Below are 57,671 nucleotides of genomic sequence, written 5' to 3'. Positions count from 1 at the left end.
TCTGCCGAACTCGACGCCCTGACCGCGCTCGCCTCGCAGGAGGAGGGTCTCGAGCGGGCGGCGCAACGACTGGAGTCCGAGCTCGAACAGGCCCTTGACCAGCTCCACGAGACGGAAAGACGCCTGACGGAGGCCCGTACGGCAAGCGCAGGGCTGGAGGGCGAACGGGCCCGCGTCCTGGCGAGGCTGGACGAGGCACGAGGCGAGGACGCGAGCCTGGGCGCGCGGAGGGAGCGGTTGGGCGGCGAGATCAGCAGCCTGGCCGAGCTCGCGGGGTCCGCCGAGCGGGTGGGCGAGATCGCCGCCCGGCTCGACGACGCTCTCACCGCTCTCGCGAGCCTCCTGACCTCGGCTCCCGGTCCGCACACCTCCAGACCTCCGGACCCCGCAACGCCGACGGGCACGCGGACGAACTCGGCCTCGGACGCCGGGGCGAGCCAGTCCCACGCGGACTCGGCCGGGGGTGAGGCCGGTAGAGGGTGGGCCGTCTCGGCGGGCGGCGCGTGGGCCGATGCGGCCGTTGCTGTGCGGGTGAGCAGGAAGTGGGCTGACGGTGTTCGTGTCGTCGCCGAGCGCGAGCTGGCCAGGCTGAGGAGAGCCGCCGACACCTATCCCGGCCTGGCGGGCACCGCAGGGGAGCTCGCCGATGAGCAGACACGGCTGGGCGCCGCGTTCAGGGAGCTCGGAGTCGCCCTGGCCGCCTGCCGTACCAGAGTCGAAGAGCTCGCAGCCGAGGCGGAGAGGCTGGCTGAGCGGATCCACGTCGCCAGAGGCCAGGACGCGACGCTCGTCGCCAGGCTCGAACGGCTCAAGGAGGAGGCGCAGTTGCTCAGGGAGGCGCACGAGGCCACCCAGGCGGCCATGAGCGCCGCCGCTGAGCATCGCGACGCCGTCCAGGCGGCGGAGGAGGCGGCCAGGCAGGCGGGATTCCTCGACGCCGACGACGTCCTGCCCGCCGTACGCACGCAGGAAGAGAAAGAGGAGAAGGCCGAGCGGCTGCGCGAGCTCGACGCGCGGCACGCGGCGGTGACGCGCACGCTGGCCGATCCCGAGCTGGTGGCGGCCGCCGCGCAGCCGCCGCAGGACCTGGCGGCGCTGGAGGCCGAACGAGAGCAGGCCGAACGGGAGCACACCGCGCTGGCCTCGGCCCGTGACCGGGCGGAGCGGCGGGTGAGCAGGCTCGCCGAGCTGCACGAGGAGCTGACGGCGTGCCTCGGCCGCTGGCAGCCCGCCGCCGACAGGCACCGCCTGGCCGAACGGCTGGCGGCGCTGGCCAGCGGCACCTCAGGTGACAACCAGTGGAGCATGAGCCTGTCGTCGTACGTGCTGGGGGAGCGGCTCAGGCAGGTCGTCGACGCGGCCAACGAACGGCTGGACCACATGTCAGGCGGGCGCTACCGGCTTCAGCACGACCTGCGGAAGACGGCGGGGGCGCGTGGCAGGGCGGGCGGCGGGCTCGGACTGCGGGTGCTCGACGGCTGGACGGGGGTGGACCGCGATCCTGCGACGCTGTCGGGAGGGGAGTCGTTCATCACCTCGCTGGCGCTGGCGCTCGGACTGGCCGACGTGGTGACGGCCGAGGCGGGGGGCGCGGAGATCGGCACGCTGTTCGTGGACGAGGGCTTCGGGACCCTCGACGAGGACACGCTCGACGGTGTGCTGGACATCCTCGACGGGCTGCGTGACGGCGGGCGCGCGGTCGGCATCGTCAGCCACGTCGCCGAGCTGCGGACGAGGATCCCGGCCCAGCTCAGAGTGGCCAAGTCGAGGAAGGGCTCCACGCTTTCGGTGATCGCGGGCTGACGTCTGTCCGGGCTGATCCTCATGTGGAGCGCCCGACGATGTCGGTGGTCGCCAAGCTGACGTCTCTCTGGGTCATCACGTGAAAGGGCGACTTCGGCGGGTGTGACAGGGCCCTCGGGGATGCGCTTGCGGAAGAGGACCCGTCGGTGGTGGCCGAGCTGAGGCCAGGCGCGGGGGTCATCGCCTGGGAGAGCGTCGGTGGGTTGGGCGGTCCTCTTGGGGGTGGACTCGTCGGGGGAGGGCTCGAGGAGTTGTCCACGGGGCCGAGCTGATGTGTCGAACCGACGAACGCGGCCGGGCCCGCATCGCGTGCGGTGGCGGAGCCGGTGCGGTGTCCTGCATGTGTTGCCCTGCCCCAGGGGGCGGGTGATGAGTCCCGTCCCCCGGCTCGGACAAAGGATGTTGCCTAGAGGACCTTCAGCAGTCCGCCGTCGATGATGTAGTCACTGCCGGTGACGTAGCCGGCGGCTGGGGAGGCGAGGAAAACGATCACGTTGGCGACTTCCTGCGGGGTGCCCCAGCGGCCCAGAGTGACGTTGATCTGTTCGGGTAGGTCGGTCATGAGCTGCTGGTAGTCCGCGCCGCGGGCTTGGCTGACGCGCGGGCCGTACTCATCCCAGAGGGGTGTGCGGATGAGCGCGGGCGAGACGGTGTTCACCCGGATGCCGCGCGGGCCCAGCTCGTCGGCGAGGCCCTTGCTGAAGGCCGTGAGTGCGCCTTTGGAGGCGCCGTACCAGTGCGGCCCAGAGGCCGGCCAGTGGGCCACACTGGTGGAGACATTGACCACCGCCTCGCGCAGGCTGGGCAGCAGCGCCCGGGTGATGCGCACGGTGCTGAAGAAGTTGAGCTCGAAGGCCCGCTGCCAGGTCGAGTCGGAAAGGTCGGGCAGTCCACCGAGGTCCAGACCTGCCAGCCCGCCGACGCCGTTGACGAGCAGGTCGACGCCGCCGAACTCGCTTTCGGCGATCCGCCGCAGCTGCTCGACACCTTCCGGGGTGAGCAGATCGGCCTCGACGGTGATGGCGCCGGTCTGCTTCAGTTGATCCGTGACCGTGCGGTCGGCGCCGAGCACCGTCACCCCTTCGGCGATCAGAGTGCGGACGACCGCGCCTCCGATACCTCCACTGGCGGCCGTGACAACGGCGGTCTTCCCAGCGAGCTGCAGATCCATGATTTTCTCCTCACGTCCGTTCGTTGCCCTCACTGTGCCGGGCACCGCTGACGATCGGCTGGGGGTTGACTGAGGGCTCTCAGGCAGGCGCAATCCGGCACTACGGCTGGCGTGCGCCATACGGACCTCTGCCAAGGACGAGCGGTGGCCAGCCCTGTTGGCGCACCGCTGCCATCTGGCGAACGTGGTGATGTGGATCGCGTCCGCGACCTGATCGCGGCCGGGTCGAGAGCCGACCATCAGCGAACCGTGCGTGGCGGTCGGCAGAGTGGGGCCCATGAAAGCACTGATCTTCAACCCTGACCTGTCCTTCGGCGTCGTTCCCGACCCGGTCCCGTCGCCCGCACAGGCGCTCGTCCAGGTGTCGGCCGTTTCTCTCAACTTCGGGGAGATCGCCTTCAGATCCCCGCAGATTCGGCCCGATCACGTCTCGGGTTGGGATGCGGCCGGAGTGGTCGTGCGGGCGGCCGCCGACGGTTCGGGGCCCGCTGTGGGCGCCCGTGTGGTGACGTTCGGCTGGTCGGGGGCGTGGGCCGAGTTGCGGGCCGTGGACACCGCTGAGCTGGCCGTCGTACCGGACGACGTCGATCTGGCCTTGGCCGCTGCCCTGCCGGTCGCGGGTGTCACCGCGCTCCAGGCGGTGCGGCGGCTCGGCTCGGTGCAAGGGCGCAGAGTGCTGGTCACCGGGGCGTCGGGCGGCGTCGGCAGATACGCCGTCCAGCTGGCCGCCCGTGCGGGGGCGCACGTGATCGCCTCCGTCGGCAGTGCGTCGCGGGCCGAGGGACTGCCCGAGCTGGGCGCGGCGGAGGTGGTGCTCGGGCCCGCCAACCTTCGCGGCCGGGTGTACGGCGTGCTGGACACCGTGGGCGGGCAGCAGCTGGCCGAGGCGTTCTACCGGTTGGAGGACGACGGCGTGATCCAGGCCATCGGGAGGGCCGCCAAGGAGCCAACAGTGATCGACTTCGAGGAGGCGGGGAGCCGGTCCCTGCGCGGACGGATCGAGAACTTCAACGTGAGCACTCCCTTCGCCGACGACCTCGCCGAACTCGTCCGCCTCCTGTCCAGGGGCGAGCTGGACGCTCAGGTGGGCTGGCGCGGCCCGTGGGACCAGGCCATGGCCGCGGCGGACGCCCTCCTGACGCGCCGGGTCCAGGGCAAGGCCGTCCTCACCCTCCCTTGAGGACCAAGCCCTGGAAGGTCACGACGAACTGCTCGGCGAGTTCGCGGGCGCAGACCACGGGGTTGATGCCGGGACGGGTGGCTCCGGCCGCCAGCGTGCCGTCGATCAGCAGGAGGAACTGGTCGGCCGCGTGTGCGGGCCGGGGATGCCCGCGGGCCGTGAGGTCGGGTCGGCTCATCATTCATGACGCGACCCGCAGGAACGATCTCGCTGAGAACGGGGCTGGAGCCGCGTGTCGAGATCGTTCGGACATGGGTTCGTCGGCATTGGAGGCACCTGTTCGAGCACGAGTGTCAACAGACGCTCGTTATCGGGGTCCGGAGCTTCGGCGTGCTGGTGTGGGCGGTTCTGCCAGTGATGACGTCGTTCCGCTGGAGCGCCGGTTGCCACTCCAGCGTTGCGCGATGGTCTGCTCGATGCTGAGCAGGGCTTCGAGTTGCTGTGCGGACAGCGACTCGGTGAAGTGGCGGTGGATCGAGGCGAGATGGGCCGGGGCGGCCTCGGCGTAGACCTGCCAGCCGGACTCGGTGAGCACGATGTCGTCGCCGCGGCCGTCGAGCTGGCGAAGGTCGGTGGTGACCCCGAGGCCAGGGCCGCCGTGACGCTCGCGCTGGTGACCGGCCTGCGGTTGAGCGTGCGGGCCGGCCAGTGCACGGGCGAGGAGGCGGCGGCGCTGCTCACCGCCCATCTCGACGGGATGTGGTGACCAGGCGCGAGATGAGGCTGCTGGAGAGCTGGCCGGGCGTGTGGAGGCAGCCGACCGGGCCAGAAGCGAGGCGGTCCTGCTCGACATCCTTGCCGGCGGTGATGCCGGGATCTGGAGAGGACCCCGGTGACCACCTGTGGCTGCGCGGGTCGACATCCCGTCAGGCGGCGTCGAGGGCTTCGGTGATCTTGCGGATCATGTCGGCCATGGTGGGGCTGGGCTGGCCCTTGTGGGTCTGGGCGGCTGCTTCGATGGCGACGATGACGGTGCGGCGGAAGTTGTCGGCCTCTGCCGGAGTCTGCTTCTTGAGCAGGCTCATGGCTGCCGTCAGGGCCGGCAGCACCTGGTCGGCGAGTTCGGCCACGGACTTGCCGTACTTCACGCCCTTGGGCGCCTTGGTGAGCACGTGCCCGGCCAGGCCGGTCGCGGAGGTCAGGGCGATGGAGCCGTGGGTGGCGGCCCTGTGGGGTGAGCCGGCGGCGCCGGCGGCAGCCATCAGCGAGATGGCGCCCCACGCGGCGAGGCGGAGGGTGGTCTTGTCCTGGTCGGTGAGGGTGATGGACATGATGGTGTGCTCCTTCGAGTCTGACATCCAATGGAATGCGGTCCTGTTGGTGCCCGGGGGCCAGGGTTGCTCAGGTCGGGTCGCCCGAGCGGATCTCACCCGGCCTTGAGGGCTCCATCGCTGAACCGTTCATGGCGTCAACTTTCGCCGACCGCTCTGATACCGGGCCGTCGCCGTCCTGACACGACCGCTGACGCGACACCGCATCAGACCTGATCGCCGCGGGACCTCCGACGGCCTGGCGCGCCGCCCGACGCGGCCGTCACCACCGGGCTCCTGGCGACACCGTCGACGGCAAGCCATGTACGTGACAACGGGCTGCCATCACGTACGTGGAGCCGTCTTCCGATCATGGCCGAGCTGGGGACCCACCCCTCGCCGCGGTGCGCGATTCGGGCACGCCCGAGAGACGAACCCACCTTCTGCGGGCGACACACTGACCGTCAGTGGGATCGTGTGACTGGAGAGGTTGGAGGGGTGGAGGTTCCACGCGGGACCATGTCCTGACACGATTGGGTCATGGTGAGTATTGGTCAGGTGGTCATCGGCGTCGACGACATGCGAAGGGCCGTCCGATTCTGGAGCCAGGCGCTGCATTACATTCCCCGCTCAGGGGCGGTGACGGACGACTGGACCATCCTCGATCCCGTCAACGGTCTCGGCACCCCGCTCGCGCTCGACGTCAGCGTCTCCCCCGTGCAGGAACATCCGAGGATGCACCTCGACCTGTTCACCGAGAACGCGCTCGAGCACGCCGCCGAGGTCGAGCGGCTGATCGCCCTGGGCGCGCAGAAGGTCGACTGGGACCTCTATCCCGCCGATCCCGACTTCACGGTGCTCGCCGACCCCGAGGGCAACCGGTTCTGCGTGATCGACCTCAGCCACGGCTGACGGCCCGACCGGCGATTCGACAGAAATGTCCGCACGGTGTCAGAGGCCGTGGTGTAGCTGATACGGTCGGCGGACCACCACGTAAGACGCAATCCCGCATAGTGAGACACAGTATGGTCCAGGCCCCCGCCGCCGCGCAGCCCTCGAGAACGCGCATCGCCGCCGCCAGCCTCATCGGCACCGCGATCGAGTTCTACGACTTCTACATCTACGGAACCGCCGCCGCCCTGGTGCTCAACACCGCCTTCTTCCCCGAGATGGACAATCTGGCGGGCAGGCTCGCGGCCTTCTCGACGTTCGCCGTGGCGTTCGTCTCCCGCCCGCTCGGCTCGGCGATCTTCGGGCACTGGGGTGACCGCATCGGCCGTAAGTCCATGCTGGTCGTCTCGCTGCTGCTGATGGGCCTGTCCACGGTCGCGATCGGGCTGCTGCCCGGCTACACCGCCATGGGCGTGGCCGCGCCCGTGCTGCTGGTGCTGCTGCGGTTCACCCAGGGCATCGGCCTGGGCGGCGAGTGGGGCGGCGCGGCGCTGCTGGCCACCGAGCACGCCCCGCCGGGCAAGCGCGGCTTCTACGCGATGTTCCCGCAGCTCGGCCCTTCGGTCGGGTTCATCGCCGCCAACGGCCTGTTCCTCATCCTCGGCGCCGTCCTCACCGACGAGCAGTTCGTGAGCTGGGGCTGGCGGCTGCCCTTCGTCGCCAGCCTGCTGCTCGTGGTGATCGGTCTCTACGTCCGGCTGAAGATCTCCGAGACACCGGTCTTCCAGGCGGCGATGGACGAGCGGAAGATCGCCAAGGTGCCGTTCGTGGGCCTCATGCGCCACCAGTGGCGGCGCGTGCTGCTCGGCGCCGGCGCGATGGTCATCACCTACACCCTCTTCTACACCGCCACCACCTACTGCCTGTCGTACGGCACCGCGACGCTGGGGATCCCGCGCACCACGATGCTGGCGCTGACCATGATCGGCGTGCTGTTCATGGCCGCGGGCACGGTCGTCTCCTCGCTGGTCTCGGACCGGCTGGGCCGCCGCCGTACGCTCATCGCGGGCACCGGTGTCGCGATCGCCTGGGGGCTGGTGATGTTCCCGCTGATGCAGACCGCCTCCGTTCCGCTGGTCGGGCTCGCGCTGTCCGGGGCGCTGGCGTTGATGGGTCTGATCTTCGGCCCGATGGGCGCGTTCCTGCCCGAGCTGTTCCGCACCGAGTACCGCTACAGCGGCGCCTCCGTCGCCTACAGCCTGGGCGGCGTCCTCGGCGGCGCGGTCCCGCCGCTGATCGCCACCCAGATGCAGGCCAGCGGCCTCGGCGTGTTCTCCGTCGGCGTGTACGTCTCCGCCATGGCGGTCCTCAGCCTGCTCTGCCTGCTCGCCCTGCCCGAGACCGGCGAGGAGAGCATGTAGCGTCAGCCCTCGCCGAGTTGGCCGGGGAACATCAGGGCCAGCTCGCGCGGGTAGGCGGCGACCAGCCGCAGCTCGTCGTCGGTGAGGGGCCTGCCGCTCATCGCGTTGCACAGCTGGACGAGCTGGAAGGCCAGCTCCTCGTCGACGGGCTCGACCTCGAGCCCGTCCATGACGTGCCTGAACCCGGCCTTTCCGCCGTACTCCCCGGTCAGCACGACGCGCCCCCTGCGCGCGTGCCAGTCGGAGGGGAAGGGGCCGAGCGTGCTCTCGTCGTAGAGCTCGTAGTTGCCGTGGTCCTTCAGCGCTCCGTCGGCGTGGATGCCGGACTCGTGCGCGAACGCGTTCACCCCCACCCCCACCTGGTTGTACGGCAGCGCCTGCCCGAAGGCGTAGCTCGCCCACAACGCGAACCTGCGCGCCCACGACAGGTCGAGGGCGTCACCGATCTCGGCGCTCAACCCGAAGCCGTGGCGGAAGGCCAGGATCGTCGAGAGCAGGTCCGCGTTGCCCGAACGCTCGCCGATGCCGTTGACGCACGTGTTGATCCAGGCGTCCTGCCCCGCCTCCAGATCGCCGAGCGCGCCCGACACCGAGTTGGCCACCGCCATGCCCAGGTCGTTGTGGCAGTGGGTCTCGATCGGCATGGCCGTGGCGGCGGCCAGCTTGGCGAAGCGCTCGCGGATCCTGTCGGGGGTGTCGCCGCCGATCGTGTCGCAGTAGCGCACCCTGTCGGCCCCCGCCTCCTTGGCCGCCAGCGCGAACTCCAGCAGGAAGCCGTCGTCGGTGCGCGAGCCGTCCTCGGCGTTGACCCCGATCGTCTCCGCGCCCGCGTCCTTGGCCACCGCCACCGCGGCGGTCATCTCCCTGATGATCGAGGCGCGGTCCAGCCTGCCCCTGAACTTGTTCTGGATCATGTAGTCGGAGGTGGAGATGGACAGGTTGTAGTGCCTCAGCCCGAGCGGCACCGCCTTCTCCACATCGCCTGGCACGCCTCTGCACCACCCGCTCAGCCGCAGCTCTCCCATCGCCCCCGCCTGGGCCAACGCGACCTGGGCCCTGACGTAGGGAACCTCGTGGAAGAGGAAGGGGAAGCCGATCTCCGACTGAGCCACGCCGAGCCTGCCCAGGTAGAAGTTGACCATGGTCTTGCCGAACTTGGACAGGCCGGTGCGGGCGGTCTGCACGCCGTCCCTGTTGGTCACGTCGAGGAAGTGAATCTGTGGCATGAACCCACGTTGACATCATCACTCGACATGTATCAATATTGATTTTCGTCAATATTGGAGGATGCGGTGGAGTGGATCGACGCGGCCACGGCGGCCGAACGGCTCGGCGTGAAGCCCGCCACGCTCTACGCCTACGTGAGCAGGGGAGTGCTGCGCCGCAGGCACGGCGAGGACGGGCGGCGCAGCTTCTTCGACGCGGCGGAGATCGAGCAGCTGGCCAGGCGGGGACGGCCGCGCAACCCGCCCCCCGAGCTGGTCATCGAGTCGGCGATCACCGCGCTGGGCGTCGACAGGCCGTACTACAGGGGGATCGACGCGCTCGACCTCGCCAGGAGGAGCCCCTTCGAGGCCGTGGCCGCGTGGCTGTGGGGCGTCGACGAGGAGGACGCGCTGCCGCCGTGGCAGGGGGACCCGGAGGGGATCCGCGCGGCGGCCGAGGCGCAGGGGAGCCTGCCCGAGGGGTTGCTGCCGCTCGACCGGCTCCAGGTGATCACCACGGTGCTCGGCGCCACGGACTCGCTGCGCTACCAGCTCGACCCCGCCTCCGTCGCGGCGACGGGCCGCCGCCTGATCGCGGGCCTGGTCGACGCCCTCCCCGCCCAGCCCGGCGTGGACGCCCCGGCCACGCGGCTCGGCCGAGGCGCCCAGGAGACCTCGGCCATGGAGAGCGCCGCGACGTCCGACGCAACCCTCCCCGGAGTCTCCCGGCGTGCGGGGGACTCGGAGGATCACCCCCCGTCCGTGGCGGACGGCGGCTCACCGGGCAACGGAGGTTCAGAGGGTGGTGGGGGGTCAGGCGGTGGTCTGCCCTCGGGTGGGTTGATCGCGGCGCGGTTGTGGGGACGGTTGACGCCTCACGCGCCCGACCCCGCTCTCCTGTCCGCCCTCCAGGCCGCGCTGGTCCTGCTCGCCGATCACGAGCTGGCCGCCTCCACCCTGGCCGCGCGCGTCGCCGCCTCCGCCAAGGCCGATCCCTACGCCGTCGTCCTCACCGCCCTCGGCGTCCTCGGCGGCCCCCTGCACGGGGGCGCCTCCTACGGCGCCGAACGGCTGCTGGCCGAGGTCGCCGAGCCCTCACGCGCCTCCCGCGTGATCACCGAGCGGGTACGGCGAGGCGAACGCATCCCCGGCTTCGGCCACAGCGTCTACAAGAACGGCGACTCCAGGGCCACCGTCCTGTTCGAGATCCTCACCCACGCCGCCCCCGGCCACCCCGCGCTGGACGTGGCGCAGGCCGTCAGGAAGGAGCTGCGCCGCCGCAGGCTGCCCGACCCGAACATCGACTTCGCGCTGGCCACCCTCACCTCCCTGTCCGGAATGGTCCCAGGCGCGGGGGAGGCGATCTTCGCCGTGGCCAGGACGGCGGGCTGGCTGGCCCACGCGATGGAGGAGTACGCCAAGGGGACGCTGCTGCGTCCACGCGCCTCCTACATCGGCCCGCCCCCGCGCTGACGGCCGCCACCGGATGTTCACCCGCCGATCGCCCTGCAGCGTGTGAACCCCCGCCAGGGTCGTCCCGCAAGATCGACTTGGGGGTCGGGGTGACAGCGGAGTTCCTGGTCGGGCAGGCCTCGCTCGAGGCGGCGGCGGCGCGGGGCATGGAGGAGTCGGCCGTCGCGCTGCGGCACCACGCCGACGGCGGCGCTGCGGACGCAGGTCCTGCCGGTGGTCGACGGCGCAGTGACCTTCGCCGCCACGGACAACGCCGGTCAGCACATCGACGCGCTCCACGGCTACCGATCCGCGCGCGTCATGGTGGGAGGCCGCCAGGCGCCTCGCCCATCGGGTGAGGACCGCGGCTTCAGGATCTTCGCACCTGCCGGCAGAGTGGTCATTCAGCCGACATGATCCACGGGATCGCCCTAGTAGCCGCGAGTGCGGCGGGCGGCGGGCCTGATCCTGCGGGCCAGGCCCCGCCCGCGGAAGGCGCGCAGGATCTCCGCTCCCATGATCACCCCGGCGCCGATGCCGACGGCGATCGACAGCGCCTCGATCAGGTGCAGCGCGCCCGCGGAGACGTTGTCCAGGCTCAGCTCCAGCATGCCGCGGTACAGCGCGCTGCCGGGCAGCAGCGGGCCGATGGCCGGGATCACGAAGACGGCCGACGGGACCCGCACCCTGCGCGCGTAGGCTGTGCCGAGCAGGCCGACCACCGCGGCGGCGATCGCCGTCGCGCCGATCAACGGCACGCCGTGCCGGGCCAGCCACACGAACGTCAGCCAGATCAGCCCGCCGCCCAGCGCGCCGGGCAGCAGGTGGCGCGGCGGCACGAGCAGCGCCACGGCGAACGTCAGGCTCAGCCCCAGCGCCCCCGCCAGCTGCGGCGGCGCGAGAGTCAGCGGCGCGGACGGCACGCTCTCCACCGTGATCGGCACGCCCAGCCGGACCGCCACGGCCAGCGTGGCGCCGATCCCCGCGATCACCGCGGCCACGATGAACACCACCTCGGTCAGCCTCGCGGTCGCCGTGACGTATTCGCCCGCGATGCCGTCCTGGACGCACGCCACCAGCGGACGGCCCGGCAGCAGCGCGACCACCGCGCCGACCACCACCGCGGACGCCTCCACGGGCACGCGCATCGCGATGAGCAGGACCGCCACCAGCGAGCCGAACATGGCGGCCACGGCGAGCTGGAAGAACTCCGCCACGCCCCTGCGCCCCAGCCACGCTCCGGCCCTGTCACCCAGCACGGTCGCGACGAACGCCGCCGCCGCCACCGTCGGGCCGCCGCCGATCAGCACCGCCGCCGACGCCGAGATCAGCGCGAGCGCGGTCACCACCGCCCAGTCCGGGTAGACCCGCACCTGCCTGGTGATCCTCCGCAGCCGCTCCTCGGTCTCGCCGAGCGGCAGCTCACGCGCGCCGACCTCGCCGACCAGGTGGTGGACCGCGATCAGCCGGTCGTAGTCGGGGTGCCGCCTGCGCACCCGCCGCTCGGCCGTCGTGGCGGGCCTGCCGTCGTCGGGCACGTGCGACAGCGTGATGGCCGACAGGTTGACGTCCGCCTCGACGTGGCGCATGCCGTACGCCTCGAGGATCCTGCGCATGGCGCCGCCGACGTTCTCGGTCGCCTCGCCGCTGCCGAGCAGGAGCTCTCCGACCCGCAACGCCAGCGCCATGGCTCGATGCCCCTCGGCATCCGAAGCGGTGAATGTCATCGCACGGCGTCATACCCCCTGATCAGAGCTTTGATCAGTGAGGGGCGACTCGCCCCTGCCCACGTACGCGGCCAGGGCGCGGACCCTGTCGGCGTGCTGGTCGTGACCCACGATCACCGGAGGCTCGTTGTAGGCCATGGCGTCGGAGCTGCGCCGCAGCTTGATGTACTGCCCGCAGGCGTCGATCGCGTAGGGCTCCATGTCGTCCTGCAGCGCGCCGATCACCGTGATGCCGTACGTCTCGCCGATCCTGCGGAACAGCGCCACCGCCTCCCTGCGGTGCTCCTTGCCCAGGTTGCGCCCGAGCTCGTCGAGGACCAGGCACAGGTGGCCGCCGCCCGACGACGCGATCGCCGCCGCGCAGACCAGCTTGACCGCCTTCTCGTCCATGAGCGCGGTGTTGGCCCTGCGGTTGTACGGCACGAAGCCCTGTCCCTCGCCGCGCCGCCACTTCGGCGTGACCCGCCACTGCCAGCGCTGCTCGGGGTCGGCGGGCGCGGGGGGCACGGGGAACTCCAGCGTCGCGCCGTAGCCGCCGTAGGAGGTGTCGAGCTTCTCGAACTCCTCCGCCACCCGCGTCAGGCGCGACTTGATCGCCGCCGTCAGCGCCGCCCTGTGCACCGCGGTCGACTGGGCGGCCTCCTCGGCGCCCTTCTCCGCGGCCGACAGGTCGCGCTGCCGCGTCACGATCTGCGACTCGATCTGGCGGCGCTGGTGCTTCTCGTACTCCTCCTGCCCGCGCAGGTAGGAGGCCAGCGACCCGCACACCGCCGCGAACGTCGCCTGCTCCCTGCTGGAGCGCCCGGTGCGCTCGCTCATCAGGAAGCGCAGCTCCTCGGGCACCTCCTCCTCGTCGTCACCGGGGAAGGTGTCGCGGAAGGCGCTGTCGAGATGGCGTTCGGCGACCCGCCACCACTCCTCGGCCGAGCGCGGTCGCTCCTCCTCGGGCAGCGCCGCGATCCACTCCCTCGCCCCCTCGACGGTGCCGCCCCAGTCTCGGCCCAGCTCCTCCAGCCGCAGCCCGTCGCGCTCGGCCTTGACCCTGGCCGCCTGGTCGCGCGCCTGGGCGCGCTCGGACTCGTGCCTGCCCCTGCGGCCCTCCATCCGTTCGATCTCGAGGTCGCGGGTGCGGGCCCTGAAGTCGAGCGTGCCCGCCTGCTGCTCGGCCGCGGCGACCGCGGGGGTCAGCTCCTCCAGCGCGCCGGTCAGCTCGGCGAGCCTGGCCCGCCGCTCGGCCAGGCGCCGCTCGATCCCGTCGAGCTGGACGCCCGCCTTGGCGCCCTCCAGCCTCCGCTGGGCGGTCGCGACCCGCTCCTCGCAGGCCCCCACGACCTGGGCGGCCTCCTCCTGGACGTCTCGTGCCCTGTTGAGGCGCTGCTCGGCGGCCTTGATACGGGCCTCCCTGCCGGTGGCGACGCCGTCGAACGCGCCGACCACGCTGACGCCCGCCGAGCTGACCAGGACCGAGCCCGGCAGCCCCCGCAGGGCCTCGGCGGCGGCGGCGAGGTGGGCGGCGTCGACGATCACGGCGTGCTCGGTCGGCCATCCGCGCAGCTCGTCGAGGGCCGAGGCGCGTGTGTGATCGCGCGCCTGCTCGGCCACGTCGAGGGAGTCGAGCAGGCCCGTCGCGCTCACCCCCGCGGCGGCGAGGGCGGTGAGCTGGGCGGCGGCGGGGCCGCCCTCGGCGTCGTCGAGCGCCGCCTGCGCCGAGGCCACCTCGCGGTCGGCCACGCCCAGCGCCTTGAGCGCCTCGTTCAGCTCCACCCGCGCCGCGGCCAGCTCGCGCTCGGCGGTGGGCACGTCGCGCCCGTCGGCAAGGCGCCGTGTCTCCTCCAGCGACGGGATCAGGCCGCGCAGCTCGTCGGCGGAGTTCTCGGCGACCGCGCGGTCGGCGTCGAGCTTGGCCGCCCTCGACTGCAGGACGGCCAGCTCCTTGCGAGCCTCGACCACCATGCGGTCGAGGGTGTCGTCCTTGAGCGTGGCGATCTCGGCCTTGACCATCGCGATCGCCTCGGCCGCGCTCTCCTGCGCCGACTCCAGGGTCTCGAGCTGGGCGGCGAACGCCTCGTCGCGCTCGGCCGCCTCGGCCAGCCTGCGCGCCTGGCGGCCCCTCCAGCACCTCAGCGCCTCAGCCAGCCTGACCCTGGCCTGGTCGCGGCGGTCGAAGGTGGCCAGCAGGGCGCTCGACTCGGCCTCGAACTCCTTCAGCCGCTCGCCCGCGTGGGCGGCTCTGACGCGCCTGGCGTGCTCGTCGCGCCTGGCCTCACGCTCCTGCTCCAGCTCGGCGTCGAGGCCCGTCAGCGCGGCGATCGCCTCGAAGACCCGCTCGGGGGAGATCTCGTTGAGCGGCTGCGACAGCAGGTTGGTGGCCACCTTGCTGCGCACCGAGGTGGACAGGAACGACACGCAGCGGACGCGGTCGCCGTACAGGACCTTGGTGAGGTCACGGGCGACCACGTCGCGGCGGCCAGCCGACCTCGGCAGCGAGGCCCACACCTCGTCGGCCTTGGCGACCCGCTCGGCCTCGGAGCTCGCGGCGGCCAGATGGACGCCCTCGCGCCAGCGGATCTCCAGGTGCGGCGCCTCCTGGTTGACGCGCAGCCACACGGTGACCGGCCCGTCGGAGGCGTCGGGCTCGGGGAAGAGCGCCTCGCCGTCGGCCGGCGGTTCGGTGCCCTGAGGGCCGCTCGGTTCGGGGGTGTCGTAGCCGTCGCGCCCCGAGGGCCCGAAGACGCCCACGATGTAGCCGTGGTCGGCGCTGGCCCACTGGCGGCCGCCGGCGCCGCTGGCCAGCTCGGCGTTGAACAGCAGCTCGGAGACCGCCTTGGCGCCCGAGGCGAAGCGCCACTGCTCGTCGCCGAGCAACGCGGTGATCGAGGCGATGAACGACGACTTGCCCGCGCCGTTGGAGTCTTTCGGCCCCGCCCCGGCCACGACGATCAGCGTGCCGGGCACGGTCGGCACCGGATGGGTGGACAACCGTGAGATGTTGACCGCCTGCACGGCGATCAGCACCCGATCACCGACGACGTTCTCCGTCAGAGCCACTTACTCGTCCCCCGTCTTCCGCTGTGCTCGTACGGCCGCCGCGAGAGGCGTGTGCGGCCCCGCGGCGAGGATCAGCTCTTCCTGCAGGCGCCGCCGCGCCGCCTGCGTCAGGCGGTGGAACTGAGGACCTGGCACGTAGCCGCCCGCCTCCTCGCCCGCCTTCACCTGCGCGAGCAGCCCCGCGTGGCGCAGCACCCTCAGCGCCGCCTCCAACTCGCCGATCGGCAGCTGGGTGTGGCGGCGCAGCTCGTCGACCGGGGTGGCGTGCGGCGAGAGCCAGCTGTCCTCGGGCAGCAGCCCCTCCGCGCGCGGGATCGCCACCGAGTGGATCAGCACCAGCGTCAGCACCGCCCGCTCGCTCTCGCCGAGCGCCGTGCCCGTCTTCGCGGCCACGGCGTCGTCGTAGCCCGAGGTCCACCGCTCGCGCTGCTGGATCAGCGTGCGCCCGCGCCTGGCCAGCATCTCGGCCAGCACGCGGCGCGGCGCGGGATCCCTGAGCGCGGCGAAGCGTGACTCCTGGACGGGCTCGGCGGCGAACTCCAGCGCCATGAAGGCCGCCACCACCTCGGCCCTGCGCCGTTCGTCGAAGGCGTCGAGCAGGTCGTCGAACTCGGCCCGCGCGCCGTCGATCCGCCCGGCGTGCGGCTGCGCCAGGCTCTCGTCGTCGGGGCCCGCCGCCTCGACCAGGTCGGCGTCGCGCAGGACGGTCAGCTCTCCTCGCTCGGGCTCGGGCAGGCGGCGCATCAGCTCCTTCAGCTGCCCGTAGGACTCCACGGGCCAGGTGGCGCACCTGGGCCCCAGCCTGACGAACCCGTCGGCCATCACCACCCACGCCGAGTCGTGCAGGCGGCGCAGCGCCCCCACCGCCCAGTTGCGCATCACGTCGTCGGTGCGCCCGATCAGCGCCCTGTAGGTGTCGAGCACGCGCTCCACCGGCGCGGTCGCCCCCGGCCATGGGTCGGCGGACAGGTCGCTCCAGCAGCACTTCAGGCAGGCGGCCAGCACGCGCCTGGTCTCGCCGGACCGTTCCACCGGCGGCGGGCTGACCTGGTACTCCTCGAGCAGAGACGGCGTCACCCCGTCGGGCCACACGGGGACGCCCAGCCCCGCCAGCCGTACCATGCCCGCGGGGGTCGCGGCCCCCGCGGCGAGCGGCAGCGGACCCGCGGCCCTGGCCGCGGCGTGGGCGTGGGCGGCGGTCATGAGGTGCGCTCCAGGAAACCGTGCGACAGCCAGGCGGGCTCGTGCGAGGGGTCGACGGAGAGTTCGTCGGACCAGGTCAGCCGGTAGGGCAGCTCGGGACGCAGGTCGACGCTCGTCAGGTCGGCCAGCAGGCGGCGGGCGGCGGGCCAGTCGGAGGCGAGCAGGTCGGACAGCGCCACCCTGTCGGCCCCGCCCAGCGCGGACTCGGCCAGCTCGGCCAGCCGCTCGACGGCCGCGCCAGGCGAGCGGTCGAGGGAGTCGGCGGGGCCTGGATCGGGCAGGTCGGAGCGCGGCGGGGTGGGCTGGGCGGGCGCGGGCCTCGGGCTCTCGTCGACGGCGCGCACGATCGCGGCAGGGTCGTGCCACGGCGCGGGAGCGTCGAAGACGAACCCGTCGAGGACGGCGGCCAGCCGCTCCTTCGAGGCCGTCTGCGCGAAGGTGCGCCAGGTCTCGGAGGGCAGGAGCGTCAGGTTGCGCGTCGTGCCCGCGGAGTCGGCCAGCCGCCCCGCGGCGCGGCGCGAGGCGTCGCTGTAGGCGTAGATGGCCGCGCGCAGGTCGGTGCAGACCCTGTCGAGCTCGGGCCAGCGGGTCAGGATCGTGCCGTGGAGGTTCTGCGCGCGACGGGCGATCTCCTCGGTGCCCCACAGCTTGGGCGCCTGCTCGCGCAGCTCCTCGATGGTGCCGGTGGTGAGTGTGATCAGCTCGAGCGCCCACAGCCTGAACGCCCTGGCCAGGTTGACCGCGCTCTGCCTGGCCTGCTCCATCGTGGTGCGCGGATCGGCGACGTTGAGGTCTTCGAGCGCGAGCAGCCTGTGCATCTCCGACTGCCCGCCGTCGTCCATCATCCGCCTGATGAACATCAGCCCGACGACGCTGGTGAAGGAGGCGCGGTAGCGCAGCTGGTTGGGCTTGGGGAACACCTCACGGACGGCCCCGAGCCCCTTGAGCACGCGCAGCCTGTTGTCGAACTGGTCGGAGGGGTAGGCGCGGCAGGCGAAACGCATCTGCTCGTGCGTCAGCCACTCCTCACCCGCCTCCGCGAACGCGGCGAAGAGGGTCTCGGCGATGTCGACCATGGCGGGATCGTCGACGACCGCGCCGCTGTCGCGGGCCAGAGCCGCGAACATCCTGCGGTAGGTCGACAGCACCGCCTCCTCCGAGAGGGCGGCGTCGAGGGTCAGAGGCTGTTCGGACACGCGCTCTAAGGTAGGGCCTGGCCCCGACAGTCTTGGACCTACATCGCGGGAGTCCTGCCACCGGCTACGCGAGCACGCTAGGGTGAGCCCCGTTAAAAGGGGGACATAAGCGCATACGGGTGGAGTTGCTGTGCGTGGGGATAAGATCACCGCGCTGGTCGCGGGCGGGGTGGTCGCGGTCCTGGCGGTCGCCGCAGCCGTGTTCGGCGTGGGCGTCTCGAGCGCCAATCCGAAGCTGGCCGACGTGGGCGCATGGCTGTGGACCAAGGCCAGAGGCAAGGTCGTCCACGTCAACGGGTTGTCCGGCGAGGTCGACGGCTACCTGAACGACAAGCGAGGCCGGCCGATGAAGGTCGTCCAGGACGGCTCCAACGTGCTGCTCGTCGACGACAGCACCGGCTTCGTCAGCAGGATCGAGCCGAGCCAGCTCACCGTCTCCCAGACCAGGAACTTCGGCGCCGCCGGCCTCCAACTGGTCGTCAGCGGTTCCACCGCCTACGCCGTCGACCCCGAGGGTTCGGTCCAGCGGATCGACCCCGTCACGCTCAACTCCGTCGGCGCGCCGCTCGACCTGCCGGGCCCGCTCGGCTCGGCGCGCATCGACGGCGGCGGCAGGCTGTGGGTGCCGGTGACCGCGACGGGCGAGGCCGTGCCCATCAGGGCGGGAGTGAAGGAGCGGGCGGTCAAGGCCGGCGAGGCGGGCGAGGAGCTCTCCGTCACCATCGCGGGCGGCCTGCCGGTGATCACCAACACCCGCGCCGCCTCCACCGTCGTCATCGGAGCGGACGGCGGAGCGGGCGAGATCACGCTCCCCAAGGAGGTCGCCCAGGCCGCGGAGGGCGGCGTGCTGACGCCGGCCTCGACGGAGGGCTCGCTGGTCCCGATCCTGACGCCGGGACGGCACGGCCTGCTCGTGGTGATCGACACCATGTCCAACGCCGTCCTCACCACCAAGCTCGCCGTGACGGACGCGGGCGTGCCGCAGGTGCTCGGCACCAAGGTCTACGTCCCCGACCAGCGCACCGGCGCCATGATCGTCTGGGACACCGCGGCGGGCGGCGACCCCGTGCGCGTGCAGGTGGCCGAGCGGCCGGGCCCGATCGAGGTGTTCGTCAAGGACGGCCTGCTGTGGGCCAACGACGAGAACGGCGACAAGGCCGTCGTGATCGACCCCGAGGGCCGCAGGCACGCCGTCGACAAGGACGACACCGACGTGCCGGGCCCCACCCGCACGCCCAAGCCGCGCCCCACCCCGAAGACGGTGCCCAGCAGCACCGCGCCCGACCGCGACCCCGACCCCACGGAGAACGCGGAGGAGCCCACAAGGACGGCGGAGGCGGAGCCCAGCAAGTCCCCGCAGAACAAGCCCACGCCCTCGGAGACGCCCACCCCCACTCCGACGCCGTCGCGAACCCCGACCCCGACGCCGACCCCGTCTCCCACCGCTCCCGGCGCGCCCGGTTCGGTGTCGGCGAAGTCGGGCCCCGGCAAGGTCGACGTGATGTTCAGCCCTTCGACGGGCGGCAAGGTCGAGAAGTACACGCTCAAGGCGGGCGCCGGCAAGGTCACCCCCGAGTCGGTGGGTCCCGAGGGGCCCTTCCAGTTCGAGTACACCTCCGACCAGTGCGCCGACGTCTCCTTCACCGTCGTCGCGCACTGGGAGGGCGGCGAGGTGGAGTCGCAGTCGAGCGCGTCGGGCATGCCGTGCGTCGCGCCGGGGGCGCCGACCAACTTCCAGGCCAAGGCCAAGAACAAGGGCGCCGACCTGTCGTGGGGCGCGCCGGAGAACGCCGCGGGGCAGGGCGTCACCTACGCGCTGTCGGGAGCGGCCACCAACGACTCCATCCAGGGCACCTCGTTCAGCGCCGAGGGTCTGAAGAACGCGGCCAAACACGAGTTCACGCTGAAGGCGAAGAACGCGGCAGGGGAGAGCCAGACGACCGCCACCACCAGCGTCGACCTCGCCTACCCCAAGAAGCCCTACCAGAACGCCAACAACAACCAGACCAACTCGAAGATCCAGTGCGGCCCCCAGGGCGGCTGTGAGGTGGGCTCGATCCCGCAGGGCCAGTACATCTCGATCACGGTGATCTGCCAGACCAGGGGCAAGCCCGTGACGGAGTCGGAGACGGGGGAGACCACCGACGTCTGGAACCGGATCGAGTGGAACGGCGGCACCGCCTACATCAGCGACACGCTGATGGCCATCCCTGGAAGCGGGCTGGCCGCCGACGGTCTCTACGAATGCGAGAACTGAGTTGAGCTACCCCGACACCGCGGCCATGGCAGGGCAGTTCGCGCAGCGCTTCCAGCTGATGGCGGGCAACATCGAGCGCGCCATCCGAGGCAAGCGCGAAGCCGTCGAGCTGGCCCTGGTCTGCCTGTTCTCCGAGGGGCACCTGCTCATGGAGGACGTGCCAGGCACCGGCAAGACCACGCTCGCCCGCTCCGTCGCCGCCAGCGTCGACGCCGAGTGGCGGCGCATCCAGTTCACCCCCGACCTGCTGCCCAGCGACATCACCGGCGTGTCGATCTTCAACCAGGCGCACCAGAAGTTCGAGTTCCACCAGGGACCGGTCTTCGCCAACATCGTCCTGGCCGACGAGATCAACCGCGCCTCGCCCAAGACCCAGTCGGCGCTGCTGGAGGTCATGGAGGAGCGCCGCGTCACGGTCGACGCCGAGCCGCACCCCGTGCCCAGGCCGTTCATGGTGGTCGCCACCCAGAACCCCGTCGACATGGACGGCACCTATCCGCTGCCCGAGGCGCAGCTCGACCGCTTCCTCATGAAGATCTCCGTCGGCTACCCCGACCACTACTCGGAGGTCGAGATCCTCAAGGCCGGGCCGCAGGTCGACAGGCTGCCGCAGGTGGCCCGTGCCTCCGACGTCGCCGCGATGATCGACTTCGCCGGACAGATCCACGTCGCCGACCCCGTCTACGACTACATCGTCGCGCTGGTCGCCTCCACCAGGGCCAACCCCAACCTGCGCCTGGGCGCCAGCCCGCGCGCCAGCCTCGCGCTGCTGCGCGCCAGCAGGGTCAGGGCCGCCTCCACCGGCCGCCACTACGTGGTGCCCGAGGACGTCAAGGCCCTGGCGGTCCCGGTGATCGCGCACCGGCTCATCCTCACCCCCGAGGCCGAGCTGCGCCGGCGCACCGCCGCCGACGTGCTGGGCGAGGTCATGGCCGGAATGCCGGTACCCCAGGCGGCCTGACATGCTGACCCCGCTGGGCTGGGGCACCCTCGCAGGGTCGCTCGTCCTCTACGCCGTGGCGTACGTCCTCGGCTATCCCGAGCCCGCCGTCCTGGCCAGCGGCGGGCTGCTGGCGCTGGCCTGCGCCCTGGCGTGGACCGCGCCCAGGCCGAAGCTGGAGGTGCGGCGGGAGGTCACGCCGCTGAAGGTGCCGCGCGGCGACGCCGCGGTGGCCGTCCTGCAGGTGCGCAACCTGGGCGGCTGGGCGCTTTCGGGGCTGCGGGCGCGCGACAGGTTCGGCTCGGGCGAGCAGACCGTGGACCTGCCGCGCCTGCCCAGGCGCGCGCTCAGGACCGTCTCCTATCCGCTGCCCACGCACGAGCGCGGCGAGATCCCCGTCGGCCCTCTGCTGCTGATCCGCGCCGACCCGCTCGGCCTCACCCGCAGGGTCCGCGAGTACGGCGAGGCCGTCACCCTCCTGGTACGGCCCCGCACGGTCGCGCTGCCCGTCCCCCCTTCCGGACGCGCCCACCACCTGGAGGGCCCGACCAGCGACAACGCGCCCAGCGGCACGGTCACCTTCCACACCCTGCGCGAGTACGTCGTCGGCGACGACCTGCGCCACGTCCACTGGCGCTCCAGCGCCCGCACGGGCACCCTCATGGTCCGCCAGCTCATCGACGCCAGCCTGCCCACCACGACCGTCGTCCTCGACACCCGCGACCTGGCCGAGCTGTCCGTGGACGCCGCCGCCTCCGTCGCGCTGGCCGCCGCCCGCGCGGGCTTCCCCGTGCGGCTCATCACCGGCGAGGGCGTGCTGGCCGAGACCAAGTCCGACGCCGAGCTGGTTCTCGACCGCCTCGCGCTGGTGCGGGCCGGCGACGCGCGCGAGGCGGTACGGCTGGCGCGCGGCGGCGGCTCCCTCGTCCTGGTCACCGCCGACCCTGCCGAGGCCGCGAGGGCCGCGGCCGTCAGGAAGAGGTTCGACAGGGTGATCTGCGTGTTCACCGGCTCGGCCGAGGTCAGCGTGCCGGGGGTCGTCACGGTCCGCGTGGGCGACCTCGACGCCCTGCCGTACGTCTGGACCACCCGATGACCACCCCACCGCCCCCACTGTCTCAGGGCCCTTCACCCGCGTCTTCCTCGGGTCCTTCACCCGCGTCTTCCTCGGGTTTCTTGCTCGCGTCTGCCCCGGGCCCTTCACCCGCGTCGCCCTCGGGTCCCTCGCTCGCCTCTGCCTCGGGGGCGGACTGGGGGCCTGTGGGTGCGCCTGCCGCGGCGCCGCCCTCTGGGCCTTCCGTCGTGCCCGCCGCGGTGCCGCCCCCCACGTCCCCTGGGTCCTCCTCCAGGCGCGCTCGGGGAACCGTCTCGAGGCGGGACGGCGCGAGCGTCGCCGAGGTCGCGCTGTGGCGACGGATCGCTGGGCCGGCCGTCGTGGCGGCGCTCGCCGCGACCGCCGGATGGGGTTTCCACCGCGTCTTCCCCGCCGCCGAACTGCTGGCCGTCGTGGTCCCCGCCGCCCTCGTCCCCGCCGTCGTCGCCGGGCTGACCAGGAACAGGCCGCTGTGGCTCGCGCTCGTCCTGGACGTCGTCCTCTGGCTCGCGGCGACCGTCCCGCTCTACGGCACCTTCACCCTCGCCTTCGCACGTGATCTCACCAACTCCTGGCAGGCCCTGCTCACCACCCTGCTGCCCGCGCCCGCCGAGCCCCGGCTGCTGATCCTGACGCACACGCTGGTCTGGCTCGCCGCCGTCACCGGCGCCGAGACCCTCACCCGCACCCGGCTGAGGATCGCGCCCGCGCTGCCCGCCCTCCTCGTGTACGGCGTGGCGCTCGTGCTCGGTGTCGACGGCGAGGGCTCCAACCTGGCCACGTCCGCGGCACTCCTCGTCATGGCCGGCCTGCTGCTGGTGCTGCGCGAGGACAGGCCCGCCCTGTGGCTGCCGGCCGTGCTTCCCGCGATCGGCGTCGTGACGCTGGCCGCCGCGCTGCTAGGGCCGGTGCTGCCGATGGCGCGGGAGCCGTACGACCCGAGACAGGACGCCGAGCTGCCGCCGCCGGTCAGAGTCGACAGCGTCAGCCCGCTCGACAGGGTCTCGGCCTGGCTGCAGATCCCCGACCGGCCGCTGTTCACCGTGAAAGCCGACAAACCGCTCAACTGGCGGCTGGCCGTCCTCGACCGTTACGACGGCGTGCGCTGGACCTCCAGCGGCCGCTTCCAGCCGACCGGCGGCAGGGTGCCGTCGGACGCCTGGACCGGTGCCACCACGACCGTGCGTCAGACGGTCACCTTCCAGGGGCTGCCCGGCACCTGGCTGCCCGCCGCCGACCGGCCCGTGGCGGTGAAGGGCGCGCGGGGGCTGGCCGCCGATCCCGAGAGCGGGGCGCTGCTGACCTCGGCCGCGACGGGGAAGGGCTTCACCTATCAGGTGACCTCCGAGGTGGCCGCCCCCACGAAGGACGAGCTGCTGCACGCCGTGCCGGTGGCCGACCCCGGCCTGAAGGCGTTCCCCGTGGGCCCGCAGGAGAAGCTGTTCAGAAAGCTGGCCCAGGACGCCACGCGCGGAGCCGACGTGCCGATCAGGCAGGCCTACCGGCTGCAGAACTTCCTGCGCACCACCGCCAAGTACGACATCACCGCGCCCCCTGGGCACTCGCTCAAGGCGCTGGAGTTCTTCCTCGACACCACCTACCGGGGCACCTCCGAGCAGTTCGCCTCCTCCTTCGCGCTCATGGCCCGCACCCTCGGACTGCCCGCCAGGGTCGTCGTGGGCTTCCGGCCAGGGCAGGCGAAGGACGGTGTCTACCACGTGCGCTCGGGCGACGTCATGGCCTGGGCGGAGATCAAGTTCGACAAGCTGGGATGGCGGCCGTTCTACCCCACACCGGGCAAGAGTGGCGCGAAGGACGACCACGACGTCGTCTCTTCGGCGATCGAGGAGAGCGAGCAGCTGGAGGGGGAGTTCGGCCAGAGCGGCGCCTCCAAGGCCAAGGAGTCCGCGCCCAAGGGCAAGCCCGTGCCGGTGGCCGAGAGCACGTCGTACTGGTGGGTGATCGCCCCCGTCGTCGTGGCCGCCTACCTCCTGCTCGCGATGGTGCTGCCGTGGTGGCGTCGCCGTTCGCGGCGCGGGGCCACTCCCGACGCGCGACGGGTCATGGGCGCGTGGCACCAGGCCTGCCAGGACCTCGGCGTGGTCGGTAATCACTCACTCACCGCCTCCGAGATCGTGGCAAGGCACCCAGACGCCGAAGAACTGCAGCCGCTCGCCGCCCTCGCCAACCACGTCCGCTACGCCCCGGACACCGTCCCACCGCACGCCGCCTCCGAGGCCTGGCGCTACAGCGACGCCATCCGCGCTCACACCCGCCGAACCACCCCCCTCCGCACCCGCCTGACCCACCGCCTCAACCCAAGAACCCTCATCCGCCCCTGAACCTCGCACTCCCTGAACCCTGCACTCCCTGAACCTCTCGACCCCGCGCACCTCTTGACCTCTCGGCCCCGCGCACCCCGCGCACCCGCGCGCCCCCCGCGCACCCCGCCACCCCGCGCACCCCGCGCCCCCTCGAGCGCGACCTCGCGCCCCCCTCGTCCCTTCGTCCCCGCGACCCCGCACCCCACGCACCCCTCGACCCTCGCAGCCCTCGACCCTCGCACCTCTGGCCTTCCGCACACCTCGACCCGCGTCCCGTCCGGTTGTTCCAGCTTTTCCCGTCCCGGTGTTCGGGTCCTTTGAGATTCGCGCCCGGGTGTCGGGTCCTTTGAGAGGGCCGGATCGGAGCGGCTGGTGACCGGGGCGAGGGTGGGGGAGGGACGGGCAGTAGGCTCCCGGCTGTGCCGAACCAGACGCGCAGCGCCCGCATGACCGCCCAGCTCCTCCACCGGCCACCGGGGCTCGGCCCTGGGGAGATGGTGCGCCACCTGCTGGCCGTCCAGGCGCAGGACGTGCCCTCCGCGCTGCTCGCCTTCCGTGCCAGATCCGCCACCCTCACCGTCGCGCAGATCGAGGACGCCTGGCGGTCCCGCGAGATCGTCAGGGCGTGGGGCCCGCGCGGAACCCTCCACTTCGTGCACCGCGACGACCTGCCGTGGCTGCTCGCCCTCACTCGCAACGACACCGGCACCCTGCGCAGGCTCGCCCAGGAAGGTGTCACGGGCGACGACCTGCCGCACCTGATCGACCGCGCCCTCGCGGGACAGGGCCCGCTCACCAAAGCCCAGCTCGAGGAACGGCTCGCGGGTCGAGCCCAGGGCCAGGGCGTCGTCCACCTCGTGGCACTCGCCGCCTTCCACGGCCTCGCCGTCCTGGGGCCGCTCAAGGGCGGGAAGCCGACCTACGTCCACGCGGCCGACTGGCTGGGCGCGCCGATCTCCTTCGAGCCCGACAGGGACAGGGCGCTGGCGGAGTTGGCCGTCCGCTACCTGCGCGCCCACGCTCCCGCCACCCCCGAGGACCTGTCCGCCTGGTCGGGGCTGCCCGTGGGCACCGCCCGCACCGCCTTCCGGCTGGCCGCCCCCTCTGCCGTGGACGACGCGTCCGAGCCAGGCGGGGTACGGCTGGCGCCCGCCTTCGACGAGTACCTGATGGGGTGGGCGGACCGTACGCCGATCCTCGACGAGCGGCACAGGCGGGAGGTGTTTCCCGGAGGCGGCATCCTCCGCCCCGTCATGCTGGTCGACGGCGTGATCAGGGGCACCTGGTCCCGCAAGGGCGAGACGGTGACCCTCAGCCCCTTCGAGGAGAGCGATGCGCCTGAGCGGGAGAGCCCGGAGAACGGCGAGTTGCATGGGCGTGAGGGGCACGGGGAGATCGACCCGCATGGGCTGGTAAAACGCGCGGAGAACGACCTGCGTGTGGCGGAAGGGCTCGAGAAGATCGACCCGCGTGGGGAAACGGAACGCGCGGACGACCTGCGTAGGAAGGCAGAGCTCGGGAAGGGCGACTCGCGTGGGCAGGAAGAGCGGGGGGAGGACGGCTCGAGTCGGCGGGGGAAGCTCGGGGAGATCGGCCCGCAGGGGAGGGAGGAGTCTGACGGCGGTTCGCGGGGGGTCGGGGAGACGGGCTCTCCGGGCGGCGGCTCTCGGGGGTGGGCGGAGGAAGTGGCGGATGTTCGGGCCTTCCTCAGCGGCTCACCGCGCCTCTGATGCAGTGCGGCTTCGACCAGGCGACCGTGCTCTTCTGGCTGATCTCCAGCGCCGCGCCCACCAGGAAGCAGTAGCCGGTGTCCGGGTCGAGGCCCAGCACCCTGGCCGAGGTGGCGCCCGCCTCCATCGTCATGAGCTGCTGCCCGTCGGCGGGCTCGCGCTGCAGGACGAGCGGGTAGCGGCGGGTCTTCGCGGGCAGCGTCCACTGGACCGTGACCGCGGCCCCCTTGTCGGAGACCACCCGTAGCCTTCGGGGCGCCAGCGCGGCCAGAGCCGACTTGCTGATCTCGGCGGGCTTGGTCGAGGCCGACTGCGGCTGCTTGGAGGCCTGGGCTGTGGGCTGAGGCTGCTGGTCCTTCTCGGGGAGGACGACGGCGAGGACCGTTCCCGCGACGGCGACGGCCACGACGGACGCCCCGATCACCAGTTTGCCCCGCAACCGCGACCCACGCGATTCGACGGGCGTCGTCGAGGCATGCCTCCCCTCAGCCGCACCCACGCCACCCAGCGAGCCGCCGACGCCCAGGGAGCCCGCAGAGGTTGCGGAGCCCGCGCCGCTCACGGAGCCCATCGAGCCTGCGGGGCCCATGGCACCGAGATCCGCAGGGAAGCCGGCGGAGTTCGGGGACACCGGGAAAGCCGGGGAGTTCGGGGACGCCGGGAAAGCCGGGGAGTTCGGGGACGCCGGGAAAGCCGGGGAGTTCGGGGACGCCGGGAAAGCCGGGGAGGCGACGGAGTTCGGAGATGCCGGGAAAGCCGGGGAGGAGGAGCCTGGGGCAGCGGCGGAGTTCGCGGAGGCGGGGAAGCCTGGGAAGCCGGGGGAACCGGCGGCGGTGTCCGGGGAGCCTGACTGGTGGCGGGGGCCTGGCGATCGTCCCGTGGCCAGCGGGTCGAAGGGGGAGGGGGTCGTCGGCTGTCCCGAGCCGAAGGCGGGACCGGGTGACGCGGTGACGGGACCCGAACCGGGCGCGAACGGCGATCCGTCAGAGGGAGCGAAGGGCGAAGCCGCAAGAGACCCGTAGGCCGAGCCCGCATGCGCGGGAGGAGCATACGGGGAGCCGTCCTGGGAGGGAGGCACGTAGGACGGACCGCCATGCGGAGGCGGCGCGTAAGGGGAGGCGTCCGAAGGCGGCACGTAGGGGGAGGCATCCGAAGGGGGCGCGTAAGGGGAGGTGTGGACAGGAGGGGGCGCCTCCGCCATGGGGGCGGGCTCGGCGGACACCAGGTCCGTGACCGGCAGCCCGAGCGCCTCCTGCACCTCCCTCAACCGCCTCGCGAACGCCCACGCCGACTCGTACCGCTCGCCCGGCGCCTTGGCCATCGCCCGCAGGATCGCCTCCGCCGCGATCGGCGGCACGTCCGGCCTGTTGATGGGCGGTGGCTCACTGCTGAGCACCCTGAACATCAGCGGCGCGATCGAAGAGTCGGTCGGCGAGTGGAAGGCCGGCTGCCCGGCCAGCAGGTGGTAGAGCGTGGACCCGAGCGAGTAGACGTCCGACGCGACGCTGTGCGGCTGTCCGCTGACCACCTCGGGCGCCGCGTGCAAGGGGGTGAAAGCCTGGGACGTCGCCGACATCTCGGACGAGTCGACCACCCTCGCGACGCCGAAGTCGGCGATCGCCGGCTCGCCGTACCGGGAGACGAGGATGTTCTGCGGCTTGATGTCGCCGTGCAGCACCCCCGCCTCGTGCACCGCCGCCAGGGCGGCGGCCAGCTTCACGCCGGTGCGCAGCACGTCGGCCAGGGGCAGCGGCCCCTGCGCGCGCACCCTGTCGCGCAGCGAGCCGTTCTCGAAGAACTCCATGGCGATGTACGGCTTGCCCGCCCGCGTCGTGCCCGTGTCGAAGACGGTGACCACGTTCGGATGTCCGGTCAGCCGCCCCGTGAGCTGCAACTCGCGCTGGAACCTGCGCATGGTCCGCTGGTCGACCCTGTCGACGGTCAGGACCTTGAGCGCCACGACCCGGTCGAGGCGCTCCTGGTAGGCCTTGTAGACCACGCCGAACCCGCCCTGGCCCGCCGTGTCGAGCACCCGGTAGCCCGGGGCGTCCTCCCCTGAACGCACGCCGCCTCCCCCTGTTCCCCGGGCGAGTTTAGTGGGGTTTGCGGTGCTTGATGGGGCGTAGTGACATCAGAGCGAGGGCAGGACGGTCGCGGGCAGCATGAGCCACGCGCCGCCGACCACCGAGGCCGCCGCGACCAGCAGGAAGAACAGGACGTAGAAGCCGCCGGGCAGGAAGGTCAGCCTGGCGAGCTGGTCGGCGTCGGAGTCGGGCGCCTGGCCCCTGCGCCGCTTGCGCCTCAGCTCGAGAATGGGTCTGACCCCGCCGAACAGCAGGAACCACACCGCGACCTGCGCCACGACCATCTGGACGTCGTCGGGGGTGTACATCGACAGGGCGAACACCGCGCCGCCCGTCGCCAGCAGGATCAGCGCGCCGTACAGGTTGCGGATCAGCAGCAGCATGCAGACCAGGAACAGCAGCACGCTCCACACCAGCAGAGTGACCCGCCCCTGGGCGGTCAGCCACGCGCCGGCCAGGCCCAGCAGAGAAGGGGCCACGTAGCCGGCGAGCGCGGTGAAGACCATGCCGGGGCCCGTGGGCCTGCCTCTGGTGAGAGTCACGCCCGAGGTGTCGGAGTGCAGGCGGATGCCCTGCAGTTGGCGGCGGCTGAGCAGCGCCACCAGCGCGTGACCACCCTCGTGGGCGATGGTGACCAGGCCCCTGGTCAGCTGCCACGACGTGCGGTAGGCGACGATCACGAAGGCGGCCAGGGCCGAGAGCGCCACGAGCCACAGCTCGGGGGGCGGCTGAGCCTCGACCAGGTGGGCCCATAGCTTGTCCATCACGCATGACCCTATCCAGGTAAGGTCGCGACTGTGGCCATAGAACAAGATTCTGCCGTGCCCGGCTGGTGGCAGGCGCTGGGGCTGCCGGGACTTGTCGACCTGCACGTCCACTTCCTGCCCGAGCGGATGGAGCGCAGGGTGTGGCACCACTTCGACAACGGCGGCCCGCTCATGGGCCAGGGCTGGCAGATCCGCTACCGGCAGCCGGTGGAGGAGCGCGTCGCGCTGCTGACCGGGATGGGCCTGCGCGCCTTCCCCGCCCTGGCCTACGCGCACAGGCCGGGGATGGCCGCCGACCTCAACGCCTGGACCCTCGACTTCGCCCGCAAGGTGCCCGAGTGCCTGCCGTCGGCGACCTTCTTCCCCGAGCCCGGCGTGCTCGCCTACGTACGGCAGGCGCTCGACGACGGCGTCAGGATCTTCAAGATCCACCTCCAGGTCGGCGCCTTCGACCCCAGGCTCCCCGAGCTCGACCCGGTCTGGGGCCTGCTCGCCGAGGCGGGCACCCCCGTCGTGGTGCACGCCAGCTCGGTGCCCGTGCCGGGCGGCTGCGTGGGCGTCCAGCCGGTCAGCGAGGTCATGCGCCGCCACCCCCGCCTGCGCATGGTGATCGCGCACCTGGGGATGCCCGAGTACGAGGACTTCTTCGACCTGGCCGAACGGCACGAGCGCGTTGCTCTGGACACCACGATGGCCTTCACCTCCTTCGCCGAGCTCGGCATGCCCTTTCCCCAACGGCTCAGCCCGAGGCTGCGTGAGCTCGGTCTTGCTGGGAAGGTGGTGCTCGGCAGCGACTTCCCCACCATCCCGCACGCCTACGCCCACCAGCTCGACGGCCTGGAAGGACTCGGCCTGGGTGGTGACTGGTTGCGCGCCGTGTGCTGGGAGAATGCGATACGCATGATCTGATCAGAGGGGGATGTCATGAACGACCGGCATGTGGCCTTGCTCACCACCTTCTTCGAGGCGTTCAGCAAGAGCGACACCGACTCCATGGAGCGTTGCTACCACCCTGATGTCAGCTTCGGGGACCCGGTCTTCCAGGAGCTGGAGGGCCGCGACAAGGTGATGGCCATGTGGCGGCTGATGCTGTCAAGAGGCGACGGCACCGACGTGGCCTACCGGGCGATCACCGCCGACGACTTCACCGGCAGCGCCGGGTGGACGGCCCGCTACACCTTCACCAGCACGGGCCGCGAGGTGGTCAACGAGGTGGAGGCGTTCTTCCGCTTCGACGACGGGCTGATCGTGCGCCACCATGACGACTTCGACTTCCGCCAGTGGTCCAGGATGGCGCTGGGCAGACCTGCGGGGTTGCTGCTCGGGTGGACCCCGATGTTCCGCAAGACCATCAGAGACCGGGCCCAGCAGGCGCTCACCGAGTTCCAGCTGTCGTAGGAGGGCCCACATGGCACGGATGAAGGGCTTCCTGCGCAGCGGCGGGCGCGAACCGGCACCCGAGCACTCGATGGACCCCAAGAGTGAGGAGGCTCCTCCCTACCGCCCCACCGTCATCGACAACGCCCTCTACCTCGACGGCCACCGCATCGGCACGCCCGCCTCCCTCGCCGACGCCTTCGACAGCCTCAAGAACACTCCAGGCAGCATGGCCTGGATCGGCCTCTACCGACCGAAGGACTGGGAGCTGGCCAAGCTGGCGGGCGAGTTCGGCCTGCACGAGCTGGCGCTCGAGGACGCCATCGTCGGTCACCAGCGCCCCAAGGCCGACCGCTACGGCGAGATGCTCTTCGTGGTGCTGCGCGCCGCCACCTACCTCGACGACGTCGAGGAGGTCGCCTTCGGCGAGGTGCACGCCTTCGTCGGCAACAACTTCGTGGTGACCGTACGGCATGCCGAGTCGCCCGACCTGGCCGCGGTGCGCAGGCGCATGGAGTCGGACCCCGACCTGCTGCGTCAGGGGCCGCAGGCCGTCCTCTACGCCATCCTCGACGCCGTGGTCGACGGCTACGCCCCCGTCGTGGCGGGGCTGCAGAAGGACATCGAGGAGATCGAGGTGCAGGTCTTCGGCGGTGACCCCACGGTCTCCCGCCGCGTCTACGAGCTGTTCGGCGAGGTCATCGAGTTCCAGAGGGCGACCAGCCCGCTGCTGCCGATGATCGACGGCTTCATCGCGGGCGCCCACAAGTACGGCGTCAACGAGGAGCTGCAGAGCTACCTGCGCGACGTGGCCGACCACGCGATCACCGTCTCCGAGCGGGTGGCGGGCTTCCGCCAGCTGCTGCAGAACATCCTCATGATCAACTCGACGCTCGTGGCGCAGGAGCAGACCAGGGCCAGCTACGCGCAGAGCGAGGAGGTCAAGAAGATCTCCGCGTGGGCGGCCATCCTGTTCGCGCCCACGCTGGTCGGCACCATCTACGGGATGAACTTCGACCACATGCCCGAGACCCACTGGGCCTTCGGCTACCCGTTCGCGATCGTGCTGATGGCGGCGGTGTGCCTCATCCTCTACGTGGTCTTCAAACGGCGCGACTGGCTGTGAGCCCGATCCCTGGAGGGCGGTCTCACTTGGAAGGCAGCGTCCAGGTCACGGTGCGGGTGAGCGATCCGTGGGTGTTGAAGGACTTGGCCCAGCCGAGGACCTCGAACCGTCCGTTCTCGTCGTCAGGGATCCCGGTGGCCTTGTCCGCGGCGCCCGCGTTGAAGTTGTAGCGGTCCTCGGCGTGCAGGGTGATCTGCATGGTGGCCTGGTTGCCCTGGACGGTGACGTTGCCGCTTCCCCAGATCGCGTGCGCGCCGATCGCCTTGTCCCAGTTCTCCGTGGTGGTGTCCCCCCGGGTCGGCAGGCCCGTCATCTCGAAGCGGTTCCTGCCGCTCTCCCTGTACAGGCGCTCGGCCTCCGCCTGGGCGTTGGCGATGGCGTCGTCGACGGACCCGCGCACCCCGTCGTCCTCGTCGTAGGCCTTCTCGTAGTCCACCTGATGGTCGCGGCCCGAACCGCTCATGTAGCGCTCGTAGGCGTCCAGCCCGTCTTCGAGCTCGGGGCGCTTGATCCGGGCCCCGTGCATCTTGGCCCGCCACTCGTACCAGTTCCTGTAGTCCTCGAGCGTCGGCTTGAGATCGGGATCGTAGGGGAAGTCGTGGTCGTAGGCCATCTCGGGCGGCTGAACCGGTCCGATGCGGTACTTCCCCGACCACGAGACGCCGCGGGGCGACTCAGGGGCGGGGTCATGCCGCTTCGGTCCCTCTTTGTACAGCACGCCGCCGGCCGCCGCCAGCATCGTGGGCGCCGTCGGGAACCGGAGCCGGCGCATGGGGACCTTGGGCAGCGCCGGCGGCTTCGCGCCGAGCATCCGGCGCACGCGGGCTTCCACGGCTCGGACGAGCCTTCCGCGGAAGTACCTTTCGAGCTTCTGGCGCAGCACCGTCACGAAACGCCGGGCGAACACCCGCAGGATCCCCACGAAGGTGCGCGCCTTGAGCATGGCCAGCCCTCCGGAGAGGACGGCCATGGCGAGGGCCCATGCCAGGGCGACCATCACGTAGATAGCCAGGAGGATCAGCGCCGCCTTGACGATCTCGATGAGGCGGGCGACCAGGTCGAGGCCGTCGGCGAGGGCGTGCATGGAGGCGGCGAGGCCCTGTAGATGCCCCTTCGGCGCGGTGCCGCCGTCGTCGTACTCGGCCATGTAGCCGTTGAGCGCGTCGACGTGCTCGCCCGAGTTGCCGGCGGAGGCGTAGGCGACGGCGCCCTTGGCCCCCGGGTTCACCTCGCCGGACAGCGCGTCGCCGCAGCCGCGGTAGGCGGTGGCGCACCGCCGCAGCGCGTCCTCGTCCTCGTCCGGCCACGGGACACCCAGCAGGTTGAAGCCGGGCCGGAGCTCGGCGGGCATGGTCACCGCCATCAGGCCGGCCTCCTTCGCGTGGGTACGGGCCTCTTGCCGTCAGATCTCACGGCTGTTCCGTGCCCGGTCGATGGCCTGGGCGCCGGCGACGGCGTCCGCCTCGGCCAGACGGAGCTCCTTGGCCATGTCGTCCATGCCGGCGCCGGCAAGGTCGATGTTGCGGTGCAGGTGTCCGCACACCTCGTCCAGCAGGTCGTGGAGCGCCTCCATGGCCATACCGATGCCGCTGCCGCCCCATGCTGTCGTACCGCTGCCGCGCACCGTCGCGAGGAGGGCGTCGGTGTGCTGACGCAGCAGCAGACCGGCCTCACGCAAATGCTGGGCGCCACCGCTCATGGACGCGTCGTCGAACAGAAGCTCCCGTTCCACCGTTCACCTCGTGCGCAAAGATCACTTGCGCAGGAAGATATCACCGTTCGATGTGTTTTTGAGGTCGTTCGGGAGAACAAAGCCGACATGGAGGGGTGCGGGCGGGTCTCTCCCCGAAGTACGGCGGGCAGGGCTCGCGCGCCGTACTCCGGGAGAGACCCGCAGGTCAGGTGAGCAGCTTGCGCGCCGCCTGCTCGATCTCGACCTCCGACAGCAGCACGTGGTTGGCGGCCTCGCCCAGCGGGATGAAGCTGTCGGCCGAGGCGACCCTGGCCAACTGCCCGGTGAAGCCCGCGTCGAGCATCTCGGCCACGATGCCCTCCGAGACGCCGCCCGTGCGCCTGCTCTCGTCGGCGATCAGGACCTTGCCGGTCAGCTCGGCCGCCCGCATGAGGTCCTCCATCGGCAGCGGCGCCAGCCACCGCAGGTCGAGGACCCTGCAGCTCACCCCGTCCTGGGTGAGCTTGACCGCCGCCCGCAGGCTCATCCGCAGGCCGTTGCCGTACGTCACGATCGTCAGGTCACGGCCGTCGCCGTAACCGCGCGCCCTGCCGATCGGCACGTGCGTCTCGGCCCACCTGGTCGGCGGCGCGTACGGCGCGAGCCACCCGCTGTCGCCCTCGTCGAACAGGTCGCGGGTGTTGTAGAGCGCGATCGGCTCGATGAACACGCACACCGAGCCCTCGGTGCGCGCGGCGGCCAGGCACGTGCGCAGCATCGCCGAGGCGTCGTCGGGCCTGGACGGCGAGGCGATGACGATGCCAGGGATGTCGCGCAGCGCGGCGATGGAGTTGTCGTTGTGGAAGTGGCCGCCGAACCCCTTCTGGTAGGCGTAGCCCGCCACGCGCACCACCATCGGGTTGCGGTAGGCGCCGCGGGAGAAGAACGACATCGTCGCCGCCTCGCCGCGGATCTGGTCGAGCGCGTTGTGCAGGTAGGCGAGGTACTGGATCTCCGGCACCGGCAGCATTCTGGACACGCCCGAGCCGAGCGCCAGGCCGAGCACGGCCTGCTCGTCGAGGAGGGTGTCGAAGACGCGCCCTGCGCCGAAGCGCTTCTGCAGCCCTCGCGTCACGCCGTAGACGCCGCCCTTCTTGGCGACGTCCTCGCCGAAGACCATCATCTCCGGATAGACGGCCAGCGCGTCGGCCAGCGTGCGGTTGATCGCCTGGGAGAGCGTGAGCGGCCTGTCCTCCTTCTCGGGCAGCTGCCCCGCGAAGGCCTTCTCCCTCACCGAGGGCTCGGCGGCGACCGGGCTGATCTTGGCGATCATGTCGGCCCTGCGCGGGGCGAGCGGCTCGGTGATCTCGCGGGCGGAGGTGAGCTTGGGCGCGCGGGTGGCCTCCAGCGCCATCCGCAGTAGATGTTCGCGCTCGGCCTCGTAGCGCCTGAGCAGCTCCTCGGGCGTGGCCAGCCCCGCCTCGACCAGCAGGGCGGCTGTGCGCAGCAGCGGGTCGCGCTCGTAGTCGGCGCGGATCTCGCGCTGGGTGCGGTAGGAGGACTCGACGTCGGAGCCCGCGTGGCCCATCAGCCGCACGGTGCTCAGGTGCAGGAAGGCAGGCGAGCGCGTGGTGCGCACGTGCTCGGCGGCGCGGACGGCCGCGTCGTGGGCCTCGGCCAGGTCGCAGCCGTCGGCCTGGATGTACTCGATGCCCGGACGGCGCGCGGCCGCCTCCACCCAGCCCTTGGGCGTGCGGACCGAGATGCCGAGGCCGTTGTCCTCGCACACGAACAGGATCGGCAGCGGCTGGCCCTGGTAGGTGGCGTAGGAGGCGGTGTTGAAGGCCGACAGGGCGCTGGCGTGGTTGATCGAGGCGTCGCCGAAGCTGCACACCGCGATCGCGTCGCCCGGCCAGGCGGAGGCGACGCCGAGCGCCCTGGCCCGCTCGATGGCCAGCGCGACGCCCACCGAGCGCGGCAGGTGGCTGGCGATCGTGGAGGTCTGCGGGATGATCGCCAGGTCTGGATGGCCGAACACCTTGTGCCTGCCGCCCGCGATCGGCTCGTCGGACGAGGCGGTCAGCCCCAGCAGCACGTCGCGCAGCCCTTGCTCGGGCAGGCGGCCCGCCATGACGGAGCGAGTCAGGTAGAACGCCCCCGAGCGGTAGTGAAGGAGGGCGGGGTCGGTGGTCCGGACGGCGGCGGCCACCGCGGCGTTGCCCTCGTGGCCGGCCGAGCCGATCGTGTAGAAGCCCTCGTTCTGCTCGCGCAGCCATCTGGCGGCGATGTCGAGCAGCCGGCTGCCCTGCTGGCGGTCGTACAGCTCACGGCATCGCTCGCCGGTCAGCGTGCTGCCCTCCCTGACGGGCAGGGCCGGATCTCGGGGAGCGCCCGCCTTGAGCGTCGCAACCGCATCGGTGAAGTGAGTCTCAACAGTGTCGCGCGCCACAAGCCCGATTATGTCCCCCAGATACCGCGTGCGTCTGCCGGTCCGGGAGGACGAAGTTCTTGTCTGACAGATCTGAATGACAGTTTGTCAGGTTTTCAAACTCTTTGCCTGTCCTAAACGTCTACTTTAAGTACGACGTGGCACCCTCATGCCGCGTTTCAACCAACGGGGAAAGGAACGGAGTACCCGAATGTTGCAACGCTTCCGAGCGGCAGCCGTGGCGCTCGCGGTAGGAGCAGGGGCACTCGCCCTCGCGCCCACCGCCACCGCGGCGACCGCGCCGAGCATCTCTCAGGTGGATGTCTCTCCCTCGCCGATCGTCGTCACCGGCGACCAGCAGGTCACCGCGACGTTCACGTTCACGACCAAAGACGCCGGCAAGGCCGAGTTGAAGCTCAGGGCCCCCGGCGACGTGGGCGTGGGCACCCCCGTCGACCTCACTCCCGCGCCTCACGGGCAGGAGACCAGGTGGACGGGCAAGAAGACCTTCGACGCCAAGAACGCCGGCAAGTGGAACCTCCTGGCCATCGCCCACTCGGGTGACGGCTCGGAGAAGTCGACCGACGGCTCCTTCACCGTCGAGGCCAAGAAGACCGCCGTCGACACGAAGATCGTGGACTTCGGCGCGCACCCGGACGTGGTCGCCAAGGGCGACCGCATCTCCGTCTCAGGCCGCCTGCTCGCCGAGCGCGACGGCTGGAAGGGATACGGCGACCAGCGCGTCACCATCACCTTCCGCGAGAAGGGCACCGACGCCTACCGGCACATCACCACGGTCGGCACCAGCCGTAGCGGCTGGTTCTCCGCCAGGGTGAGCGTCGAGGCCACCGGCTGGTGGCGGGCCGAGTTCAACGGCCACGCCGGCGCCAAGGGCTCCGTCAGCGACACCGACAGGGTCGATGTCAGGCACCGGTCGGCCGACAGCAGGATCGTCGGCTTCAGCGCCGACCCCGAGCCCGTCGACAAGGGCGACAGGCTCACCTTCAGGGGCGCCCTGCAGGTCGACGGCTCGCACGGCTGGGACGGCCTGGCCGGCCAGCGGGTCACCATCCTGTTCAAGGCGCACGGCTCCAGCAGGTGGGAGGCCGTGACCGGTGACAGGACCGGCCGCGACGGCCGCTTCTGGGCCTCGGCCACCGCGCAGACCTCCGGCTGGTGGCGCGCGGTGTTCTCGGGGAGCAGGGGCGTCGAAGGCTCCAGCAGCTCGAGTGACTGGGTGAGGGTCGTCAAGCCGACGCCCCCGCCGAGCAGGGACAAGAGCAAGCTGGTCAAGTTCAACGCCTACCCCGAGCCGGTCAAGTACGGCAACTACCTGCGATTCAGGGGCGTGCTCCTGGTCGACGGCGGTGGCTACGAGGCCAAGGTCGGGCTGTACTTCAAGCCCAAGGGCTCCAGCAAGTGGCAGTTCGTCAAGACGACGAACTCCACCGGCAGCGGCAAGCTCTACACCAAGGTCAAGGCCTACAAGTCGGGCTACTGGAAGTTCGTCTTCAAGGGTGACGACGACGCCTACGGCTCGCAGAGCGGCAGGGACTACGTCCGCGTCAAGAGGTAGATGATCGGTGAACATGGGGGCCTGGTCGTCAGATCAGGCCCCTTTTCATCGCCGTGACCACGGCGGCCGCCCTGTTGTCCACGCCGAGCTTGCCGAAGACGTGCCGCAGGTGGGTCTTGACCGTGGTCTCGCTGATCAGCAGCCGCCTGGCGATCTCCTTGTTGCCCGCGCCCGCCGCGACCAGGCGCAACACCTCCAGCTCGCGCGGGCTCGGCTCGACCTGCTCGCGCAGGCCGAGCAGCTTGGAGGTGATCGAGGGGGCGATCATCGGCCGGCCCTGCGCCGCCGTGCGGACCGCCCTGTGCAGATCCTCGCGCGGCGCGTCCTTCAGCAGATAGCCGACCACGCCGTGGGCCAGCGCCCTGGAGACGTCCTCGTCGGAGTCGTAGGTGGTCAGCACGATCACCCTGATCTCCGGACGGTCGGCGCGCAGCCTCCTGATGGCGCCCACGCCGTCGAGTCCGGGCATCCGCAGGTCCATGAGCACGACGTCGGGCCGCGCGCTGTCCGCCATCGCCAAGGCCTCGTGCCCGTCACCCGCCTCGGCCACCACCTCGATGTCGGACAGCCCCTCGAACATGCCGCGCAGCCCGTCGCGCACCACGGGATGGTCGTCGACGATCATCAGGCGCAGGGGATGCTCACGCACAGCGCCGTCCCCTCTCCTCGCGCCGACTCCACCGTGACCGCGCCGCCCACGCGGGCCGCCCGCTCCCGCATCGCGGTCAGCCCGTAGCCGCCATCCCCGCCCGCGCCGTCCGGTCCCGCGCCGTCGATACTCAGGCCGTCGAATCCCGCGCCGTCGTCGAGCACGTCGAGCGTCACCTCCCCGTCCATGTACGTCAGCGTGAGCGCCACCGAGGTGGCCCGCGCGTGCCTGGCCACGTTGGCCAGGCCCTCCTGCGCCGCGCGCAGCAGCACGACCTCCACGTCGGGGTCGAGCGGGCGGGGCGGCCCGCTGACCGCCATCCGCGTGCGAACCCCGGTCCGCGCCGACCAGCGCCTGGCCACGCCCGCCAGGGCGAGGTCGAGCCGCTCCCTCTGCAGCGGCTCGGGCCGCAGCTGGTGCACCGACCTGCGCGCCTCGGCCAGGCTCTCCCTGGCCAGCCGCTTCGCGCTGGCGATCCGCTCCCGTACGGCCGCCAGGTCGTCGCCCGCCTGCTCGGCCGCCTCCAGCTGGGTGATCACCCCGCTGAACCCCTGCGCGAGAGTGTCGTGGATCTCCCCTGCCAGCCTGGTCCGCTCCTCGAGCACGCCCAGCTCCCTGTTGCGCTCACCGGCCTTGACCAGGAAGTTGACGAACAGCCCCATCAGGACGGCCAGCGCGATGCCGGCCAGGAGCGAGACGGCCCTGGAGGGAGCCCGGCTGATCTCGGCGAGGCCGCCCGCGGCGCTGAAGGCCGTCGTCACGAGCGCCGCCGCGCCGCCGTACGCCCATCTGCCCGGCAGCATGACGTACGGCAGCGCGAGCATGCCGAAGATCAGCGTGTCGAAGGCGGGATCGAGGACGATCAGCACGGCCATGAGCGCGATGAGCACCGTCAGGTGCCAGCCCATCGGGTGCAGCCGCTCGAACCTGTCCCTGCCGCGGACGACGAAGAGCCAGTAGTAGAGCGCCATCACCGCGGCCACCGCCCACGCGGGGGCCCCGCCCTCACGGCCGGTCAGCGCCGGGATCGCCAGGCACGCGTAGAACAGCAGATGGAAGGCTCGAAACCACCTGGCCTCCTCGTCCATCTCACTCCCAGCGGAACAGCGCGGCCGAAATGACGGTGGACACCACGATTATCCCCGTGAGCGCGAGCAGGGGAAGCGCCGTCGGCGTTCCCGCCCAGCCTTCGCGCAGCGCGGTGACCGCGGGGCCGAGCGGCAGGTACTCGCCGATCGCGCGCAGCGACGGGGGCAGTCCCTCCCTGGGGATCGCCGCCCCGCTGAGGAAGATCATCGGAAACATGATCATCAGGCCGAGCAGGTCGGCCACCCTGACCGTGCGCGCGACGGCGGCGATCAGGAACCCGAGCGAGCAGGTCATCAGCACGGTCAGCACGAAGGCCAGGGCCAGCGGGGCCGGATGGGCGGGAGCGTCCACCCCGAAGGCGGCCAGCGCCGCGACCACGATGATGGCCGCGCCCGCCAGCCCCATGACCAGCTGCGCCACCACCTGCGCGGCCAGGACGGCCAGCGGCGCGATCGGCGTGGTGGCCAGGCGGCGCAGCACCTTGCGCTCGCGGTAGGTCACGACGAACCCGGGAAGCGCGGAGATGCCGCCGATGGCCAGGATCATGGCCAGGTAGCTCGGCACGAGGACCGCGATCCTGTCGCTGCCCGTGTGGAGCACCAGCAGCATCAGGGGGAAGGCCACCATGAAGAACAGCGTGCCGGGGTCGCGGGACAGCAGGGTCAGCTCGGTCGCCGACATCCGGGTGAAGGCTCTCATCGGACCAGCTCCAGGTAGGCCTCATCCAGGGAGCTCGTCCCCGTGGCGGTCATGAGCTCGGCGGCGGTTCCGAGCGAGATGATCCTTCCCCTGGCGAAGACGGCGATCCTGTCACACAGCGCCTCGGCCTCGTCCATGAAGTGGCTGACCAGCACCACCGTGACGCCCGCGGCCTTGAGCTCGCCCACCAGCGCCCAGGTCTCCCGCCTGGCGACGGGGTCGAGCCCGGTGGTGAGCTCGTCGAGTATCACCAGTTCAGGGCTGCCCACCAGCGCCAGCGCGATCTGCAGGCGCTGGCGCTGACCGCCCGACAGGTCGCCGTAGGCCTTGCGGGCCAGCGGGGCGAGCCCCCAGCGCTCCATCACCTGCCGCCAGTCGTCGGGGCGGCGGTAGAAGGCGGCGAAGAGCCTGAGCGCCTCGGCGACCTTGAGCCTGTCGGGCAGGCCCGCCTCCTGGAGCTGGACGCCGATGCGCTCGGCGAGCGCGCGGCGGCGGCGCGCGGGGTCGAGCCCGAGCACCTCGATCGATCCCGCGTCGGGGCGGCGCAGGCCCGACAGGCACTCGACCGTGCTCGTCTTGCCCGCCCCGTTGTGTCCGACGACGCCGAAGGTCTCCCCGGCGCCCACGGTGAACGACACGTCGTCGACGGCGACGTTCGCTCCGTACGTCTTGCGCAGTGCGCTGACTCGTATGGCTGTCATGCCGCAAGCCTCGCCGCGGCGCGGGAGCCGCGGCATCGACCTGGACGGCGCCCCCGCCTCGTCCTTTCGGACGATGGAGCTACTCGGCCCTTCTGAATTGCACGACCGCGACGCCCAGCAGGGCCGCGCCGACCAGCGCCACCAGGCCGAGTTCGACGGCCACGGGCACCTGCCAGCCGAACCACTGCACGCCGGGGTTGAGCACCGCGTTCACCTGCGGCGGGATGTCGAGATGGGCGAAGACCGCCTGCCGCATGGGGTCGACGGCGTAGGTGAGCGGATTGACCGTGGTCAGCACGTGGAGCCACGAGGGCAGGTTGGCCAGCGGGAACATCGCGCCCGACAGGAACATCATCGGCATGATCGCCATCTGCATCAGGCCGAAGAAGGTCTGCATGTTGCGCATGCGGGCGGCCAGCGTGACGCCGAAGGCGGTGATCGTGAACGCCGCGAGGAACATCTCCCCGAGCAGCGTCAGCATCAGCCCCGGTGAGTACGGAACGCCCACGAGGCCCGCCATCGCCAAAATGATGAGGCCCTGCCCGCAGGCGACCACCGCCCCGCCGAGGCACTTGCCGACCACGATCGCGCCGCGCGAGACAGGCGCCACGAGCATCTCCCGCAGGAAGCCGAACTCCCTGTCCCACACGATCGAGCCCGCGGAGAACATCGCGGTCATGATGACCGTCATCGAGATCATGCCCGGGTACATGAAGGTGCGGAAGTCGACGCCGGGGATCGAGCCGCTCACCAGCGTGCCGAGGCCTGTGCCCATCACGAACAGCCAGAGCACCGGCTGGATCAGCATCGACAGCATGCGCGTGCGGTCGCTGACAAAGCGCAGCATCTCCCTGTGCAGCACCACCTTGATCGCCCGCAGGTCGTGCCCCTTGCCGCGTGCGGGGATCCGGACGTCCACCACGTCTGCCGCCATCATCGCCTCGCCATCGCCTTCATCCACTCGTTGCCCGAGCCCGACTCGGCGTCCCTGATCGTCGAGCCCGTGTAGGACATGAACACGTCGTCGAGGGAGGGCCTCGACACGCTCACCGACTTGATGGACAGCCCGAGCTCGGCGAACAGTCGCGGCACGAACTCCTCGCCCGAGGCGACCGCGAACGTCACGGCGCCCTCGTGGACGGCGGCCTCGATGCCGAACCTGTCGCGCAGCGCCACGATCGCCAGGGGGTCGTCGCCGGTGTGGATCTGCACCCTGTCCTTGCCGACGCTGGCCTTCAGCGCCTCGGGGGAGTCGATGACGACGATCTCACCGTGGTCGATGATGGCGATCCTGTCGCAGTACTCGGCCTCGTCCATGTAGTGCGTCGTCATGAAGATGGTGATGTCCTCCTTGTGACGCAGCTTGTTGATGTAGCCCCAGATGGCGGACCTGGTCTGCGGGTCGAGGCCGACGGTCGGCTCGTCGAGGAAGAGCACGCGAGGGGAGTGCAGCAGACCCCGCGCGATCTCCAGGCGCCGTTTCATGCCGCCGGAGAACGTCATCACCTTGGCGTCCTTGCGGTCCCACAGCGCGACCATCTCCATGACCTGCCTGATGCGGTCGGCCACCAGTTGCTTGGGCACGCCGTACAACTCGGCGTGGAAGCGGAGGTTCTGCTCGGCGGTCAGGTAGCCGTCGAGCGTGGGGTCCTGGAATACCAGGCCGATGTTGCGCCGCACCTCGTCGCGCTCCCTGACCACGTCGTGACCCGCGACGCTGGCGCTGCCACCCGTGGGGTTGACCAGCGTGCACAGCATGCTGATCGTCGTGGTCTTGCCGGCGCCGTTCGGTCCGAGGAAGCCGAAGACCTCGCCTGGCCGCACCTCGAAGTCGACGCCCTTGACGGCCTCGACCTTGCCGTAGGTCTTCTTCAGACCCTTCACCGTGACCGCGCTCATTCGCCCTCCGCCAGAATCGTGAAGATGGATCTGCGGGTCTGCCTGATCAGCTGTTCGGCCGCCGCTCAGGCGTAGGCGCGGCTGCCGCCGGACTCCTCGCGGGCCGGCAGCCCTTCGTCCTCGTGCTGCTGGCGCGCGGGGTGGACCGAGCCGGGCGCGAAGTCTCGCATGCCTGTCGGCCCCTACTGCCAAGATAGCGTAAAGATATATCTAGATCTTTGGGACGACAAGCATGTTAAGGGCTGTTAACTAAGGGTGGAGAGGCCCGCGCGCGCCATCGCGCGCAGCACCTCTCTCATCGCCTCCGGCGGCAGCTCGCCCGCGCTGTGCGGCGTCGAGTTGAGCAGTCCGAAGGCGGCGTGGGTCGCGGCCCGCAGGCGCGGAGGCGGGCAGCCGGGGTGCAGCTCGGCCAGGACGGTCACCCACTCCTCGACGTAGAGCCGCTGCAGGCGCCTGATCTGCCGCCGGTGCGGCTCGGGGACGTTGCCCAGCTCCCTGTCGTGCACCGTGATCAGCGCCGGCTGCTCGAGCGCGAACGTGATCTGGGTGTCGAGCAGCGCTTCCAGCGCCTGGGCGGGATCCTGCGCGGAGGTGACGACCGCGACCGCCGCCTCGCGCAGGCGGGTGCTCACGTCGGTGAGCATCTCGGCCAGCAGCGCCTCCTTGCCGCTGAAGTGCCGGTAGAGCGCGGGGCCTGAGACGCCTACCGCGCCGCCGATGTCCTCGATGGACACGCCGTGGTAGCCGCGGGCGGCGAACAGGGTCGCCGCGGCCTCCAGGATCTCGACGCGGCGATTCCGGGTAGGGGTTCTCACATCTCACATTCTAGACACAGACGTTAATGATGATTAACCTTCAGGGCATGTTCAAGCGCAACGCCGAGGTCAACGAGCGGCTGGCGGCCGAGCTGCGCGAGCGCCTGGCCGAGGCCGCCAAGGGTGGACCCGAGCGCTCCAGGCAGCGTCACGTCGAGCGAGGCAAGCTGCTGCCGCGCGACAGGGTCGACGGGCTGCTCGATCCCGGCTCCCGCTTCCTGGAGCTGTCGCCGCTGGCCGCCAACGGCCTCTACGACGACCAGGCCCCCGCCGCGGGCATCATCACGGGAGTGGGCAGGGTCTCGGGCCGCGAGTGCGTGGTCGTGGCCAACGACGCCACGGTCAAGGGCGGCACCTACTACCCGATGACCGTCAAGAAGCACCTCAGGGCCCAGGAGGTGGCGCTGCAGAACCACCTGCCGTGCCTCTACCTGGTCGACTCGGGCGGCGCGTTCCTTCCCAAGCAGGACGAGGTCTTCCCCGACCGCGAGCACTTCGGCCGCATCTTCTACAACCAGGCGACGATGTCGGCGCGCGGCATCCCGCAGATCGCCGCCGTCCTCGGCTCCTGCACGGCAGGCGGCGCCTACGTCCCCGCGATGAGCGACGAGGCCGTCATCGTGCGCGAGCAGGGCACGATCTTCCTCGGCGGGCCCCCGCTGGTGAAGGCGGCCACCGGCGAGGAGGTCACCGCGGAGGAGCTCGGAGGGGGCGACCTGCACGCCCGCGTCAGCGGCGTCACCGACCACCTCGCCGAGGACGACGCGCACGCGCTGGCCATCGTCCGCGACATCGTCGCCACGCTCGCTCCCAGGTCCGACTCGCCGTGGGAGCGCGCCGACCCGGAGGAGCCGCACCTCGACCCGCAGGAGCTGTACGGCATCGTGCCGCCCGACCCCCGCACGCCGTACGACGTGCGCGAGGTGGTGCGGCGGATCGTCGACGGCTCCCGCTTCCTGGAGTTCAAGGCCGAGTACGGCACCACGCTGGTCACGGGCTTCGCCCACATCCACGGCCACCCCGTCGGGATCGTGGCCAACAACGGCATCCTGTTCAGCGAGTCGGCGCTGAAGGGCGCGCACTTCATCGAGCTGTGCGACCGGCGGAAGATCCCCCTGGTCTTCCTGCAGAACATCAGCGGCTTCATGGTCGGCAAGGCCTACGAGGCAGGCGGCATCGCCAAGCACGGCGCGAAGATGGTGACCGCGGTGTCGTGCGCGCGGGTGCCGAAGTTCACGGTCGTGATCGGCGGATCGTTCGGCGCGGGCAACTACGCGATGGCGGGCAGGGCCTACTCGCCCAGGTTCCTGTGGATGTGGCCGAACGCCCGCATCTCGGTGATGGGCGGCGAGCAGGCGGCCACCGTGCTCACCACGGTCGGCAACGCGGACGCCGACGCCATCAGGGCCCAGTACGAGCACCAGGGCAACCCCTACTACTCGACGGCCAGGCTCTGGGACGACGGCGTGATCGACCCCATCGACACCCGCACCGTCCTCGGACTCGGGCTGTCGGCGGCGGCCAACGCGCCGCTCGACCCCATCGGCTACGGCGTCTTCCGGATGTGATGATGTTCAGCACCGTACTGATCGCGAACAGGGGCGAGATCGCCGTGCGGATCATCCGCACGCTCCGCTCCATGGGCATCGCCTCGGTCGCCGTCTACGTCGAGGCGGACGCTGGCGCGGTCCACGTGCGCCTGGCCGACCACGCGCTCCGGGTCCCGAGATATCTGGACATGGAGGCGGTGATCGCGGCGGCGCAGTCGTCGGGGGCGCAGGCCGTCCACCCCGGCTACGGGTTCCTGGCCGAGAACGCCGAGTTCGCCCGCAGGTGCGCGGCCGAGGGCCTGGCCTTCATCGGCCCGCCCGCCGAGGCGATCGAGGCGATGGGCGACAAGATCCGCGCCAAGCGGACCGTCGCGGCGGCGGGCGTGCCCGTCGTGCCCGGCGGCATCTCCGACCTCGCCTCGTGGAACGACTTCCCCGCGCTGATCAAGCCGTCGGCCGGCGGCGGCGGCAAGGGCATGGTGCTGGTGCGGTCGGCGGCCGAGCTGCCCGAGGCGCTCGCCTCCGCCCGTCGTACGGCGGAGGCGGCCTTCGGCGACGGCACCCTGCTGATCGAGCGCTACATCGAGAACCCCAGGCACATCGAGATCCAGGTGCTCGCCGACGCGCACGGCAACGTCGTGCACCTGGGCGAGCGCGAGTGCAGCCTGCAGCGCCGCCACCAGAAGATCATCGAGGAGGCGCCCTCGCCCTTCGTCACCGCCGAGAGGCGCCAGGCGATGGGGGCGGCGGCCGTCGAGGCGGCCCGCTCGGTCGGCTACACCGGCGCGGGCACCGTCGAGTTCATCGTCGACGGGCGCTCGGGCGACTACCACTTCATGGAGATGAACACCAGGCTGCAGGTCGAGCACCCGGTGACCGAGCTGGTCACCGGCCTCGACCTGGTGGAGCTGCAGGTGCGGGTGGCCGCGGGCGAGCCGCTGCCCTTCGGCCAGGAGTCGGTACGGCTGCGCGGCCACGCGGTCGAGGCGCGCGTCTACGCCGAGGACCCCGCGCGCGGCTTCCTGCCCACGGGCGGTCGGGTGCTGGCCCTGCGCGAGCCCTCGGACGTCAGGGTCGACTCCTCGCTGGCCGAGGGGCTGGTCGTCGGCAGCGACTTCGACCCGATGCTGTCGAAGGTGATCGCGTGGGCCGAGGACCGCTCCTCCGCGCTGCGGTCGCTGGACAGGGCGCTGGGATCGGCCGCCGTGCTGGGTGTGACGACGAACATCCCGTTCCTGCGGGCGCTGCTCGCCGAGCCTGGCGTCGTCGCGGGCGCGCTTGACACCGGCCTGGTCGAGAGGGTGCTGCCGTCGCTCCCGCTGGCCGCGCCCGTCCCGGACGAGGTGCTGGCCGCCGCCGCGCTGGCCTTCCACACCACGCCCCAGGCGAAGGACCCATGGGAGATCGCCGACGGCTGGCGGGTGGGCGAGCCCGCCTGGACCACCTGGCGGCTGGAGTCACGCGACGGGATCCACGAGGTCGGAGTGCGCGGGCTGCCCGCCTCCGGCGCGGAGGTCCGGCTGCCCGCCGCCTCCCCCGCCGGCGGCTCCGGCGCCGTGGGCGCCCAGGCCACGGATGCTCAGATCGTCGGCGCCAGAGCGGTGGCCGAAGGGGGCGAGCTGGCCGTCACCCTCGGCGGGCGCGCCTTCCGGTTCACGGCGGCCCGCGAAGGGGAGACGCTGTGGCTCGGGCGTGAAGGACAGGCATGGGCGCTGACTAGGCACAGGATCGGCGACCCCGGCGACAGGGCGGGCGCGGCGGGTGCGGGGGACGGCGTGGTGCGCAGCCCCATGCCCGGCACCGTCCTGCTGGTCAAGGTCTCGCAGGGCGACCAGGTGAGCGAAGGTCAGCCGCTGGTCATCGTGGAGGCGATGAAGATGGAGCACACCGTCACCGCGCCCATGGCGGGCGTGATCTCCGAGCTGCCTGTCAAGGCGGGACAGTCCGTCGACATGGACGCGGTCCTGGCCGTCGTCGACACGGAGGAGTGAGAGGCGTGCCGTTCAGAATCGACGGTCTTCCCGAGCGGGTGACGGTCTACGAGGTGGGGCCGCGCGACGGCCTGCAGAACGAGAAGGCGGTCATCCCGGTCGAGGTGAAGGCCGAGTTCATCGACAGGCTCGCCGACGCGGGGCACCGGGTGATCGAGGCGACCAGCTTCGTGCACCCGAAGTGGGTGCCGCAGCTGGCCGACTCCGGCGAGCTGCTCGCGATGCTCGAGCGGCGGCCAGGCATCCGCTACCCGGTGCTGGTGCCCAACGAGCGGGGCCTGGACAGGGCCCTGGAGAGCGGCGTCGACGAGGTGGCGGTCTTCGCCAGCGCCACCGAGACCTTCGCCGCCAAGAACCTCAACAGGAGCCTCGAGACCCAGTTCGACATGTTCGAGCCGGTCATCGCCCGCGCCCTGGAGGCGGGGGTGAAGGTGCGCGCCTACGTCTCGATGGTGTTCGGCGACCCGTGGGAGGGCCCGACCCCGATCGAGCAGGTCGTGCGCGTCGGCACCAGGCTGCTCGACCTCGGCTGCCACGAGCTGTCCCTCGGCGACACCATCGGTGTGGGCACGCCGGGTCACGCCACCGCCCTCGTCGAGGCCTTCGGCGACCCCTCCAGACTCGCCGTCCACTTCCACGACACCTACGGCCAGGCACTGGCCAACACGCTCGCCGCGCTCAGGGCGGGCGTCACCGTCGTCGACGCCTCCACGGGAGGCATCGGCGGCTGCCCCTACGCCGAGTCGGCCACCGGCAACCTCGCCACCGAGGATCTGGTCTGGATGCTGCGAGGGCTCGGCATCGACACAGGACTCGACCTCGGCAAGCTCGTCGCCACCAGCGTCTGGCTCGCCGAACGGCTCGGCCGTCCCAGCCCCTCCCGGGTCGTCCAGGCCCTCTCGAAAGGGTGACAACCATGCTCAACGACGAGTACCAAGAGCTGCGCAAGACCGTCGAGTCCTTCGCCCGCGAGGTGGTGGCGCCGGTCATCGGCGACTACTACGAGCGTGAGGAGTTCCCCTACGACATCGTCCGCCAGATGGGCGACATGGGGCTGTTCGGGCTGCCGATCCCCGAGGAGTACGGCGGCATGGGCGGCGACTACTTCGCCCTGTGCCTCGCCCTCGAGGAGCTGGCGCGGGTCGACTCCAGCGTGTCCATCACGCTGGAGGCGGCGGTGTCCCTGGGCGCGATGCCGATCTACCGCTTCGGCACGGCCGAGCAGAAGGCGCACTGGCTGCCCGAGCTGACCTCGGGACGGATGCTCGGCGCCTTCGGCCTCACCGAGCCTGGCGGCGGCAGCGACGTGCCCGGCGGGATGCGCACCACGGCCGTCCTCGAAGGCGACGAATGGGTGCTGAACGGCACCAAGGCCTTCATCACCAACTCGGGCACCTCGCTGACCGGCGTGGTCGCCGTGGCGGCGCTGACGGGCGAGCGGGAGATCTCCACGATCCTCGTGCCCAGCGGCACGCCGGGCTTCGCCGTGTCGAAGAAGTACTCCAAGGTCGGATGGAACGCCTCCGACACCCGCGAGCTGTCCTTCACCGACTGCAGGGTGCCCGCCGCGAACCTGCTGGGGGAGAGGGGCCGCGGCTACGCGCAGTTCCTGCAGACCCTCGACGAGGGCCGCATCGCGATCGCCGCGCTCAGCGTCGGGCTCGCGCAGGGCTGCGTGGACGAGTCGCTGCGCTACGTCCGCGACAGGCGCGCCTTCGGCCACCCCATCGGCCACTACCAGGCCATCCAGTTCAAGGTCGCCGACATGGAGGTTCGCGCGCACACCGCCCGCCTGGCCTACTACCACGCGGCGTCGCTGATGCTGGCGGGCAGGCCGTTCAAGAAGGAGGCGGCCATCGCCAAGCTGGTCTCCTCCAACGCCGCGATGGACAACGCCCGCGACGCCACCCAGATCTTCGGCGGCTACGGATTCATGAACGAGTTCCCGGTCGGACGCTTCTACAGGGACGCCAAGATCCTCGAGATCGGCGAGGGCACCAGCGAGGTCCAGCGCATGCTGATCGCCAGGCAGCTGGGCATGGGTGATCTGTAGAAATGCTGGAGTTCCGGATTGGACGGACGGTGCGGGAACGATCTATGGTCCACGTCATGACCTCAGACGATCCGCACATCCGGAGGGCGGAGCCGAGCGACGTAGATGAGATCTTCGCGCTGGCGCGGGAGTTCGGGCTGACCTTCAGACCCGAGCGCGCGGCCTTCGACCAGGCCTTCCCGCAGTTGCTGGACAACAAGGACGCGCTGATCCTCACCGCGGTGGCCGAGGGCCGCGTCCACGGTTACCTGCTGGGTTTCGTCCATCTCACCCTGTTCGCCAACGGGCCCGTGGCATGGGTGGAAGAGGCCATGGTGCAGCCCGGCTTCCGCAGGCAGGGCATCGGCAGGCGGCTGCTGGAGGAGTTCGAGGTCTGGGCGCGCGAACGGCAGGCGGGCTACGTCGCCCTGGCCACGCGGCGCGCCCCCGAGTTCTACCAGGCTCTGGGCTACGAGGAGTCGGCGAACTTCTATCGCAAGGTGCTGCGCTGAGTTTCGTCGGAGCCTGATGGCATCCTGTTGGGCGTGAGTACCAATACCGTGAGCCCCCTGTTCGTCGGCAGGGCCGACGAGCTCGCCACCCTCGAGGGGGCGCTCGGCCGCACGCGTGACGGCGCCTCCTCCACCGTGCTGGTCGGCGGTGAGGCGGGCGTCGGCAAGACCAGGCTGATCCGCGAGTTCGCCGAGCGCGCCGAAGGGGCCAGGGTGCTCGTGGGCGGCTGCCTCGAACTCGGCACCGACGGCCTGCCGTTCGCGCCCTTCACCGCGGTGCTGCGCAGGCTCGTGCGCGACCTCGGCCGCGACGCCATCGCCGAGCTGCTGCCCGGCGGCTCGACCCGAGGGCTCGGCCGCCTGCTGCCCGAGTTCGGCGAGCCCGAGGGCGACGGGCCCGAGGCCCGCGCCCGCCTGTTCGAGCAGGTGCTCGGGCTGATGGAGCGCCTGGCCGAGCAGCGGGAGACCGTCCTCATCATCGAGGACGCCCACTGGGCCGACCGCTCCACCCGCGACCTGCTCTCCTTCCTGGTGCGCTACCAGCGCTCCGACCTGCCGCTGCTCATCGTCGTCACCTACAGGGCCGACGAGCTGCACCGCACCCACCCGCTGCGACCCCTCCTGGCCGAGCTGGGCAGGATCGACTGGGTCACCAGGTTCGAGCTGCGCAGGCTGAGCCGCCGCGAGGTGGTCGAGCAGGCGTCGAGCATCCTCGGCGGCCTGCCGGGCAGGCTCGACGTCGACGACGTCTACTCGCGCAGCGAGGGCAACCCGCTCTTCGTCGAGGCGCTGCTGGCGGGCGACGGGCACGACACGGTCCCCGAGTCGCTGCGCGACCTGCTGCTGGCCAGCGTCGAGCGGCTGCCGGAGGAGACCCAGGAGCTGCTGCGGGTGGCCAGCGCGGGCGGCGCCAGGATCGAGCACGCGCTGCTGACGGCCGTCGCCGGGCTCGACGAGGGGTCGCTGTCCAGGGCGCTGCGGCCCGCGGTGGCCGGAAACGTGCTGGTCGTCGACGGAGAGGGCTACTCCTTCCGCCACGCGCTGATCCGCGAGGCCGTCCACGACGACCTGCTGCCGGGCGAGCGCACCCGCCTGCACACCCGCTTCGCCAAGACGCTCGAGGACAACCCGCTGCTGCTGCCCGCCACCAGGGCGGCGATCGAGCTGGCCCACCACTGGCACGCCGCCCACGACGTACGGCCCGCGCTGGTCAGCGCGTGGCGGGCGGCGGCGGCCGCCAGGAAAGCCACCGCCTACGACGAGCAGCTCAGAATGCTCACCAGGGTGCTGGAGCTGTGGGATCAGGTGCCCGACGCCGCCGAGCTGCTCGAGACCGACCATCTCGAGGTGCTGAGCACCGTCATCCTCGTGGCGCACCTCGCGGGCGAGTTCGAGCGGGCCATCTCCCTGTCGCGGGCCGCGCTGCGGCTGGTCGACCCCGAGCGCGACCCCACGATCACGGCGGGGCTGCTGCGCAGGCGCGGCCTGGCCGCCTACGACCTCGGGCGCGCGGGCTACGTCGACGACCTGCGCACGGCGGCCCGGCTGGTGCCCGCCTCGCCGCCCAGCACGCTGCGCGCCAGGATCCTGGAGGGCCTGGCGCGCATGCTCAACACGCCCGACGTCTGGGCGGAGAAGGAGGCGCACGCCGCGGAGGCGCTGCGCATCGCCCGCCAGATCGGCGACGCGACGACCGAGGCCCAGGCGCTCATCACCCTCACCTGGTCGCGCAGCCATCGCGCGGACACCGACCAGGACCTCAGCGGCTACGCCGAGGCCAGAACGATCGCGGGCGAGGCGCGCGCCTACACCGCGCTGATGCGCGCGGCCATCTCCGAGTCCGACACGCTGGAGGGCTGGGGGCGCCACGAGGCCGCCACCGAGGTCGCCCGCAGGGGCATCGCCCAGGCCGAGGAGTACGGCGTCGCCCGCACCTCGGGCGCGTTCCTCGCCATCAACCTGGCCGAGCCGCTGGTGTCGCTCGGCCGGTGGGACGAAGCGCTCGAGGTCATCGAGCACGCGCTCGACCTGGCGCCGCCCCCTCCCTACCGGGCCAGCCTGATGGGGTTCTCACTCGACATCCTGCTGGCCCGCGGCGACATCGAGGGGGCCGAGGCGCTCTTCCACGAGAGTCACAGCATTCTCGCCAAGGGCACCTACCGCGACCAGACCCTGCTGCCGAACCTGCGCAGGGAGCTCAAGCTGCGGTTGGCCCAGGGGCACGACGCGCAGGCGCTCGAGCTGGTCGCCGCGGTCCTGCGCGCGGAGGACGCGCACGCCAACCCCCGCCATGCCAGCCCCCGCTACGGCTGGCCCTTCCTCGTCTCCGCCCTCCACGCCGCCACCGTGATCATCCCCGGCCGTGCGGGCGCGCCGGGCTCTCCCGGTACGGCGGGCCGACCCGGCCCGTCCGGTACGGCGGGCGGGCCTGGCCCGTCCGGCGCGACGGGTCTGCCCGGCTCGTCCGTCGTGGCGCGCGGTGTGATGGGGCTGCCGGGAACGGCGCTTCCCGACGGTGAGGAGGCCACCGCCGAGCAGGTGGCGCGTGGGCTGCGCGAGGTCGCTGAGAAGCTCGAGATCAGGGGCGAACTCCAGCGGGCGCAGAGTCTCACCTTCGCCGCGATGGTCTCCCGCGACCTGGCCGCATGGGACACCGCGACGCAGGCGTGGGAGGCGCTGGGCCAGCCGTACGCGCGGGCCCAGACGCTGCTGGCCGCGGCCGAGGCGGCGATCGCGCCGCCGGGCGGCAGGGAGTCCGGCGGCGGAAGAGAGCCGGCGGGCCAGGCGAGCGGCGTGCGCGAGTCGGTGGCCGAGCGGTTGTCCACGGCCCGTGCGCTGGCCGAACGGCTCGGGGCCGTGCCCCTCCTGGCCGAGATCGACTCGCTGGCCCGCCGCGCCCGCATCTCCCTCACGGGGGAGGCCCCGGCCGAGGAGACCAGGCTCGGGCTGACCGCCCGCGAGTTCGAGGTGCTGAAGCTGGTCACTAGGGGGTTGAGCAACAGGGAGATCGCGGGGGAGCTGTTCATCTCGGTCAAGACGGTCAGCGTCCACGTGTCGAACATCCTCGGCAAGCTCGGCGCCGCCTCACGAGGCGAGGCCGCCGCCACCGCCCACCGCCTCCACCTCTTCGCCACCCCATAACCGGCACTGCCTGCCCCCCGCGCCTGCCTCCCGTGACGCAAGAGGCGAGAGGTACGGTGCGTTACGCTCGTCGAAGCCATGGATCTACCGCGCGACCTCCCCCGAGACCTCTCCGGCGCTTTTCGCGTCGTCGGCCTGCCCTGGCCGGACGCCCGGCTGGACCACTTCGACGGGGTGCTGGCCGAGCTCGGCGACCGCCCCGAGGCGCGGTGGCTGCGCGACCACGTCCGCGTGCTGCGGAAGGCCCAACGGGTGTTCTTCGAGCACCTGCGAGACCTCGCCGACGAGCACGACGGCGACGGCATGCGACTGATCCGGCACAAGGACCGGCCGTGCGTGAGCGAGGTGCGGGAGAAGTGGGCCAGGACCGCGGCGCAGATGGCGGACTACCACGAGGCCGTCAGCGCCCGCACCCGGCAGGCCGTCGGAGGGCTGCACGCCTCCAGCGAGCTGTCCGCGGTCCCCGACTACCTCGCCGGCTCCCGGCCCGCCTGGCTGGAGCGACGGCCCGAGCGCGGCATCCGCGACGAGCCCACCGCCGGCCGCGCGCCCGCCGCCGAGGCGCTGCTGCGCTGGCGCGAGGACCCGTACGGCCCGCGGATCTGCGTCGTCACCGGCTCGCCCGCCTCGGGCAAGACCCGGCTGCTGGCCTGGTTCAGCCACTCCACCGTCTGGCACTGGTCGGGCTACGCGAGCTCGGCCGAGGCCGCCGTCTGGTTGCGCGGCATGGACGTCGAGGAGGCCGTACGCGAGCTGGCCCGCCAGCTCCGGCTCGACGGCGAGGAACCGGCCGGACCACCGCCGCACGGGAGCGCCGGCCCCGAGCGCGCCCTCACCGGCCCGGCCGGCCCGCTGGCCGCCCTCGACCGGCCCGTGCTCGTCACGCTCGCCGACCCGCACCGGAGCGCCGATCCCGAACGCACCCTCGCCGAGCTGATCCGCCCCCTGGCCGCCGACCCGCGCGTCCGCCTGCTCGTGGAGTTCCCCGACCCCACCGCCCTGCTGCCCTACCTGACCGGCTCGGCCGAGCTGTCCGACGTGCCGGTCTTCGCGCTGGACCTGGACGACCCGCGCTGCACCGATCGGGACGCCTTCACCGCGTGGTACGCGGCCGAGCGCGCCGGGCACTCCCCTTTCACCGCCGACGAGGTGTACCCCTCCCCGGCGCTCGCCGCCATCGCCGCCCGCGCCAGGGGCGCCGACCCGGGGCCGGGCCTGCCCATCGCGGAGCGCGTGGCGGGCGCCTGGCTGGACGGTCTGTCATCGGCGGCCCGCGCCGCCGTCGGCACGCTCGCCCTCGCCTTCGCCCCGATCGGCCCGTACACCTGGCGGCTGCTGCACTGCGGCCGCCACCGCGACGACCCGGAGACGGCCGCCCGCGGCGTGGCGGAGGCCGCCGGCCATCTGCCCCTCGCCGAGCCCGGCCTGCCCGCGTACGCCGTGGACCTGCCCGCCCTGGCCGAGGCCGCGGCCCCGCCTCCCGAGGCGCACCGTGAGCTGGCGGCCGTCATGCGCGGCTGGCCGGTCTCGGCGGAGCTGTCCCCTCCCGAGTACGCGCGCCTGCACCTGGCCGGGCACGAACGCCTGGCCGGCGGCCCTGAGGGCCTCGCGCCGCTCCCGCTCTGCCGGCCCCCTGTCAAGGTCACGCGCGAGCTGCTGGAGAGCCTGTACGGCGCGGGCGGCCTCATCCGGTTGACCCCGGAGGAGATCCATCCCGCCATCACCCACGGGCCCACCCGCCGGTTCCTGGCCGAGGTCGGCCTGCCCGCGAACGGCGTGCACGAGGACGACTGGACGGGCGACAGCCTGCGCTGCGTCAAGCCCATGACGGAGTCGTGGCCCGAGGAGGACGCGCAGGAGTTGCGCGCCTGCGCCGGCCTTCCAGACGACCTCGGCGCGGTGTTCATGCTCGACTCGCTGCCCTCCTGGTACCTCTTCCTGGACGGCAGGACCGGCCTGGTCCACGAGGTGCCCGAAGGGCTGGAGACCGCCCGCGTCGCCCACCGGGACGTCGAGTCGTACGTCTATTTCGCGTACGTGATCCACCGGGAGCGCGCGCTGTGGTGCGGCAAGGACGCGCACCCCGACGCGGCCTACTGGTGCGCCGAGGACCTCGTACTGGAGCTGCACACCTACGAGCCGCAGGCCATGGCGGGCGACGAGCCGCTCTGGCCGCCGACCCTGCTCGACTACACCCTCCTGTGACGCCGGAGGGAGGGAGGGTCAGCTGGTGAGCTGGGCGTCGAGGCGGTAGCCGTCGACCGTGACGTACACCTGGTCGCCGGGCCTGGCGTTCAGGCGCATCAGCACGGGCTGCAACGAGTCGAAGACAGGCTGCTGGTCGCGCCAGACGAGCACCACCGCGTTGTCACCCGGCCCCGTCACCGACAGCAGGGTGCCAGGGCGCATCCCGAGCTGGGCGGCATACCCCTCGGGAACCGCCACGGGCGCACCGCGCAGGTGCTCGGGCGTGACGTCGATGCGCTGCCACCGGCGCGGATCGGAGGTCGGGCTGGGCGGCGGGGGCGGCGGGGTGGAGGGCGCGCCCGCCAGCAGAGGCGGCGGCGCGGAGGAGCCGCCGAGCAGGGGAGAGCGTCCGCCGGACAGCGCCGACAGCGTGGCCAGCGCCGCGCTCGGGTCGATCTGCTGCGGTGGCGCGGGCGGCACGGGCTGCCCGCCTCTGTGGTGGTGGCCGTTGGCCCCGGGCGTACGGCGTGGCAGCGGCTGCTGGACGGCCGGCTGCGCGCTGGGCCCGTCGGAGGGCGCCTCTGCGGGCAGCGCGTCGAGCCAGGCCTTGGCGGAGTGCCGCCTGATGCCGAGCTCGGCCAGCAGCTCCTCGACGTCGGCGTCGGCGGGATGGGCCGCGAGCAGTTGCCTGGTGCGCGCCTGCAGTCCTGTCAGGTCGCCCACGACGAGCCAGCCGTCCTGGAGACGACGGTCGGGCATGAGCGTGACGAGCACCCGCCACAGCGGGCTGCGCAGGGTGGGCACGATGACAGGGTGGGCGGGGTCGGCGCCGATGAGCTGGTCCTCGGTGGCGGCGGTGCCGAGCCACTCGGTGAGACGGAACATGTGGCCGGTCACGGGAGCGGACTCGGAGGAGCGCAGCCAGTGCAGCACGCGCTCCTCGGCGGTGCGCTGGGCCTGGGACAGCACGTCCCTGTCGACCAGGAGTTTGTGGGCGAGGGTGCGCAGGGTGTCGGGCTCGGCGGCGAACAGGCGGTTGACCGCGACGGCCAGCTCGAGCCGGTCGAAGGAGCGGAACAGCCCGTCGACGACGCGCACCATGGGGTAGTCGTCGTCAGGCGTCTCCGCGATCGGTGGCGCGGCGAAGGTGGGCGCCGCGTAGGAGTTCGGGGACGGCGGGGCGAAAGGCGAGACCTGGCCCGGCTGACCCGTCTGGCCAGGCTGGCCGGGTTGTGCGGGCTGACCGCTCTGGCCGGGCTGGCCCTGCGCCTGCTTCGCGCCGGGACCGGCCTGCGATCCGGCCTGGCCCTGCGAGCCCGGCTGGCCCGGGTGCGAGCCGTTGGACCCGGGCCCGGGCTGCCCGGCCTGACCGGGGAAGGCTCCGCTGGAGGGTCCCACGGCGGGGAAGGACCCGGTGGAGGGCCCGCCACCGGGCTGGCTCGGGAAGGAGCCGGTCGAAGGACCCGCGGCGGGCCGGCTCGGGAAGGAGCCGGTGGAGGGCCCGCCACCGGGCTGGCCCGGGAAGGAGCCGGTCGAAGGACCCGCGGCGGGCTGACTCGGGAAGGAGCCGGTGGAGGGCCCGCCACCGGGCTGGCTCGGGAACGAGCCGGTCGAGGGGCCCGCGCCGGGAGCGCCCGGCTGGTTCGGGAAGGGTCCTGTCGAAGGACCGCCGGGCTGGCTCGGGAAGGAGCCGGTGGAGGCGGGGCCGCCGGGCCGCTGCGGCAGGGGCGAGCCCTGGTCCTGGCCCTGAGACGCCGGTCGGCCAGGAGCGCCGGCCCCGGGGGCCTGCGAGCCGGGACGGGAGACGCCGGGAGCGTCCGGCGTGGACGAGCCGGGAGCCGACGGGCCGGCCGGGCCCGCCGCGGCGGGCCCCTGCACGGGGGAGCCGAGAACGGGCGCGCCGGGATGGGATGCGCCGGGATGGGACGGAGCCCCCTGACCGCCGGCCTGCTGGGGCGAGAAGAACCCGCCCGAAGGCGTCCCCTGGGCGGGGACGTTCGCGGGACGCTGGGGGAGCGCTCCCGCCGGGCGTACGGCTGGGGCCCCCGACGTCGCGGGGATGCGCCCGAGGACCTCCCTGAACACCGAGCCCACCACGACCTCGGTCGAGGCGGAGGAGGACGGCGCGCCGAGATCGCCCGTGCTGAGCCTGCGAAGCACCCGCCATCCGCCCAGCCCGGTGATCACCGTGCGGGCGGGTTCGGGCCAGCCGGGCAGGGACGGGTCCACCTGGTGCACGTGCAACGCGGGCAGCACGTCGGCCAGCGGCAGATGGTCCCAGCGGGAGGCCGCGAGCCGCGCGAGCCGTTCGCACATCCACTCGACACCGGTGGTGCCGAGGGCTCGCGACAGCGAGAGCGAACCCCACCAGCCGGCGGGGAGTCGAGGGTCGGCCAGGGCTTCGGCGACCTGCTGAGGACGGCTCCAGCGCAGCGCAGGGACCAGGTCGCTCAGGCAGATCGATGACTCGACGTCCATCGGCGGACCGCATCCTCCCCAAAAGTTGTGACGCGTGTGGCTAATGGTGCAGCCTACGCCGCAAGCTATCAATCGGTGTGAATAGGGTAAAGACGGTTGGAACCCAAACCGTACCGTGGGCGTCCCCCCACGATGGCCACCGCGTCGGCTCCCGCCGAGCACCCCGCCTCGAGAGAGGCCAGGTCAGAGCCGCCCTGGAGCCTCGCGGTGAGAAAACCCGCCGCGAAGGCGTCGCCGGCGCCGGTGGAGTCGATCACGTCGCGCTCTCTGCCCGCGGTGGCGGCGGTTACGCGTCCGTCCCTGGCGAGGATCGCGCCCTCCGCGCCGAGCTTCACCACCGCCGTGCCGTACCTGAGGCTGAGGGCCGAGGCGGCGGCCTGCGGGGTGGCGGCGCCGGTCAGCAGGAGCGCCTCGTCCCTGTTGGGGATGATCAGGCCGGCGGGCGCGGTCTCGGTCAGGAAGCGTTCGACGCCGAAGTCGCGCAGGAAGCCGGTCGAGGCCGGGTCCACGCTGATCGTCAGGCCGAGCGCCGAGGCGGCGGCCATCGCCAGCCTGGCCAGTTGGAGGCCGGGCTCGGCGAACAGCGTGTAGCCGGACAGGTGGAGGTGGCGCACGCCGTCCAGCAGGTCGGGCGACCAGTCGTCGGCGGAGATGCGGCCGCCCGCGCCCCTGTTGGTGAGCATGGAGCGCTCGCCGGTGACGTCGACCATCGCGATGACCACGGCGGTCGGGTGGTCGGGGTCGACGCGGGCGTGCGGGCGCACGCCCGCCTTGGTCAGCTCGGCGGTGTGCCACTCGCCGGTGTCGAAGCCGACCCTGGTGAGCAGCCGGACGTCGGCGCCCAGGTGGGCGGCCCACGAGGCGGTGTTCGCCCCCGAGCCGCCCGGACGCAGCACGATGTCGGCCACGGTGTCGGTGCCGGTGCTCACGGGCGCGCCGTGGAGGGCGACGACGTCCGTGACGACGTCGCCGATCACCAGGAGCCCTGCGCTCATCTCCCGGACCAC

The 57,671-nt window shown here is 71.9% G+C and carries 45 protein-coding genes (2 of these 45 only partly in view); 22 read left to right on the top strand and 23 right to left on the bottom strand.

The window, feature by feature from the left end:
- Positions 1–1,803, top strand: partial view of an AAA family ATPase gene (locus ABFX55_RS06480; RefSeq protein ID WP_346118577.1) — the 3' portion only. Its footprint begins 2,658 nt before the window's first position; 1,803 of the gene's 4,461 nt are visible here — the last part of the coding sequence; its start codon lies off the left edge, out of view; its stop codon occupies positions 1,801–1,803.
- A 406-nt stretch (positions 1,804–2,209) separates the two neighbouring features.
- On the opposite strand, the gene ABFX55_RS06475 is transcribed toward ABFX55_RS06480, so the two are convergent.
- Positions 2,210–3,019 carry an SDR family NAD(P)-dependent oxidoreductase gene (locus ABFX55_RS06475; protein WP_346118575.1) on the bottom strand — a complete coding sequence of 270 codons (810 nt, stop codon included), beginning with the start codon at positions 3,017–3,019 and terminating at the stop codon, positions 2,210–2,212.
- Between the two features lie 232 nt (positions 3,020–3,251).
- On the opposite strand from ABFX55_RS06475, the gene ABFX55_RS06470 reads away from it, so the two are divergent.
- The gene (locus ABFX55_RS06470; protein ID WP_346118573.1) at positions 3,252–4,154 is read left to right on the top strand and encodes a zinc-binding dehydrogenase; all 903 of its coding nucleotides are present in this window, start codon (positions 3,252–3,254) and stop codon (positions 4,152–4,154) included.
- Here ABFX55_RS06470 and ABFX55_RS06465 read toward each other — a convergent pair.
- Positions 4,141–4,332, bottom strand: coding sequence for a hypothetical protein (locus tag ABFX55_RS06465; RefSeq protein WP_346118571.1), 192 nt, complete (start codon positions 4,330–4,332; stop codon positions 4,141–4,143). The two genes, ABFX55_RS06470 and ABFX55_RS06465, sit on opposite strands and share 14 nt — an antisense overlap.
- A gap of 219 nt (positions 4,333–4,551) precedes the next feature.
- On the opposite strand from ABFX55_RS06465, the gene ABFX55_RS06460 reads away from it, so the two are divergent.
- A complete protein-coding gene (locus tag ABFX55_RS06460) occupies positions 4,552–4,860 on the top strand; it encodes a hypothetical protein (protein WP_346118570.1) in 309 nt (102 codons plus the stop codon).
- 160 nt (positions 4,861–5,020) lie between these two features.
- Here the strand turns inward: ABFX55_RS06460 and ABFX55_RS06455 are convergent, their stop codons facing one another.
- Positions 5,021–5,425, bottom strand: a complete 405-nt coding sequence (locus ABFX55_RS06455) for a hypothetical protein (RefSeq protein WP_346118568.1) — start codon at positions 5,423–5,425, stop codon at positions 5,021–5,023.
- A 519-nt stretch (positions 5,426–5,944) separates the two neighbouring features.
- Here ABFX55_RS06455 and ABFX55_RS06450 point away from each other — a divergent pair.
- Together ABFX55_RS06450 and ABFX55_RS06445 are read left to right on the top strand one after the other, a co-directional pair.
- The gene (locus ABFX55_RS06450) at positions 5,945–6,316 is read left to right on the top strand and encodes a VOC family protein (RefSeq protein WP_183645842.1); all 372 of its coding nucleotides are present in this window, start codon (positions 5,945–5,947) and stop codon (positions 6,314–6,316) included.
- Positions 6,317–6,429: 113 nt separating this feature from the next.
- Positions 6,430–7,716, top strand: coding sequence for an MFS transporter (locus ABFX55_RS06445; RefSeq protein ID WP_346118566.1), 1,287 nt, complete (start codon positions 6,430–6,432; stop codon positions 7,714–7,716).
- Positions 7,717–7,718: 2 nt separating this feature from the next.
- Here the strand turns inward: ABFX55_RS06445 and ABFX55_RS06440 are convergent, their stop codons facing one another.
- A complete protein-coding gene (locus tag ABFX55_RS06440) occupies positions 7,719–8,942 on the bottom strand; it encodes a homocitrate synthase/isopropylmalate synthase family protein (RefSeq protein WP_346118564.1) in 1,224 nt (407 codons plus the stop codon).
- 66 nt (positions 8,943–9,008) lie between these two features.
- Here ABFX55_RS06440 and ABFX55_RS06435 point away from each other — a divergent pair, with 66 nt between their 5' ends.
- Entirely contained in the window at positions 9,009–10,394 is a 1,386-nt protein-coding gene (locus ABFX55_RS06435) for a citrate/2-methylcitrate synthase (protein WP_346118562.1), read from the top strand.
- Positions 10,395–10,804: 410 nt separating this feature from the next.
- On the opposite strand, the gene ABFX55_RS06430 is transcribed toward ABFX55_RS06435, so the two are convergent.
- The 4 genes from ABFX55_RS06430 to ABFX55_RS06415 are packed head-to-tail and all read right to left on the bottom strand — an operon-like array spanning position 10,805 to position 17,547.
- Positions 10,805–12,100 carry a threonine/serine exporter family protein gene (locus ABFX55_RS06430; RefSeq protein WP_346118560.1) on the bottom strand — a complete coding sequence of 432 codons (1,296 nt, stop codon included), beginning with the start codon at positions 12,098–12,100 and terminating at the stop codon, positions 10,805–10,807.
- A gap of 9 nt (positions 12,101–12,109) precedes the next feature.
- Positions 12,110–15,148 carry a coiled-coil domain-containing protein gene (locus ABFX55_RS06425; RefSeq protein ID WP_346118558.1) on the bottom strand — a complete coding sequence of 1,013 codons (3,039 nt, stop codon included), beginning with the start codon at positions 15,146–15,148 and terminating at the stop codon, positions 12,110–12,112.
- A complete protein-coding gene (locus ABFX55_RS06420) occupies positions 15,149–16,351 on the bottom strand; it encodes a hypothetical protein (RefSeq protein ID WP_346118556.1) in 1,203 nt (400 codons plus the stop codon).
- Positions 16,348–17,547 carry a hypothetical protein gene (locus ABFX55_RS06415; protein WP_346118554.1) on the bottom strand — a complete coding sequence of 400 codons (1,200 nt, stop codon included), beginning with the start codon at positions 17,545–17,547 and terminating at the stop codon, positions 16,348–16,350. The genes ABFX55_RS06420 and ABFX55_RS06415 overlap by 4 nt, the downstream gene beginning before the upstream one ends.
- Before the next feature lie 130 nt (positions 17,548–17,677).
- Between ABFX55_RS06415 and ABFX55_RS06410 the strand changes: the two genes are divergently transcribed.
- The 5 genes from ABFX55_RS06410 to ABFX55_RS06390 all read left to right on the top strand — a co-directional run bounded on the left by ABFX55_RS06410 (position 17,678) and on the right by ABFX55_RS06390 (position 25,891).
- Positions 17,678–19,804 (top strand): fibronectin type III domain-containing protein, encoded by a 2,127-nt coding sequence (locus tag ABFX55_RS06410; RefSeq protein WP_346118553.1) that lies wholly within the window; start codon positions 17,678–17,680, stop codon positions 19,802–19,804.
- Position 19,805: 1 nt separating this feature from the next.
- Positions 19,806–20,765, top strand: a complete 960-nt coding sequence (locus tag ABFX55_RS06405; protein WP_346118551.1) for an AAA family ATPase — start codon at positions 19,806–19,808, stop codon at positions 20,763–20,765.
- A gap of 1 nt (position 20,766) precedes the next feature.
- On the top strand, positions 20,767–21,840 hold the full coding sequence (locus tag ABFX55_RS06400; RefSeq protein WP_346118549.1) for a DUF58 domain-containing protein: 1,074 nt from the start codon (positions 20,767–20,769) through the stop codon (positions 21,838–21,840).
- A gap of 338 nt (positions 21,841–22,178) precedes the next feature.
- Positions 22,179–24,179: a transglutaminase TgpA family protein gene (locus ABFX55_RS06395; protein WP_346118547.1), complete on the top strand. Its 2,001-nt coding sequence runs from the start codon at positions 22,179–22,181 to the stop codon at positions 24,177–24,179.
- Positions 24,180–24,580: 401 nt separating this feature from the next.
- Positions 24,581–25,891 carry a winged helix DNA-binding domain-containing protein gene (locus tag ABFX55_RS06390; protein ID WP_346118545.1) on the top strand — a complete coding sequence of 437 codons (1,311 nt, stop codon included), beginning with the start codon at positions 24,581–24,583 and terminating at the stop codon, positions 25,889–25,891.
- Here the strand turns inward: ABFX55_RS06390 and ABFX55_RS06385 are convergent.
- A complete protein-coding gene (locus ABFX55_RS06385; RefSeq protein ID WP_346118543.1) occupies positions 25,869–27,956 on the bottom strand; it encodes a serine/threonine-protein kinase in 2,088 nt (695 codons plus the stop codon). The genes ABFX55_RS06390 and ABFX55_RS06385 overlap by 23 nt on opposite strands.
- Before the next feature lie 66 nt (positions 27,957–28,022).
- Positions 28,023–28,739 (bottom strand): M50 family metallopeptidase, encoded by a 717-nt coding sequence (locus ABFX55_RS06380; protein ID WP_346118542.1) that lies wholly within the window; start codon positions 28,737–28,739, stop codon positions 28,023–28,025.
- 33 nt (positions 28,740–28,772) lie between these two features.
- Between ABFX55_RS06380 and ABFX55_RS06375 the strand changes: the two genes are divergently transcribed.
- Genes ABFX55_RS06375 through ABFX55_RS06365 form a run of 3 tightly spaced genes read left to right on the top strand, consistent with a single transcriptional unit; the run spans position 28,773 to position 31,245 of the window.
- The gene (locus ABFX55_RS06375) at positions 28,773–29,651 is read left to right on the top strand and encodes an amidohydrolase family protein (protein ID WP_346118540.1); all 879 of its coding nucleotides are present in this window, start codon (positions 28,773–28,775) and stop codon (positions 29,649–29,651) included.
- Between the two features lie 15 nt (positions 29,652–29,666).
- Positions 29,667–30,140 (top strand): nuclear transport factor 2 family protein, encoded by a 474-nt coding sequence (locus ABFX55_RS06370; protein WP_346118538.1) that lies wholly within the window; start codon positions 29,667–29,669, stop codon positions 30,138–30,140.
- Between the two features lie 10 nt (positions 30,141–30,150).
- Positions 30,151–31,245: a magnesium and cobalt transport protein CorA gene (locus ABFX55_RS06365; RefSeq protein ID WP_346118536.1), complete on the top strand. Its 1,095-nt coding sequence runs from the start codon at positions 30,151–30,153 to the stop codon at positions 31,243–31,245.
- A 22-nt stretch (positions 31,246–31,267) separates the two neighbouring features.
- Here the strand turns inward: ABFX55_RS06365 and ABFX55_RS06360 are convergent, their stop codons facing one another.
- The 3 genes from ABFX55_RS06360 to ABFX55_RS06350 form a co-directional block, all read right to left on the bottom strand.
- On the bottom strand, positions 31,268–32,608 hold the full coding sequence (locus ABFX55_RS06360) for a WXG100-like domain-containing protein (RefSeq protein WP_346118534.1): 1,341 nt from the start codon (positions 32,606–32,608) through the stop codon (positions 31,268–31,270).
- 39 nt (positions 32,609–32,647) lie between these two features.
- Positions 32,648–32,977: a hypothetical protein gene (locus tag ABFX55_RS06355; RefSeq protein WP_346118532.1), complete on the bottom strand. Its 330-nt coding sequence runs from the start codon at positions 32,975–32,977 to the stop codon at positions 32,648–32,650.
- Positions 32,978–33,143: 166 nt separating this feature from the next.
- Complete coding sequence (locus ABFX55_RS06350; RefSeq protein ID WP_346118530.1) at positions 33,144–35,366, bottom strand: thiamine pyrophosphate-dependent enzyme; 2,223 nt, start codon at positions 35,364–35,366, stop codon at positions 33,144–33,146.
- A 190-nt stretch (positions 35,367–35,556) separates the two neighbouring features.
- On the opposite strand from ABFX55_RS06350, the gene ABFX55_RS06345 reads away from it, so the two are divergent.
- Entirely contained in the window at positions 35,557–36,921 is a 1,365-nt protein-coding gene (locus ABFX55_RS06345) for a hypothetical protein (RefSeq protein WP_346118528.1), read from the top strand.
- Positions 36,922–36,949: 28 nt separating this feature from the next.
- Here the strand turns inward: ABFX55_RS06345 and ABFX55_RS06340 are convergent, their stop codons facing one another.
- From ABFX55_RS06340 to ABFX55_RS06310, 7 genes are all read right to left on the bottom strand, one after another.
- Positions 36,950–37,570, bottom strand: coding sequence for a response regulator (locus ABFX55_RS06340; protein WP_346118527.1), 621 nt, complete (start codon positions 37,568–37,570; stop codon positions 36,950–36,952).
- Positions 37,546–38,658, bottom strand: coding sequence for a sensor histidine kinase (locus ABFX55_RS06335; RefSeq protein WP_346118525.1), 1,113 nt, complete (start codon positions 38,656–38,658; stop codon positions 37,546–37,548). The genes ABFX55_RS06340 and ABFX55_RS06335 overlap by 25 nt, the downstream gene beginning before the upstream one ends.
- A 1-nt stretch (position 38,659) precedes the next feature.
- Positions 38,660–39,358 (bottom strand): ABC transporter permease, encoded by a 699-nt coding sequence (locus ABFX55_RS06330; protein ID WP_346118523.1) that lies wholly within the window; start codon positions 39,356–39,358, stop codon positions 38,660–38,662.
- On the bottom strand, positions 39,355–40,059 hold the full coding sequence (locus tag ABFX55_RS06325) for an ABC transporter ATP-binding protein (RefSeq protein ID WP_346118521.1): 705 nt from the start codon (positions 40,057–40,059) through the stop codon (positions 39,355–39,357). Before ABFX55_RS06325 ends, ABFX55_RS06330 begins: the two co-directional genes overlap by 4 nt.
- 79 nt (positions 40,060–40,138) lie before the next feature.
- A complete protein-coding gene (locus tag ABFX55_RS06320) occupies positions 40,139–40,996 on the bottom strand; it encodes an ABC transporter permease (protein WP_346118519.1) in 858 nt (285 codons plus the stop codon).
- Positions 40,993–41,958, bottom strand: a complete 966-nt coding sequence (locus ABFX55_RS06315) for an ATP-binding cassette domain-containing protein (protein ID WP_346118518.1) — start codon at positions 41,956–41,958, stop codon at positions 40,993–40,995. The genes ABFX55_RS06320 and ABFX55_RS06315 overlap by 4 nt, the downstream gene beginning before the upstream one ends.
- Positions 41,959–42,203: 245 nt before the next feature.
- On the bottom strand, positions 42,204–42,773 hold the full coding sequence (locus ABFX55_RS06310; RefSeq protein WP_346118516.1) for an SACE_7040 family transcriptional regulator: 570 nt from the start codon (positions 42,771–42,773) through the stop codon (positions 42,204–42,206).
- Positions 42,774–42,820: 47 nt separating this feature from the next.
- On the opposite strand from ABFX55_RS06310, the gene ABFX55_RS06305 reads away from it, so the two are divergent.
- The 7 genes from ABFX55_RS06305 to ABFX55_RS06275 all read left to right on the top strand — a co-directional run bounded on the left by ABFX55_RS06305 (position 42,821) and on the right by ABFX55_RS06275 (position 54,204).
- Positions 42,821–44,341 (top strand): carboxyl transferase domain-containing protein, encoded by a 1,521-nt coding sequence (locus ABFX55_RS06305; RefSeq protein WP_346118514.1) that lies wholly within the window; start codon positions 42,821–42,823, stop codon positions 44,339–44,341.
- Between the two features lie 2 nt (positions 44,342–44,343).
- Positions 44,344–46,314: an ATP-binding protein gene (locus ABFX55_RS06300; RefSeq protein ID WP_346119212.1), complete on the top strand. Its 1,971-nt coding sequence runs from the start codon at positions 44,344–44,346 to the stop codon at positions 46,312–46,314.
- A gap of 5 nt (positions 46,315–46,319) precedes the next feature.
- Positions 46,320–47,225, top strand: a complete 906-nt coding sequence (locus ABFX55_RS06295; RefSeq protein WP_346118513.1) for a hydroxymethylglutaryl-CoA lyase — start codon at positions 46,320–46,322, stop codon at positions 47,223–47,225.
- Between the two features lie 5 nt (positions 47,226–47,230).
- Positions 47,231–48,367, top strand: coding sequence for an acyl-CoA dehydrogenase family protein (locus ABFX55_RS06290; protein ID WP_183645818.1), 1,137 nt, complete (start codon positions 47,231–47,233; stop codon positions 48,365–48,367).
- Positions 48,368–48,423: 56 nt separating this feature from the next.
- Positions 48,424–48,858 (top strand): GNAT family N-acetyltransferase, encoded by a 435-nt coding sequence (locus ABFX55_RS06285; protein ID WP_346118511.1) that lies wholly within the window; start codon positions 48,424–48,426, stop codon positions 48,856–48,858.
- A gap of 33 nt (positions 48,859–48,891) precedes the next feature.
- Positions 48,892–51,999 carry a helix-turn-helix transcriptional regulator gene (locus ABFX55_RS06280; RefSeq protein ID WP_346118509.1) on the top strand — a complete coding sequence of 1,036 codons (3,108 nt, stop codon included), beginning with the start codon at positions 48,892–48,894 and terminating at the stop codon, positions 51,997–51,999.
- 78 nt (positions 52,000–52,077) lie between these two features.
- Complete coding sequence (locus ABFX55_RS06275; protein WP_346118507.1) at positions 52,078–54,204, top strand: SUKH-4 family immunity protein; 2,127 nt, start codon at positions 52,078–52,080, stop codon at positions 54,202–54,204.
- Positions 54,205–54,222: 18 nt separating this feature from the next.
- Here the strand turns inward: ABFX55_RS06275 and ABFX55_RS06270 are convergent, their stop codons facing one another.
- The 3 genes from ABFX55_RS06270 to ABFX55_RS06260 all read right to left on the bottom strand — a co-directional run.
- Positions 54,223–56,664: a hypothetical protein gene (locus ABFX55_RS06270; protein ID WP_346118505.1), complete on the bottom strand. Its 2,442-nt coding sequence runs from the start codon at positions 56,662–56,664 to the stop codon at positions 54,223–54,225.
- Positions 56,665–56,732: 68 nt separating this feature from the next.
- Positions 56,733–57,659 (bottom strand): carbohydrate kinase family protein, encoded by a 927-nt coding sequence (locus ABFX55_RS06265; RefSeq protein ID WP_346118503.1) that lies wholly within the window; start codon positions 57,657–57,659, stop codon positions 56,733–56,735.
- Positions 57,656–57,671 carry the 3' portion of a pseudouridine-5'-phosphate glycosidase gene (locus ABFX55_RS06260; protein ID WP_346118502.1) on the bottom strand. 911 nt of this gene lie beyond the right edge of the window, so the window shows 16 of its 927 coding nt (coding positions 912–927); the start codon falls outside the window, past its right edge; its stop codon occupies positions 57,656–57,658. The genes ABFX55_RS06265 and ABFX55_RS06260 overlap by 4 nt, the downstream gene beginning before the upstream one ends.

Source organism: Nonomuraea roseola (assembly GCF_039535395.1).
Lineage (GTDB): Bacteria > Actinomycetota > Actinomycetes > Streptosporangiales > Streptosporangiaceae > Nonomuraea > Nonomuraea roseola.
This window is presented reverse-complemented; position numbering and strand designations above follow the sequence as displayed.

Excerpts from the sequence above, each read along its gene's own strand:
- ABFX55_RS06470 (WP_346118573.1), top strand. The coding sequence starts at position 3,252 with ATGAAAGCACTGATCTTCAACCCTGACCTGTCCTTCGGCGTCGTTCCC.
- ABFX55_RS06465 (WP_346118571.1), bottom strand. The coding sequence starts at position 4,332 with ATGAGCCGACCCGACCTCACGGCCCGCGGGCATCCCCGGCCCGCACAC.
- ABFX55_RS06455 (WP_346118568.1), bottom strand. The coding sequence starts at position 5,425 with ATGTCCATCACCCTCACCGACCAGGACAAGACCACCCTCCGCCTCGCC.
- ABFX55_RS06450 (WP_183645842.1), top strand. The coding sequence starts at position 5,945 with ATGGTGAGTATTGGTCAGGTGGTCATCGGCGTCGACGACATGCGAAGG.
- ABFX55_RS06445 (WP_346118566.1), top strand. The coding sequence starts at position 6,430 with ATGGTCCAGGCCCCCGCCGCCGCGCAGCCCTCGAGAACGCGCATCGCC.
- ABFX55_RS06440 (WP_346118564.1), bottom strand. The coding sequence starts at position 8,942 with ATGCCACAGATTCACTTCCTCGACGTGACCAACAGGGACGGCGTGCAG.
- ABFX55_RS06430 (WP_346118560.1), bottom strand. The coding sequence starts at position 12,100 with ATGACATTCACCGCTTCGGATGCCGAGGGGCATCGAGCCATGGCGCTG.
- ABFX55_RS06420 (WP_346118556.1), bottom strand. The coding sequence starts at position 16,351 with ATGACCGCCGCCCACGCCCACGCCGCGGCCAGGGCCGCGGGTCCGCTG.
- ABFX55_RS06400 (WP_346118549.1), top strand. The coding sequence starts at position 20,767 with ATGCTGACCCCGCTGGGCTGGGGCACCCTCGCAGGGTCGCTCGTCCTC.
- ABFX55_RS06380 (WP_346118542.1), bottom strand. The coding sequence starts at position 28,739 with ATGGACAAGCTATGGGCCCACCTGGTCGAGGCTCAGCCGCCCCCCGAG.
- ABFX55_RS06370 (WP_346118538.1), top strand. The coding sequence starts at position 29,667 with ATGAACGACCGGCATGTGGCCTTGCTCACCACCTTCTTCGAGGCGTTC.
- ABFX55_RS06365 (WP_346118536.1), top strand. The coding sequence starts at position 30,151 with ATGGCACGGATGAAGGGCTTCCTGCGCAGCGGCGGGCGCGAACCGGCA.
- ABFX55_RS06360 (WP_346118534.1), bottom strand. The coding sequence starts at position 32,608 with ATGGCGGTGACCATGCCCGCCGAGCTCCGGCCCGGCTTCAACCTGCTG.
- ABFX55_RS06345 (WP_346118528.1), top strand. The coding sequence starts at position 35,557 with ATGTTGCAACGCTTCCGAGCGGCAGCCGTGGCGCTCGCGGTAGGAGCA.
- ABFX55_RS06335 (WP_346118525.1), bottom strand. The coding sequence starts at position 38,658 with ATGGACGAGGAGGCCAGGTGGTTTCGAGCCTTCCATCTGCTGTTCTAC.
- ABFX55_RS06330 (WP_346118523.1), bottom strand. The coding sequence starts at position 39,358 with ATGAGAGCCTTCACCCGGATGTCGGCGACCGAGCTGACCCTGCTGTCC.
- ABFX55_RS06325 (WP_346118521.1), bottom strand. The coding sequence starts at position 40,059 with ATGACAGCCATACGAGTCAGCGCACTGCGCAAGACGTACGGAGCGAAC.
- ABFX55_RS06320 (WP_346118519.1), bottom strand. The coding sequence starts at position 40,996 with ATGATGGCGGCAGACGTGGTGGACGTCCGGATCCCCGCACGCGGCAAG.
- ABFX55_RS06315 (WP_346118518.1), bottom strand. The coding sequence starts at position 41,958 with ATGAGCGCGGTCACGGTGAAGGGTCTGAAGAAGACCTACGGCAAGGTC.
- ABFX55_RS06305 (WP_346118514.1), top strand. The coding sequence starts at position 42,821 with ATGTTCAAGCGCAACGCCGAGGTCAACGAGCGGCTGGCGGCCGAGCTG.
- ABFX55_RS06300 (WP_346119212.1), top strand. The coding sequence starts at position 44,344 with ATGTTCAGCACCGTACTGATCGCGAACAGGGGCGAGATCGCCGTGCGG.
- ABFX55_RS06290 (WP_183645818.1), top strand. The coding sequence starts at position 47,231 with ATGCTCAACGACGAGTACCAAGAGCTGCGCAAGACCGTCGAGTCCTTC.
- ABFX55_RS06285 (WP_346118511.1), top strand. The coding sequence starts at position 48,424 with ATGACCTCAGACGATCCGCACATCCGGAGGGCGGAGCCGAGCGACGTA.
- ABFX55_RS06275 (WP_346118507.1), top strand. The coding sequence starts at position 52,078 with ATGGATCTACCGCGCGACCTCCCCCGAGACCTCTCCGGCGCTTTTCGC.
- ABFX55_RS06270 (WP_346118505.1), bottom strand. The coding sequence starts at position 56,664 with ATGGACGTCGAGTCATCGATCTGCCTGAGCGACCTGGTCCCTGCGCTG.
- ABFX55_RS06265 (WP_346118503.1), bottom strand. The coding sequence starts at position 57,659 with ATGAGCGCAGGGCTCCTGGTGATCGGCGACGTCGTCACGGACGTCGTC.